The 45,436-nt window shown below is 43.4% G+C and carries 48 protein-coding genes and 1 riboswitch; of the genes, 2 read left to right on the plus strand and 46 right to left on the minus strand.

Features of this window, described 5'->3' with window-relative positions:
* Positions 1-113: 113 nt before the first annotated feature.
* The 19 genes from ciss_RS02300 to ciss_RS02390 form a co-directional block, all read right to left on the minus strand.
* Entirely contained in the window at positions 114-416 is a 303-nt protein-coding gene (locus ciss_RS02300; protein ID WP_075864706.1) for a hypothetical protein, read from the minus strand.
* Positions 417-472: 56 nt separating this feature from the next.
* Positions 473-2,617 (minus strand): DNA helicase PcrA, encoded by a 2,145-nt coding sequence (gene pcrA / locus ciss_RS02305; protein ID WP_075864707.1) that lies wholly within the window; start codon positions 2,615-2,617, stop codon positions 473-475.
* Between the two features lie 40 nt (positions 2,618-2,657).
* Positions 2,658-4,034, minus strand: a complete 1,377-nt coding sequence (locus ciss_RS02310; protein WP_075864708.1) for a PDDEXK-like family protein — start codon at positions 4,032-4,034, stop codon at positions 2,658-2,660.
* A gap of 58 nt (positions 4,035-4,092) precedes the next feature.
* A riboswitch (cyclic di-GMP riboswitch) is annotated at positions 4,093-4,181 on the minus strand.
* An 86-nt stretch (positions 4,182-4,267) separates the two neighbouring features.
* Positions 4,268-5,296, minus strand: a complete 1,029-nt coding sequence (locus tag ciss_RS02315; RefSeq protein ID WP_075864709.1) for a DHHA1 domain-containing protein — start codon at positions 5,294-5,296, stop codon at positions 4,268-4,270.
* Between the two features lie 163 nt (positions 5,297-5,459).
* Entirely contained in the window at positions 5,460-5,591 is a 132-nt protein-coding gene (locus ciss_RS13775) for an alpha/beta fold hydrolase (RefSeq protein WP_143298456.1), read from the minus strand.
* Between the two features lie 2 nt (positions 5,592-5,593).
* The gene (locus ciss_RS02325; protein WP_075864710.1) at positions 5,594-5,911 is read right to left on the minus strand and encodes an alpha/beta fold hydrolase; all 318 of its coding nucleotides are present in this window, start codon (positions 5,909-5,911) and stop codon (positions 5,594-5,596) included.
* Between the two features lie 5 nt (positions 5,912-5,916).
* A complete protein-coding gene (locus tag ciss_RS02330; RefSeq protein ID WP_268874189.1) occupies positions 5,917-6,129 on the minus strand; it encodes an alpha/beta fold hydrolase in 213 nt (70 codons plus the stop codon).
* A gap of 98 nt (positions 6,130-6,227) precedes the next feature.
* The gene (locus ciss_RS02335) at positions 6,228-7,523 is read right to left on the minus strand and encodes a DUF362 domain-containing protein (protein WP_075864712.1); all 1,296 of its coding nucleotides are present in this window, start codon (positions 7,521-7,523) and stop codon (positions 6,228-6,230) included.
* Positions 7,520-7,756, minus strand: a complete 237-nt coding sequence (locus tag ciss_RS02340) for an AMP-binding enzyme (protein ID WP_075864713.1) — start codon at positions 7,754-7,756, stop codon at positions 7,520-7,522. The genes ciss_RS02335 and ciss_RS02340 overlap by 4 nt, the downstream gene beginning before the upstream one ends.
* The gene (locus ciss_RS13900) at positions 7,684-7,902 is read right to left on the minus strand and encodes an AMP-binding protein (protein ID WP_075864714.1); all 219 of its coding nucleotides are present in this window, start codon (positions 7,900-7,902) and stop codon (positions 7,684-7,686) included. Before ciss_RS13900 ends, ciss_RS02340 begins: the two co-directional genes overlap by 73 nt.
* A gap of 109 nt (positions 7,903-8,011) precedes the next feature.
* On the minus strand, positions 8,012-8,812 hold the full coding sequence (locus ciss_RS02350) for an enoyl-CoA hydratase/isomerase family protein (RefSeq protein WP_075864715.1): 801 nt from the start codon (positions 8,810-8,812) through the stop codon (positions 8,012-8,014).
* A gap of 21 nt (positions 8,813-8,833) precedes the next feature.
* Complete coding sequence (gene acd / locus ciss_RS02355) at positions 8,834-9,994, minus strand: glutaryl-CoA dehydrogenase Acd (protein ID WP_075864716.1); 1,161 nt, start codon at positions 9,992-9,994, stop codon at positions 8,834-8,836.
* 45 nt (positions 9,995-10,039) lie between these two features.
* Positions 10,040-10,192 (minus strand): thiolase family protein, encoded by a 153-nt coding sequence (locus ciss_RS13090; protein ID WP_077177400.1) that lies wholly within the window; start codon positions 10,190-10,192, stop codon positions 10,040-10,042.
* A gap of 15 nt (positions 10,193-10,207) precedes the next feature.
* Complete coding sequence (locus tag ciss_RS02365) at positions 10,208-10,981, minus strand: enoyl-CoA hydratase-related protein (protein ID WP_075864717.1); 774 nt, start codon at positions 10,979-10,981, stop codon at positions 10,208-10,210.
* An 18-nt stretch (positions 10,982-10,999) separates the two neighbouring features.
* Positions 11,000-11,869 (minus strand): 3-hydroxyacyl-CoA dehydrogenase family protein, encoded by an 870-nt coding sequence (locus tag ciss_RS02370; protein WP_075864718.1) that lies wholly within the window; start codon positions 11,867-11,869, stop codon positions 11,000-11,002.
* Positions 11,870-11,923: 54 nt separating this feature from the next.
* Positions 11,924-12,352 (minus strand): Zn-ribbon domain-containing OB-fold protein, encoded by a 429-nt coding sequence (locus ciss_RS02375; protein ID WP_011344636.1) that lies wholly within the window; start codon positions 12,350-12,352, stop codon positions 11,924-11,926.
* 11 nt (positions 12,353-12,363) lie between these two features.
* The gene (locus ciss_RS02380; RefSeq protein ID WP_075864719.1) at positions 12,364-13,371 is read right to left on the minus strand and encodes a hydroxymethylglutaryl-CoA synthase; all 1,008 of its coding nucleotides are present in this window, start codon (positions 13,369-13,371) and stop codon (positions 12,364-12,366) included.
* Between the two features lie 2 nt (positions 13,372-13,373).
* Positions 13,374-14,549, minus strand: coding sequence for a thiolase domain-containing protein (locus tag ciss_RS02385; protein WP_075864720.1), 1,176 nt, complete (start codon positions 14,547-14,549; stop codon positions 13,374-13,376).
* A gap of 16 nt (positions 14,550-14,565) precedes the next feature.
* The gene (locus ciss_RS02390; RefSeq protein ID WP_075864721.1) at positions 14,566-15,720 is read right to left on the minus strand and encodes an acyl-CoA dehydrogenase family protein; all 1,155 of its coding nucleotides are present in this window, start codon (positions 15,718-15,720) and stop codon (positions 14,566-14,568) included.
* A gap of 169 nt (positions 15,721-15,889) precedes the next feature.
* On the opposite strand from ciss_RS02390, the gene ciss_RS02395 reads away from it, so the two are divergent.
* Complete coding sequence (locus ciss_RS02395; protein WP_075864722.1) at positions 15,890-16,675, plus strand: IclR family transcriptional regulator; 786 nt, start codon at positions 15,890-15,892, stop codon at positions 16,673-16,675.
* A gap of 37 nt (positions 16,676-16,712) precedes the next feature.
* Here ciss_RS02395 and ciss_RS02400 read toward each other — a convergent pair whose 3' ends face one another.
* The 3 genes from ciss_RS02400 to ciss_RS02410 are packed head-to-tail and all read right to left on the minus strand — an operon-like array spanning position 16,713 to position 19,958.
* Positions 16,713-16,928, minus strand: a complete 216-nt coding sequence (locus tag ciss_RS02400; RefSeq protein ID WP_075864723.1) for a MoaD/ThiS family protein — start codon at positions 16,926-16,928, stop codon at positions 16,713-16,715.
* Complete coding sequence (locus tag ciss_RS02405; RefSeq protein ID WP_075864724.1) at positions 16,921-18,714, minus strand: aldehyde ferredoxin oxidoreductase family protein; 1,794 nt, start codon at positions 18,712-18,714, stop codon at positions 16,921-16,923. The genes ciss_RS02400 and ciss_RS02405 overlap by 8 nt, the downstream gene beginning before the upstream one ends.
* Positions 18,714-19,958 carry an iron-containing alcohol dehydrogenase gene (locus ciss_RS02410; RefSeq protein ID WP_075864725.1) on the minus strand — a complete coding sequence of 415 codons (1,245 nt, stop codon included), beginning with the start codon at positions 19,956-19,958 and terminating at the stop codon, positions 18,714-18,716. Before ciss_RS02410 ends, ciss_RS02405 begins: the two co-directional genes overlap by 1 nt.
* A gap of 239 nt (positions 19,959-20,197) precedes the next feature.
* Here ciss_RS02410 and ciss_RS02415 point away from each other — a divergent pair, with 239 nt between their 5' ends.
* Entirely contained in the window at positions 20,198-20,593 is a 396-nt protein-coding gene (locus ciss_RS02415; protein ID WP_075864726.1) for a hypothetical protein, read from the plus strand.
* Between the two features lie 179 nt (positions 20,594-20,772).
* Here ciss_RS02415 and ciss_RS02420 read toward each other — a convergent pair whose 3' ends face one another.
* From ciss_RS02420 to rseP, 24 genes are all read right to left on the minus strand, one after another.
* Complete coding sequence (locus ciss_RS02420; RefSeq protein ID WP_075864727.1) at positions 20,773-21,558, minus strand: ABC transporter ATP-binding protein; 786 nt, start codon at positions 21,556-21,558, stop codon at positions 20,773-20,775.
* A 13-nt stretch (positions 21,559-21,571) separates the two neighbouring features.
* Entirely contained in the window at positions 21,572-21,943 is a 372-nt protein-coding gene (locus ciss_RS02425; RefSeq protein WP_075864728.1) for a DnaJ family domain-containing protein, read from the minus strand.
* Positions 21,944-22,232: 289 nt separating this feature from the next.
* Positions 22,233-22,580, minus strand: coding sequence for an EamA family transporter (locus ciss_RS02430; RefSeq protein ID WP_075864729.1), 348 nt, complete (start codon positions 22,578-22,580; stop codon positions 22,233-22,235).
* 94 nt (positions 22,581-22,674) lie between these two features.
* On the minus strand, positions 22,675-23,355 hold the full coding sequence (sleB, locus tag ciss_RS02435) for a spore cortex-lytic enzyme (protein ID WP_075864730.1): 681 nt from the start codon (positions 23,353-23,355) through the stop codon (positions 22,675-22,677).
* A gap of 214 nt (positions 23,356-23,569) precedes the next feature.
* Positions 23,570-24,421, minus strand: a complete 852-nt coding sequence (locus ciss_RS02440; protein WP_075864731.1) for a deoxyribonuclease IV — start codon at positions 24,419-24,421, stop codon at positions 23,570-23,572.
* Positions 24,422-26,617, minus strand: a complete 2,196-nt coding sequence (locus ciss_RS02445; protein ID WP_075864732.1) for a polyribonucleotide nucleotidyltransferase — start codon at positions 26,615-26,617, stop codon at positions 24,422-24,424. It lies immediately after the preceding gene.
* 137 nt (positions 26,618-26,754) lie between these two features.
* On the minus strand, positions 26,755-27,024 hold the full coding sequence (rpsO, locus tag ciss_RS02450; RefSeq protein ID WP_075864733.1) for a 30S ribosomal protein S15: 270 nt from the start codon (positions 27,022-27,024) through the stop codon (positions 26,755-26,757).
* 64 nt (positions 27,025-27,088) lie between these two features.
* Positions 27,089-27,292 carry a hypothetical protein gene (locus ciss_RS02455; protein ID WP_075864734.1) on the minus strand — a complete coding sequence of 68 codons (204 nt, stop codon included), beginning with the start codon at positions 27,290-27,292 and terminating at the stop codon, positions 27,089-27,091.
* 41 nt (positions 27,293-27,333) lie between these two features.
* Entirely contained in the window at positions 27,334-28,257 is a 924-nt protein-coding gene (locus tag ciss_RS02460; protein WP_075864735.1) for a bifunctional riboflavin kinase/FAD synthetase, read from the minus strand.
* Between the two features lie 7 nt (positions 28,258-28,264).
* Positions 28,265-29,131: a tRNA pseudouridine(55) synthase TruB gene (gene truB / locus ciss_RS02465; protein ID WP_075864736.1), complete on the minus strand. Its 867-nt coding sequence runs from the start codon at positions 29,129-29,131 to the stop codon at positions 28,265-28,267.
* Positions 29,132-29,133: 2 nt separating this feature from the next.
* On the minus strand, positions 29,134-30,084 hold the full coding sequence (locus tag ciss_RS02470; protein WP_166503971.1) for a DHH family phosphoesterase: 951 nt from the start codon (positions 30,082-30,084) through the stop codon (positions 29,134-29,136).
* A complete protein-coding gene (gene rbfA / locus ciss_RS02475) occupies positions 30,074-30,451 on the minus strand; it encodes a 30S ribosome-binding factor RbfA (protein WP_077177402.1) in 378 nt (125 codons plus the stop codon). The genes ciss_RS02470 and rbfA overlap by 11 nt, the downstream gene beginning before the upstream one ends.
* Positions 30,452-30,457: 6 nt before the next feature.
* Entirely contained in the window at positions 30,458-32,932 is a 2,475-nt protein-coding gene (infB, locus tag ciss_RS02480) for a translation initiation factor IF-2 (protein ID WP_075864738.1), read from the minus strand.
* Complete coding sequence (locus ciss_RS02485; protein ID WP_075864739.1) at positions 32,932-33,246, minus strand: L7Ae/L30e/S12e/Gadd45 family ribosomal protein; 315 nt, start codon at positions 33,244-33,246, stop codon at positions 32,932-32,934. Before ciss_RS02485 ends, infB begins: the two co-directional genes overlap by 1 nt.
* Positions 33,233-33,511: an RNase P modulator RnpM gene (rnpM, locus tag ciss_RS02490; RefSeq protein ID WP_075864740.1), complete on the minus strand. Its 279-nt coding sequence runs from the start codon at positions 33,509-33,511 to the stop codon at positions 33,233-33,235. Before rnpM ends, ciss_RS02485 begins: the two co-directional genes overlap by 14 nt.
* Positions 33,511-34,551, minus strand: coding sequence for a transcription termination factor NusA (nusA, locus tag ciss_RS02495; protein ID WP_075864741.1), 1,041 nt, complete (start codon positions 34,549-34,551; stop codon positions 33,511-33,513). The genes rnpM and nusA overlap by 1 nt, the downstream gene beginning before the upstream one ends.
* Positions 34,552-34,568: 17 nt before the next feature.
* A complete protein-coding gene (rimP, locus tag ciss_RS02500) occupies positions 34,569-35,033 on the minus strand; it encodes a ribosome maturation factor RimP (RefSeq protein WP_075864742.1) in 465 nt (154 codons plus the stop codon).
* A gap of 161 nt (positions 35,034-35,194) precedes the next feature.
* Positions 35,195-35,953, minus strand: a complete 759-nt coding sequence (locus ciss_RS02505) for a carbon-nitrogen hydrolase family protein (RefSeq protein ID WP_075864743.1) — start codon at positions 35,951-35,953, stop codon at positions 35,195-35,197.
* Between the two features lie 114 nt (positions 35,954-36,067).
* Positions 36,068-40,291 carry a PolC-type DNA polymerase III gene (locus ciss_RS02510; RefSeq protein WP_075864744.1) on the minus strand — a complete coding sequence of 1,408 codons (4,224 nt, stop codon included), beginning with the start codon at positions 40,289-40,291 and terminating at the stop codon, positions 36,068-36,070.
* A gap of 6 nt (positions 40,292-40,297) precedes the next feature.
* A complete protein-coding gene (locus ciss_RS02515) occupies positions 40,298-40,957 on the minus strand; it encodes an MgtC/SapB family protein (RefSeq protein WP_075864745.1) in 660 nt (219 codons plus the stop codon).
* A gap of 18 nt (positions 40,958-40,975) precedes the next feature.
* Positions 40,976-41,626: a glycosyltransferase family 2 protein gene (locus ciss_RS02520; RefSeq protein ID WP_075864746.1), complete on the minus strand. Its 651-nt coding sequence runs from the start codon at positions 41,624-41,626 to the stop codon at positions 40,976-40,978.
* 12 nt (positions 41,627-41,638) lie between these two features.
* A complete protein-coding gene (locus tag ciss_RS02525; protein WP_075864747.1) occupies positions 41,639-43,348 on the minus strand; it encodes a proline--tRNA ligase in 1,710 nt (569 codons plus the stop codon).
* Complete coding sequence (ispG, locus tag ciss_RS02530; protein ID WP_075864748.1) at positions 43,348-44,415, minus strand: flavodoxin-dependent (E)-4-hydroxy-3-methylbut-2-enyl-diphosphate synthase; 1,068 nt, start codon at positions 44,413-44,415, stop codon at positions 43,348-43,350. Before ispG ends, ciss_RS02525 begins: the two co-directional genes overlap by 1 nt.
* A gap of 1 nt (position 44,416) precedes the next feature.
* Positions 44,417-45,436, minus strand: a 1,020-nt coding sequence (gene rseP / locus ciss_RS02535) for an RIP metalloprotease RseP (protein WP_075864749.1), incomplete at its 5' end; no start/stop codon positions are given.

The raw sequence follows: 45,436 nt of genomic DNA on the forward strand, positions 1-45,436 counted from the left end.
TTATCTTTTGTTCCTGCTCCTTAAAACCGCTGTTTTTCGCCCTACTTTGGGGTAATTTTATTTTTGGGTTTGTGTTTATACCTTATTTGGCGCGGTTCTCTCAACTTAGCAATTTACTCATATCTAGATAGCTTAATAGGATAAAAATTTTTTAAAGGTGTTTTCACATCTGGAAGTAACTTAAATCTTTTGCTTATTTTTTCGCTAATATCTCTATAATTATCACTAATTTGTTTTGCAGTTAAATCGTAGTAAATCATATTTTCAAAGAAAGTTTCTGCATCTAATTCATATTTTAAATTAATTTTTCGAATGTACAGCGGTAAATAAATAGAATAAACAGCAAATTTGACACCAAAATTTTGCAATTCTTTGATTTTGTATTTATAAAAACCAGCAATTTTTTGCTCAATCACAAAAATCAACCCCTTAATTTATACTATTTGACTAATAAATATTAATTTTTCATACTTTATAATACTTTATTTATGGGCGCAAAACTACCTAAGAGTTCTTTTATTTGCCCATTTGAAAATTTTACCTTAAGAACTACATCTCCATCTTTCGGCTTAACTTCTAATACAACTCCTTGCCCAAATTTTTTGTGGATTACCTTTTCCCCCGGACGAAAAGTACCGGTAGTAGGAATAGTCTGCTTTGAAGTTACCTTTGGCCTAGCCTCCAAAAGATTTTCAATTAACTCTTCGGAAATCTCATCTAAAAAGCGTGAAGGTTCGTTATAATCGGTACGGCCATAAACCGTCCGCCGCCAGGCCCGGGTAAGATAAAGCCTCTTTTGCGCCCGGGTAATACCTACATAGCAAAGCCTTCTTTCTTCTTCAAGTTCCTGGGGATCAATACTGAAAATGGCCCGACTGTGAGGAAATATCCCTTCCTCCAGACCAACCAGAAAAACCACCGGAAACTCCAAACCCTTGGCAGCATGGAGGGTCATCATCTGTACCCGGTTTTCGCCACCTTCTTCGGTATCCGCATCGGTTAAAAGGGATATGGTTGCCAAAAACGCCTCTAAAGACTTATCTTCGCTCTCCCGCTCAAACGCCTGGGTTACGGTTAAAAACTCGTTTAAGTTTTCAATTCTCGCCCTTGCTTCCATGGTATCTTCCGCTTTTAACGCCGGTAGATAACCGGAACGTTCCAAAATTTCTTCGGTAAGTTTGGTAACACTTACCCTGTCCTTTAATTCCCGAAACCAGAGGAGCATTTCGCCAAATTCCTTTAAAACCTTCCTGGTTTTCCCGGAAACCAGAGCCAAAGCTTCATCCCTTAAAAGCAATAACCCTATGGGCAGTCCAGTTTCGTCGGCATAAGCTTCAATTTTAGCAAAGCTCGCCTCACCTATACCTCTTTTAGGTTCATTTATAATTCTTTTTAACGATACTTTATCGTAGGGATTATCTACAACTCTAAGATAGGCAATAGTATCTTTTATTTCTTTTCGGTCATAAAAGCGCTTGCCATCAAATATTACGTACGGAATACCTCTTTGCATAAACGCTTCTTCAAAGTCTTGGGATAAGGCATGGGTTCGGTACAAAAGAGCAATATCTTTGTAATTATACTCGCCGCTTTTCACCAAAGATTCGATGGTTAAAGCCACAAACGCCGCTTCATCTTTTTCATCAATTGCCGGGTAAAAATAAACGGGGTGACCCGGTTCTTTAGCAGAAAAAAGCTCTTTTTCCTTGCGCATCCGGTTGTTGGCAATTACCGCGTTAGCCGCATCGAGGATTTTCTGGGTTGAACGGTAATTTTCTTTTAAGATCACCACTTTTGCTTCCGGATAGTCCCGTTCAAAATTTAAGATATTGGTAATATCCGCTCCCCGCCAGGAGTAAATGCTCTGGTCAGGGTCGCCAACTACACAGAGATTGCGGTGTTTTTGGGCTAAAAGATTTACCAGCCGGTACTGAGCGTGGCTTGTATCCTGGTACTCATCCACCAGAATATATTTAAACCGCCGCTGGTAGTATTCAAGAACGTGAGGATAATTTTCAAATAGTTTTACCGCATAATAAAGTAAATCATCAAAGTCAAGGGCATTATTTTTATTAAGCTTTTCCTGGTACATATTATAAATTATCGCCACTTTTTCTTTAAATAAGTCATCGGCATCGTCACTATACTGCCGGGGAGAAATAAGCTTGTCCTTGGCCGAGGAAATATGATAGGCAATAGCCTTGGGAGCAAAACGTTTATCGTCAATATTTAGCTCTTTTAAGCACTCTTTTATTACCTGTATCTGGTCTTCCTCATCATAAACGGTAAAATTCCGGCTAAAACCAAGTTTTTCAATATCATTCCGTAATATCCTTAACGCAAAAGAATGAAAAGTAGAAATCCAGATTTCCCGGGCACTTCTTCCAACTAAATATTCCACCCGTTCCCTCATTTCTTTTGCAGCTTTCTTGGTAAAAGAAATAGCCAAGATTTCAGAAGGCTTAGCCTTTTTTTGGAGAAGTAAGTAGGCAATACGGTAAGCTAAAACAAGAGTCTTCCCTGTACCAGCTCCGCCAAGTATCAAAAGAGGACCAAATGCATGAGTAACCGCTTTTTTTTGGGCAGGATTTAAAATTGCCATATCATAAATATTCATTCTTACTACCCCTTTTAAAAAAATATGATTAAGTAATGTTTTACTTTACTAAATTAACCCTTCTACCTTCACTTATTAACTCATTAAACAAATTTAAATAATCTTTTACTAAGCTTTTTAATTCACTTGTAACTTTTAGATAATTCCATTCACCTTTAAGAAATTTCCTAACTCTTTCCCCGGGAGGTAACTCAGCAAGTTCATTGTACTTTCTTCTTACTTCATCTTTGTGTTTGGATAAGTTTGCTATTAACCTATCAAGTAAAACAGTCTTTAAAGAAGGATTAAAATACTTTTTAAAAAGCCCCATAAAACCATATTCTCTGCGCAGAGATTTAATTTTGTTTTCTTGCTCCATTAAATACTGTTGCGAGCAAGCATTAATAAGGTCACCAAGCTTAACTTCTGCTTGTTGTATTTTTTGAAAGATTTCATTAAATTTTTTATATTTTATTTCATTTGTAAACATTTTCCCTAATAATGCTCCACCTAAAGAGCCAACAACTTTACCAAGAGCTGCCCCAATTGGCCCGCCAACACCAAATCCAAGAGCTGCCCCAATAGCTCCACCTATACCTCCTCCAAAGCCTACTCCAGCTACATCCAATCCAATATTTTTCAATGAAGTCAAAACATCAGTATAATTTTTCATTAATAAATTAAATTCTCGAGCTGAAGCAAACAATAAAGTTACCACCGGAATATGAAAATCAAAAGCATGGAGATCATGAATGCCATCAAGGGTCGAAATGGTAGCTTCTTTAACATCAAAATAGCTTAAATTTGGGTCAACAAAAACATCTTTATGAACAGCTGCAACATCAAAATTTTCAATGTTTGTAATAACCGGAATATTGTCATATTTATCAAAATGGTCACTAATAAGGCTTTCATTTAAAGTTGTTTTTATTTGTATTGGATGACCATCTACAAGAAGATCGTACCCTGCATTATTGGGGTCTGCTGGAAATTCTACATGATGGCCTTGCGCAATTAAATCTTGCGCTACTTTTTGCTCGCCAACATATCCAACCAGCCTATTTATTGCTCCTTCTAGAGAATCGTGGTCTAAACTTTCAAAATGGTCATGGATATAACTTAACAGGTCTTTATAGCTATCGATATTTCCCCCGGCTGAAAACTTTATAGCTTCTAAAACGGTAGAATCTATTTTGGTTAATGCTTCTATAGCATCATAAGTTGCGGTTGCTCCCACCAGTCCAAGTAAGCCTGGCTCTATATCAGCAATTCGCGGCATTGACTGGATTATTTCTTTTCTTTCTTCTTTGCTTAACTCTTTCCAGGGCTTATTTAAAATGCTATTATATTTAGCCCTTAAGATATTGGCTCTTACAAGGCCTAAGCTAATAAGCACAAAAACCCCTGCACTTAAAGCAATCTCTAAAATATAAATCACCCCTCATTATAAAATAAAAACCCTTCAGCTAAAACCGAAGGGTCATAAGAACCTGCCCCCCGGCAGCTGGCTGGCATAGCAAGACAACCTGCTTTAGCCCCTATAGCTTTGCGCCCCCGGCTTTCGCCAGGTTTGCCTTTATCGGGAGAGAATTTTTATCTTTTTTTAATTAATTTTAACCAATTTTCTTTGGAAATTTTGACGATTTATGTCGATTAATAAGTTTTATAAAACTATATCTTGCGGTTTTCTACCCAGTATTTTAAAAGGAATTCTGTATTATATATATATCGAGAATCAATTAATGAAAGTCTACTATTACTTAATCCACTTTTAATATACCCTTTTAATTGGTCGACAGAGCCACGATAGGTAAAACTTGCAGCCCGGGGATGCCCTCCGCCACCAAAAATGCTGGCCAGTTTATTTACCCGCACCCCACCGTTTGAACGAAGGCTTACACGATATTGTGCTGTTCCTGCAGGAGAAACAACTGCTACCATATCTACCAGTAAGGTTTTAAGAAGGTGATTTGCTATATCCGAAAGCCATTCCTGATTTAGCCATACAGGCACGTTTTTTAAAACTACCCAGCGTACTTTCTCAACTTCTACTTTCTGTAAAGCTTTTTCCTTTAAGCTGTTGAGGTCTTTAATTCCTTTTGTGACTAAATTTATTTCTTCTGAAGAAAATCCTTCATAATTTGCAATGATTTTTTCAACAATACCGTTTTTTTCTATAAGTAAGTCTAAAAATCTTTTTCTTCCCAATTTCTTGAAGATCAAATGAAGCTTTAAAGCATTATCCCAGTCTTCATCCTCCAACTGCCATAAATCTCTTACTTCCACGTACTTTATCAACTTTTTCAAATTTCCAGGAGCCCCAATATTTTCCCAGAAGAGGGTAGAAGCTGATTTGTTGACATCAACAATATAGCCGTTAATCTCAGCTTTTTGTGAATACTGACAAGAATCTTCATGATGGTCGAAATAGTAAATCTCCTCAGCTCCCTTCTTAGAAAATTCTTTTGCCAGCACAGGTAATCCAAGGTCAGTAATGAAAACTCTTGCCTTTTCGCTACTTCTAAGATTTTCTTTATAGAAATTAAACGCTTCAGTAGGCGAACCAAAAGCAAGTACTACTCCATCAGGATAAAGAGTTTTAAAAAGGTACGCACATACAATGCCATCTAAATCCGAACCGTGAGTTAGATTTAAATTTAAAATATCATTTCCAGAGACATAGTAATTCCTTTCAAACATTTCTTCCGCCTCCCCCATGTTTTATTGACAATACTAGAATAAAACATTTGGAATAAAAAATTTTTTCCAAAGACTCCTGCCCTTCCCCCCTAAACTTAAAACCCCCTGAAGCTTTTTCAGGGGGGGTTAAGTTTTAGCTTTTAAAGAAGCTTTTCAAAATATCTTATACTTCCGGTACCTCTTCAAAAAATCCGTGGCCGGCGGGGCTAAACTTCATTAAGCGAGAGTTCGGGATGTTTTTTCGCAGGATATCGGAGTTTTCGTGGCGCAATATCTGATCTTTCATCCCGGTCATGATTAAGGCTGGGACGATGATTTTAAATCATTTAAACTGTCAAAGTTCAAAATAGCATTTAGCTTGCGGAAAAAGCCTTCCCTGGAAATGGGAAGTTTCATGTAACGCTCCACAAATAAATCAATTACCTGTGGGTACTTTTTAATTGTTTCTTCACAGAAGATTAAGTTAGCTGTTTTGCGGGCCCGCTCCTCCAGGGAAGTATCTCCCCAGAGAAGAGCCTGGGAAGGTATCCCGTGTTTTACTCCGCAAAAAGTACAGCCCAGTACCAGTTTTTCTACCCGTTCCGGATATTTAATGGCAAAAATCTGGGCAATCATCCCGCTTATCGAAATGCCAAAAATGTGAGCTTTTCTATTTTCAAGACATCCAGAAGTTCCTTTAAATCATCGGCATTGGTTTCTATAGTCCAGGGCTCTTCAGGGCAGTCGCTTCTACCTGCTCCCCGGTTGTCCGGTAAAATGAACCGGAAGTCCTCACTCATCTCAAAGACAAACCGATCGCTCCACCAGTCCGCATTGCCTCCTAAACCCATGATGCAGAGAAGCGTGGACCGCTTCCGTGTTCTTTATAAAACATCCGAATGCCGTTAACCTCAGTGTTTTGCACTGAAAGTCATTCATTTACTTCAAGAATTTAGCTTATCGAATAAAGTTCTAAATCAAAGCCTTCTTCCTTTTTGTAACGGTTAAAAATGTAGTGCCGGTAATTTACGTATTCGTCATAATTGCAAAAGATACCGGCTTCCTTGAGGCCTTCTTCAAGGTCTTTTATGGAAGGCGGACAGCCTTTTAAAGCAATAGCATGTTTTATATTGGGGTTATCTTTGTTTAATTCACAGACACATTTGCCAAATAAAACGGTATAGTCAAAGCCCGGTGACGCGAGCTGCCTTTTACCGCTTACCACTTCCACATTGGGGAAAGGCTTACCTTTAAAAGCCGACATAAACATTATAAGCATGGGGTTATACATTCCCGAACAGCCGGTACAGAGGGAACTATCGTATTTTCTGATGGCAAGTCCGGTTATACCCCTTTTGGCAAAACCAATGGGTCCTAAATCCCCCTCCTGCCATTCCCAGTCGTAATCAATAAATTGCCGGTGGGCGTTAAGATCTTCACCTCGAATTTCAAGATTTTGCAGGTCAAGGCTTCTCCCAGTTAGACCGGCAAAATAGCGTAAATGCTCTATTTTCTCTGCCCGGTAACCCATGATTTCTGCTCCTACAATATCAGCCGCTAAAATATCCGTCGAGGCAATAATTAAGTTTTTGCGATAGGCTTTGCCGGTAGGACCCGGACCTTTTTCCAAGACAAAAACACCGTCAATTATAGTTAGAGCAACAGGTAGCCGGGTAGCTAAATGAGGAAAGGTATGTTCTAAATCCCAGTCTTTACCGTGGCAGTGGGTTTTGGAACGGCGGTTAATGGTACCTTTTAGATTTTTAATCCCCAGGGAAACTTTGCACTGGTTGTGGGTTTTTAAGACCGGAAGGTTAATGATTTTATCGGCTTTTAAAGCTCTATTGGCTACCGAAAGCTTAATGGGGCCAAAATCTATTTCCGTAAACTTTTCTTCATTAAAATCTACCAGCTCCACACCGTACTTTTCCGCCAGCTTTTCATAACCCAAAACCTTAAAAATTTGCCTTCCCATGGGGCGAGGGTTCATAAGAGAACCCTCGCCGATTGTCAGCCGGCTAAATCCTTCTTCTTTGAGAATTCGAACCAGCGCCGCCATAACCGCCGATGTTGTCACGACCCCAAAGGGCGGAAAGGGCAGGTTAAAATCCCAGGAAACCAAGTTGGGCTTTATTAAAATTTTGTCATCTTTTTTTAAACCCGAAAGGCCATCACAGAGTTCAAGGGCTTTTCTCAGGGAGTGATACGCATCCTCAAACTTTACAATTGAAACCACCGGTTTAGTCAAGATTTCTCACCACCAAGCTTTTTTAGTTCTTCCTCCCGCAGTAGACGGCGTAAAACTTTACCAACGGCAGTTTTCGGAAGTTCGGATCTGAATTCCACCAGGCGCGGCACTTTGTACCTGGCCAGGTGAGCATTGCAGAATTCAATTACTTCCTGCTCCGTTAAGGTTTCACCCTCTTTAACCACAATATAGGCTTTGACCGTTTCTCCCCGGTAAGCATCGGGTACACCCACGCTTCGGGACGATTCCAGTAACCTTTCATCACCTGCGGTCCTTTTACTACCAGCTCGCCAATTTCTCCCGGCGGTAAATCTTCCCCCGTTTCTAAATCAACGATTTTAGCAAGGGTATCGGGATAGGCGCTGAACCGCTGACGCAAAAATAGATGGACTTTAAGTCATACCTGGCTGATTGGTGCACTCATAAATCTGGATGATTCTATATCCGGCATTAATTCCTCCATTTTTATCTACTTATCTTCTTTTTATCTACTTATCTTCTGTCAAAAAAACCGGAGGCCGACGTTCCTTTATAGCGTTTAATCCTTCCCGGTGGTCATCGGTAAACTGCGCTATGGCAAAATGAGAAGAAATTAAGTCTAAAGCAGCTCTTAAATCCATCCTTAACCCCTGATAAACCGCTCTTTTTATCATTCTAATCGCCACTTCCGGCCCTTTTACCAGCCGTTCGGCAAATTTATACGTCTCCTCCAGTAATTTATCATCAGGATAAACCCGGTTTACCAGTCCAAGTTGATGTGCCTCCCTGGCATCAATAAAATCTCCGGTCCAGAGAAGTTCCAAAGCTTTTGCAATACCAATAAGACGGGGTAAGAAGTAAGCTCCTCCATCCCCCGGAACCAGGCCCAACCTGATATATCCCTCGGAAAAGCGGGCAGATTCCGCAGCAAAACGCAGATCACACATCAGTGCCATATCAAGCCCGGCTCCCACCGCCGTACCATTGATAGCCGCAATGACCGGTTTATCGATTACTTCCCATAACAAAAGCGGTATTTTCTGAATATGCTTCCAGATAAGATTTTTACTGGCAAGAGGAGTGCTTTTAGCTGTTTTTTCCAGTAATTCTAAATCTCCACCGGTGCAAAAAGCTTTGCCCTTCCCGGTTAAAACAATAACTTTTACAGCGTCATCCTGCTGGCATTCCTGTAAAAAATTAACCCAACGGTCAATCATTTCTAAGGTAAAAGCATTCATTTTTTCAGGACGGTTTAAGGTAATAGTGGCAATACCCTCTTTTTTTTCTAATAAAATTTCCTGAGCGCTCATCTTTCCCCCCCTCGGACAATTTTAATTACGGTTAGCCTTACGGTAGCCCAGGGCATCCTGGGCTAAGATAAGCTTATGAATATTGCTGGTTCCTTCCACTATCTGGTAGTACTTGGCATCGCGAAAATAGCGCGCTACCGGGTACTCTTCCGAATACCCGTAGGCACTAAAAATTCTTAAAGCATAATCGGCACATTTGCTGGCGGTTTCACCGGCAAAAAGCTTTGCCATTGATGTTTCCCGGGTATTTGGTACTCCTTTATCTTTTAGAAAAGCCGCCCGGTAAGTTAAAAGTCGAGCCGCTTCAATCTCCACCACCATCTGGGCAATCCAGTCCTGGATCATCTGAAACTGGCCAACTTTTTGCCCGAACTGTTCCCGGGTGTTGGCATATTCAACAGCAGCATCCAGGCAGGCCTGAGCTACCCCAACCGCTCCAGCGGCTGAAGCAAGCCTGGTATCATCTAATTGCTGCATGCAAATTTTAAAACCCTGCCCTTCCTGCCCTAATAAGTTTTCTCCTGGAACCCGGACATTTTCAAAAGTAATCGCCCCCACCGGTGACGCCCAGTTTCCCAGTTTTTCCTCAATGGGTTCAACAGTGATACCTTCGCTGTTTAAGTCCACAATAAAAGCCGACATCCCTTTGGCCCTCCGGGTTGGGTCGGTATAAGCATAAACCAAAGCAATATCCGCTACCGGCGCCAGGGAAATCCACATTTTGCTCCCGTTTAAGATATAATAGTTCCCATTACGGATAGCTTTTGTGGTCATTGAAGCTACGTCAGAACCAGCATTGGGTTCAGTAATAGCAAAGCATCCTATTAAAGCACCACTGACAAGACCGGGTAAATACTTCTTTTTCGCTTCTTCGGTTCCGTAACGGTAAATAGTAACTCCAGGACCTAAAGTATTGGCAGCAAAGATAATTCTAAGAGAACTGTGCACCCGGGCTATTTCTTCACAGAGGATTGCTACCGCTAAATACCCCTGACCATTACCCCCGTATTCTTCAGGAATAATGCACCCTAAAAATCCAAGCTCCCCCATTTTCTGCACCAGGTCCCGGCGAAAACGATGAGCTTTATCATCGGCATCAGCAGAGGGTTTTACTTCTTTTTCGGCAAATTCCCGTGCTAAACGCTTAATTGCCAGTAAATCCTCCGGTAAATCAAAGTTCATGCTCCTCACTTCCTTAACTTTTTTAAAAAAATTCCTCTGGCCGCTTTATTTGGTGTGTTTAATCGTCGATATTTTACTTCGTTTAATTACTTCTTTAATTACCTCCGCCGCATAAACCTCCGGTGGCAGGTCTTTTAATGCTCCTTTTTCTTTGGCAATGGGCGTTCTTACTGCCCCCACAATTACCGCATCACGCATTTTCCCCCTCCCCTTTTACCGGCCTTTAAAATTCGGCGGCCGTTTTTCAAAGAAAGCAGTTCTTCCTTCCACCGCATCTTCACTGCTAAACGCCACTTTGGAACCTTCTTTCTCAATTTTTAAACCTTCTTCTATTGAAGTATCCAGCCCTAAAGTTACCGCCTTTAAAATTTCCCGCATAGCAATGGGCGCCCCTTTGGCAAGCTTAGCTGCCAGCGCCCGGGCTTCTGTCAGTACCTGGTCTTTAGGTACAACTTTATTTACCAGCCCGTACCTTAAGGCTTCTTCAGCGGTTATAGGCTCTCCGGTAAGCATTGCTTCCAACGCTCTGGTTTTACCAATTAACCGGGGTAACCTCTGGGTACCTCCCCAGCCGGGGATAATTCCCAGTTTTACCTCGGGCAGAGCCATGGAAGCATCGTCTGCTAAAATGCGCAGGTGACAGCTTATTGCTAATTCGGTTCCTCCGCCGTAGGAGCTACCGTTTAGCGCTGCAATCACCGGCTTGGGGAAAAGCTCAATTTGCCGGAAAAGAGCACTTCCTTCCACTTCCGGTAAAATTCCTTTAGCCCGGTCAGCAAATTCCGTAATGTCAGCCCCGGCACAGAAAACCTTGCTTCCTTCCCCGCTAATTATTACCGCCCGAATCTCGGGATTTTTCTCAATTTCCTGCAAAGCTTTTTGTAAATCTTTTAAAACTTTCTGGCCAAGAGCATTTACCGGCGGGTTGTTTAGGTAAATAACGGCATAACCGTCCGCAACCTCAAATTTAATTTTTTCAAATTCCACCGCAAATCTCCCCGCTTTCTATTTTTTCTCCTGGGTGTAATCATAAAAGCCTTTACCAACTTTCCGGCCCCATTCTCCTTTAACAAATTTCTCCACTACAGTAGGCGATGGCTTCATAGCAGGATCCCGGCTTTCCCGGTATCTTTCCATTTCAACGTAATAAGTAAGGTCGATACCGGTTAAATCCATTAACCTAAAGGGTCCCATCGGGTGACCAAGGCCAAGTTCCACCGCAGTATCAATATCCTTATAATCGGCTATTCCTATTTCATACAAATAGAACGCTTCAGCCTTAATAGCCGCTAAAATGCGGTTTACCAGAAAGCCGTAAATTTCTTTTTGCAGTAAAACCGGAACTTTGCCCATTTTCCGGGCTACTTCCATCGTCACTTCTGCAGTTTCATCGGCAACATGAGGTCCTTTAACCACTTCAACCAGTTTCATGACCAGAGCTGGGTTAAAGAAATGCATATTTAAAACTTTTTCCGGGCGTTTGGTAACATCGGCAATTTTGGAGCTGACAATGTAGGAGCTGTTGGTAGCTAAAATGGCATGGGGAGGGGTAAGTTCATCAAGCTTTTTAAATAATTCCCGCTTGACATCCAGCTTTTCAATTACCGCTTCAATGACAAAGTCCACATCTTTGCAGGCTTCCTCCAGACTCAAGGTAAAAGTCAGGTTCTCTTTAGCTTTATTAGCTGCTTCCTCGGTAAGTTTTCCTTTCGCCACCCTTTCTGGTAAGTAGGTTTCCACAAATTTTTTGGCCTTGTTTAAAATTTCTTCGTTAATGTCGGTACAGGTGACTTGATAGCCGGCCAAAGCTGCAGCCAGAGAAATCTGGTGACCCATGTTGCCGGCCCCAACAACACAAATTTTTTTAACTTCCATAAAAGATACCTCCCTTTTGTTCTTTTTCACTGCCAGCAATTACTTTTGCCAGCTTTATTTCTCTCCTTCAAGGACTTTAAACTTATAACCATAGCGGATTACATCTTCTTCCGTGTAAATTTGCCGCAAAACCATCTCCACCGGCATCCCAATTTTAATTTCTGCCGGTACCGGTTCGGTCAATTGAGCTATAATCCGGGGACCTTCCTCCAATTCCACCAGCACCACCGGATAAGCTCCCCGGTATGCCGCTTCTTCGGAAAATTCCGGAGGCGCTCCCGCTCCAGCAATAACGGTATAGGAATAAATTTTGCCGCGCCCGCTTAATTGCACTTCGGTAAAATTATCCAGCGCCCCGCAGGATTTACAGCCAGCCTTGGGGGGAAAAATTATTTGACCGCAGTTGGAGCATTTTAAACCTACCAGGCGGTATCTCTGTTTTACCGCCCGCTGGTACATAGGGATCGAAATATGCGCACCCATGGCTTCACCCCTTATAAATACCTCTTAACTCTGAGGTACTGAATAAAATTTAAATATTTTTTCCCTGAGGCAAGCTTTTCTCGAACCGGCACTCTATTTGCTGGTTTTTTCACAGTTAAACTAAAAGCTATCACCCCGGCGCCGGAACCATAAGTGGTTACAATTACTTTTTCTCCCGGTTTAGCCCGGTCCAGAACTGCCGCCAGACTTAAAAAGGGAGAAGCAGCACCGGTATCACCCGTATTTTCGTAAAGCAGGCCTGGCAGCATTTGTTCGTCAGTAAAACCAAGTTTTTTGCCAGCTTTCAGGGGAAGGCGGCTTTCAATTTCGTGAAAGACAGCATAATTGTAATCAGCCGGCTTTAAATTTTCTTTTTCCAAAAGTTCGGTTACCGCCTTTGCTATCAACTTTTGATAGGCCTCACCGGTAAAGGTTTTAACGCCAATATCTTTTATTTCACCGCTGCCAGCTTTGCGAAAACGTTCGCCTAAATTTTCCTGGACCAGAGCTACAAAGTTATCTACCACAGCCAGAGGATTTTCTGTTCCCAGGATAAAGGCAGCACTGCCTGCAGCCAGTCCGTGCTCAATGGGGTCTTTAACATTTGCCCTGGGAGCATCAGCCACGATAACCAGAGCTTTTTGGCCAAAGCCTCCTTTTACTAAGCTTACTGCCGTTAAAAAAGCCTCACCGCCGGCCCGGGTAGATTGGCCGTATTCAGCTGAAAATAGATTTTTTTTAAGTCCGAGCATTTCCGCAATACTGCCGGAAAGCAATTTTTCACTGTAAGGTGGACTGGTGGAAGCCCAGGTCAAAAAGGAAATTTCTTCAGGATTTATACCTTCAAAAAGAGCATCCCTGGCAGCAGCTATACCCATCGTTAGCGAATCTTCATCAAAATCGGCAACTGTTTTCTCACTGAAGTTTGCTCCGCAGTTGCCCAGGGCTTTCTGGTATTCGCTCCTGGTTATTCCAAGGCCGGGGAAATAGGTGCCGTAACTTACTATCCCCACTTCCATCGCTACCCCTCCCTCCGGTAAATAAACACCGCTGCCGTTCCTCCGGAACCGCCTACATTGTGGGACAAGCCTACTTCGGCATTTTTTATCTGGCGCTCTGGATTTTTAGCCCTTCCCAGGAGCTGGTTAAACACTTCGTAAGCCTGACCGCAGCCGGTAGCTCCAATGGGATGGCCTTTACTTTTTAGTCCGCCACTGACATTTACCGGAAGGCGTCCGCCAAGGTAGGTCTCCCCTTCTTCCAAAAGCCTAATCACCTCTCCCTTTTCGCCAAAGCCAAGGTCCCCGTAAGCTAAAATTTCAGCAATAGTAAAGCAATCATGCACTTCCGCAAAATCAATTTCTTTTGGAGTTATCCCGGCCATCCGGTAAGCTCTGGTGCTTGCCTGCCGGGTGGCTTTAAAACTTGTAATACTGTCTCGATCCTGCAAAGCCAGGTAATCGGAGCCAATTCCATAGCCGATGATAAAGACTGGATGGTCGGTAAACTCTTTTACCCGGTCTTCACTGCAAAGTAAGACAACCGCTGCTCCGTCACTGGTAGGTGAGCAGTCCCACACCGTAAAGGGGTCAGCTACCGGTGCTCCCTTTAACACCGTTTCCACCGTTATTTCCTGTCTGAATTGAGCCTTGGGATTCATTTTGCCGTGATAGTGGTTTTTCACCGCTACTTTGGCCAGCTGCTCCCGGGTAAGGCCGTATTCCTCCATATAGCGCCGGGCAATTATAGCGTAAATCCCGGCAAAAGTTAAGCCTGCCAGTCTTTCAAACTCGGTATCGCCGGAAATCCCAAGCCAGTATTTGGCTTTGGTCGAAGAAACATCCCGCATTTTTTCAACTCCGGCTGCAAGAGCAACATCGCACTGTCCGGAAGCAACCGCATTAATCGCATTATATAAAGCAAATCCCCCCGAAGCACAGGCATTTTCCACCCTTACCGCCGGAACATTGGGTAAACCCACATGTCCCATTAATAAGGGAGCAAGCTGTCCTAATTGAAAACCACTGCCAGCACTTAAAGAACCAATAAAGGCCTGCTGGATTTCATGGGGGGCAATCCCTTTATCGACACTCTCTATTGCTTCCTTAAAAGCCATAGCAAAAAGCTCTTTAACCCCCAGCTCGGGAAAATCGCCGTAGGGAGTTTGCCCGGCTCCAATGATGGCTACCCGCCGCATGCAAGCCACCCCTTTATTACCCCAGTTCCTTTAAAATCTGGGAGGCTATGATATTCTTCTGAATTTCCGAAGTTCCTTCATAAATCCTGGTAATCCGGGCATCCCGGTAGTATCTTTCAATGGGAAACTCTTTCATATAACCCATGCCGCCAAAAATCTGTACCGCTTTATCGACCACCCGGCCGTACGCTTCCGAAGCAAACAGTTTGACGGCAGCGGCCTCTTTAATGACCTTTGCTCCCTGGTCCACAAGCCAGGCTACCCGGTAGGCAAACCATCTGGTTGCTTCAATATCTACGGCCATTTCCGCCAGCATATGCTGAATAGCCTGGAAAGACGAAATAGGCTTACCAAACTGGACCCGCTGCTGGGCATACCGGGTAGACAGTTCCAAAAGTTTTTGCATGGAACCAACACAGCGAGCAGCCAGTCCTACCCGCCCTTTAGCCAGGATTTTCAGGGCATTGATATAACCTTCGCCGACATTGCCCAGGACGTTTTCTTCCGGAACTTCGCAGTCTTCCAGGATAATTTCCGAGGTATGAGAACCTCGCAGTCCCATTTTTTTCTCAATAGTTCCCACTCTAAAGCCCGGAAAGTTCTTTTCGACAATAAACGCCGTTATCCCACCTTTAGCCCCTTTGCTTTTATCGGTTACCGCAATAATGGTAAAGACATCGGCATCGGGACCGTTGGTGATAAAATGCTTTACCCCGTTTAAAATATAGCGGTCTCCCTTTTTAACGGCTGTTGTTCTGATACTTGCGGCATCAGAACCAGCCTCGGGTTCAGTTAAAGCAAAGGCAGCTAATTTTTTCCCCGAGGCAAGGTCAGGTAAATATCTTCTTTTTTGTTCTTCGGTGCCTAACTCCACGATACCGGTGGTACCAATACCGGTATGCGCACCAATTAAAGTGGTAAAACCATTGGCGGTACGTCCAAGTTGCTCATAAATAATACATTTGCCCAGCATGCCAATACTGCCCACACCGCCATACTCTTCCGGGATGCTCAAACCAAAAAGCCCAAGTTCTCTTGCTTTCTGGATAATCTCCTCCGGCACCCGGTCTTCTTCATCAATTTGCTGGCTGATAGGGTCGACTTCGTTATCCACAAAATCCTTGACCGTCTGCACCATCATTTGCAGTTCTTCACTGATCGTAAAATCCATAGCACCCCTCCCTCTTGCTTTTTTGTTTTATATATGAAATAATTGTCTTATATATAGTATAACGGGATTTAAATTTTTATGTCAATAATTTTGCAATAAATTTAAAAATTTTCTGACAATTTCGCTTTAGCAACTGGTAGTGGTATGATAAATCAGGAGAGGTGACGTTATGGCTTTGGAAGAAAAAGAAAATAAATCGGGAGCCCCGGCCGTGGAAATGGCCATCAAAATCTTAACTTATTTAAGTAGATACCGGAATAAAAATCGCACCCTTGCCGAAATCTCCCGGGACTTAAATATCAATAAAAGTTCCTGTCACCGCATTTTAAAGGTTCTTTTGGATTACCGGCTGGTATCCTACGACAAAAACACCAGGCAGTTCAGCCTGGGATCCTTTTTAATTGTTTTAGGTAGCCGTGCTTCCGAATTCAACGACTACTTAAAAATTGCCAAACAGTATTTAAAAGAACTGGCTGATGTCACCAAACAAACCTGTGTCCTTGTAGAGCCAATCGCCAATAACCGCCTGGTTTACATTGCCAAAGAAGAGCCGGAGGCAGCCATACGAATTACCGTCAGTATCGGTCAATCGTTTCCGGTAACCAGTGCTTCCTTTGGAAAATGTTATATGGCCTTCCTTCCAGAAAAAGAAGCCCGGGAAATTGTAAAAGAGGTAGGAATCAGGCAATTTACCGACAAAAGTATTACTAATGTAGAGGAATTTTTTCAAAGTTTGGAGGTAATTCGGCAGCAAGGCTATGCGGTGAGCTTTGAAGAACACACTCCGGGGGTTTTTGGCATTAGCGCTCCTGTTTTTGATAACAGCGGAAGTGTTCGTATGGTTGTATCGTGCATCGGGCTTGCTTCTTCAGTGAATGAAGAAACAATTAATTTTTACACTGACAAAGTTAAAGCTACCGCGCAAAAAATCACCGCTATTTTTTCCGATATGTAACAACACCCCGAAGTTAAACCTCCGGGGTGTTTTCCTTTTAACCACCGCTTAAGTAGGGAAAGACAAATACTTCATCCCCATCTTTTAGCAGCTGGTTATCAGTTGCTATCTGTCCGTTAACCGCAATACTAAAGGGATTTTTAAGTCTTGAGGCCAAAAGCTCCTTTAACTCTTCAATACTTCCTGCCGCAAGTTCAATTTCTTCTTTGGGAAGGTCATAAATTAAAGCATAATTTACCTTAATTTTAATCATCCGCCAGTAACCTCGCTAAAAATTCCTGGGGAATGGTGCCATCGGAATTCCAGCCCCGAAGTTTATAAAATTCAGGTAGATACTTTTCAATCTCCGGAACGTTACCAAAGGCTCCCCCTTCGGTAAGAGGCTTTTTCACATGCCCGGGTAACTTATCATCGGCCGGACTGCTTCCTAAATTAAAGGAGATTGCTCTCTTAATTGTCAGGGAATTGTTAGCCGCCGCCAAAACTTTTTCCGGGCTCCAGGATACACCAGTAATAAAGGATAAGGCTCCAATAACCGCTTTCAGCGGGGTAAAAGTGAAGTTACACTTAACCAGGCAGTTATCAAGTTCTCTTAAACTTTGAAATTTAGCAACCACAGCTACACGGCCCTCAATGCTGTTCCTTGGTCCTGGTACAATTCCTAAATCCTCGTCTTTGACAATTCCCAGGTCCACTTCAAAAAAGTCGCCGCGCTGGTGGCAGGCTCCCCGCGGTCCAGTAGCATAAGACAAAGCCTGGCCGGTAAAAGCCCGGGGTTCATGCATTGGGATTTCTAATTTTCTTACCGCTGCTGCACATTCTTGAGATAAACCTAACTCTTCTAAAGCTTTAACAACCCCCTGACCAATTAATCTGCCAATACCCCAATTTTCCCCTGTAAGTTTTAAAGCTTCAAGAATTCCCAGGGCATCACCAAATTCAGGTACTTCAGCTTTTAAGTTTTCAGGAAGTAAATTTTCCTCTTTTAAATACATGAGCAAGGCTAAAGTAACACCGGATGAAATGGTGTCAAAACCATAGCGGTTAGCAAGGTCATTTGCTTCGACAATAGTATCAAGGTCAAAGTTTTGTAAAAGGGGGCCAAAAGAAACAGCAGTTTCATACTCAGGACCATCTACCGTTCTTCCTTTAAATTTAAGTTCACGCCCGCAAGCTATCGGACAGCCCCAGCAAGCTTTAGGGTGCACTGCATATTCTTCTCGAAATCTTTTAGCGTTTATTTTATCAATAGGAAACAGTCCTTTTGTAAAATACTTTACGGGAACGTCTCCAAAGTAGTAACCAATATCAAGATAGCCTAACGTGCCGTACTGGGTAAAAAGCTGTGCATCTTTTCTATAGCGAGAAGTTAATTCCTGAGCCAAGGCTTTGAGCGATTCTTTATCAGCTACCGGTACCTCACCTTGCCCATCTACTACGATTGCCTTTAAATTTTTACTGCCAAACACTGCACCAAATCCCATTCTACCTGCAGCCCGGCCGTGGTCGTTAATCACCGCCGCCATCGGCATTAAATTTTCCCCAGCAACACCAATACAGGCAACACTTACATTATTGCCGTAAATTCTTTTAAGTTCTTCCTGGACTTCATAAGTATCAAGGCCCTTTAAATTATTACCTGGTTTTATCTCAACATTGCCCTTTTGCACCACAAGATAAACCATTTCCGGAGCCTTGCCCGTAATTATTAATCCATCAAAACCAGCTTTCTTAAGGTAAGCCCCAAATTTCCCTCCAGAAGTTGCTTCCCCCCAAAAACCTGTAAGGGGTGAGCGACCACAAATAGCAAAACGCGAAGAACCAGGAAGAGCAGTACCGGTAACCGGTCCGGCCATTACGGCCACATAAGCTTCTGGAGCTAAAGGATCTATTTCCGGTTTTAGATGCTCATAAAGAAGTCTCGCCGCAAGGCCACTGCCGCCGATAAATTTTTCGGCAAGCTTAGGTGTTGTAGGCTTTATCTCAACCTTTTTTGTTGATAAATCTATATAAGCAATTTTCCCGGTATAACCTAACATTATTTCACTCCTTCCTTAAGTATTCCATTAAAGGCCGCTACAAAAATCTCCTCATAATCCTTGGGAGTCACAGGTATCGGACTTACGATAGTAACCGGATCTATCAAAGCCCAGGATACTAATTCTGGCAACGCAGCATTAAAAGCGTCGACAGTAACCTGTGGATAATCGCTAAATTTATAAACAAAACCAAGTTTTTGGTAAAATTCGATTAAACCATCTAAAAATTCCTCACTGTTTTTATAATTGAGGGCCTGAGCAAGCTCTTCGGTTTTGCTTAAGCGCTTGGAATAAAATTCAAACACATACGGTAAAAACGCTCCTACACATAAGCCATGATGTAAACCGAACTTTTTACCTAAAGTATGTCCCAGGGCATGATCGATACCCGGAGCCGAGTTACTGAATGCTAAACCAGCAAGATTAGCCGCTATTAACATTTTCTGCCGAGCTTCTAAATCTTTGCCGTCAGCTACCGCCCGGGGCAAGAATTTAAATATCAATTTTAAGGCCTGAAGGGCAAAGGCATCGGTATACTCATTGGCCCAGCCCCCGCTTAAATAAGCACCTACCGCATGGGCTAAGGCATCAACTCCAGTCCAGAGCGTCAAGTTGGGAGGCAGTGAAACAGTAAAGCGCGGGTCCAAGATTGCAATATCGGGTACAAATTCCGGGTGGGTAAGGCTCATTTTGTGTCCACCTTCGGTAATAACTGCTGCCGAAGTAGCCTCGGAACCAGTACCAGCAGTTGTGGGAATGGCAACAAAAATAGCTTTTTTCCTGAGACCAAGGGGTTCTATTGGAGATATTTTCCGAAAATCAACATCTGGTCTTTCATAAAGTAGCCAGAGCACTTTAGTTGCATCAATAACCGAGCCGCCGCCTACGGCAATAAGTATCGAAGCATCATTGTTTTTTACTGTTTCCACCCCTTTTAAGATATTTTCCACAGGTGGTTCCGGTTGAACTTCATCCCACATTTCCACATAATAGCCCACTTGTTCCAATGCTTCTTTTACCTTCTCTGCAGACGGTCGGATTATTTTATCGGTAATAATTAATACCCGGTTGTTTCGGGCTATAGCTTTTCCCATTCCTGCCAGCGTATTTAGGGCCTGAATCCCAATAAACAGCCTTGGTGCAATTACCACCGATTGCAAACCGCGAACCCCAGTTGTGCCGGCTAAGGTAAAAAGTAGCCGCAGCGCGGGATCTTCAAAACCATACTTTCCTCTTGCCTCCATATTATCCCCCCAAGTTTTTATAAAAATTTAGAGACTATTTGAAATTTTCTACAATTTTCTCTTTTTTCCTTTACTCTTTATAAAATAAATTTTTTGCCTTTAAAATAAGTCTTTTGCCCAGATTTAACAATATTTTTTTCTTTAATTGTTATATTTTCACAATGAATGGCATTCATTTTTTAAAAAATGCAACATTGATCATCACCTGGTAAATACTATGCTTAAGGAGGTATTAAGCGATGGAACTTAAAAAAAATGAACAGTCAATTTTAGCGTACTTTTCCTCCAGTGCCAAAGCTAAAGATGCCGCCGAAGCCCTTAAAGCTAATGGAATTAATGACGTACAGGTTGACCGGGTGAGTAGATATGGTGTTGCCAGCAATCCGGAAATTAATAACCCGATTTCCGGCCAAGGAGTGAGCGGAACCGGTTTAAGCCTTTACTCCGCTGATGCCAACCAGTTTGGCGATAATGATGCCCCGGTGCTTTTATCAGCTGACCCATCAGTATCGGGAATGGCCGCTAAAGAATATGGCACAGCCGGGGGTGAGGCGTTTTTGGTAACTGCAGTAACAACAAAAGATAAAGTAGAAGAAGCAGTAAAAATCCTTAAAGAGAAAGGCGCCAAAATATAAAAAAGGCAAAAAAATAACCCGGAAGCAAATTCCGGGTTATTGTATAGCATTGTAGGCATTTACCAGGCCATAGCCGTAGTAATAATCAAAACCGCTACTTCCAAGGTCTATAGCTGTAGATTCAAGCTTCGTTTTAACCTCATCGGAAAAAATGAAACTATAGTGGCATTTTCGTTCATTTACATCCTGCTCTTAAAAACCTTAAGCCAATACCTTTCTCCCTCTTTTTCAACTTTAACCGGCAGATCATAAAAATCTGTTAAAAGCTCTGAAGTCAGTACCTCGTCTTTTTTGCCCGCGGCAAAAACCTCACCATTTTTTAACAACAGGACATGGGTTATCCCTGCCACAATTTCCTCGGTATGATGCGATACCAAAATAATTGCAGGTCCACTTTCCTCCCGACAAAGGGAGTCAATATCGGTAAGTAGTTCCTCCCGGGCTAAAAGGTCCAATCCTGCCGCCGGTTCATCTAAGATTAAAAGGCGGGGATTATTAATTAAAGCCCGGGCTATTAAAACTTTTTGCTTTTCCCCTTGCGACAGAGTTTGATACTGGCTGTTAGCCAGGCTATTTAAGTTAAATTTTTCTAAAAGCCGAAGGGCTTTTTCTACATCTTCTTCCTTTGGCAGGTCAAAAAGCCCTATGGTAGCAAAAATACCGCTTAGCACTACTTCCAGGGCTGTTTCCCGAACATAAAGCTTTTCCTGCAAAGAAGAACTTACAAAGCCAATCTCCCGGCGAAGCTCCCTTAAATCATAGCGGCCAAACTTCTTCCCGAGTACTTCCACCTCACCTTTCGATGGCTGGTAATACCCGCAGATAAGGTTTAGAAGGGTAGTCTTACCTGCTCCATTTAAACCCAAAACCGCCCAATGTTCACCAGGAAATACTTCCCAGTTGACATCGGTTAGGATTTGTTTATTGTCGCGGATGAAAGTTACGTTTTTTAATTTTAAAACCAAAACTCCTCTCCCCTTATCTAAAACGGCCATAAATTTTGTTAAGATACGCTTTTAAAACCGGTGAATTTTGTTTTTTTCGCTTTTCCATTAAAAGATTAAAGCGCAGGATTTTTTCGTTTATTTTTTTCTTTAACTCTCTTTTTTCTTCTTCATCATAGCAGCAATCGATAAGATTTTGTAAAGTCACCAATTCTTTTTTAAGCTGCATTTCTTCAGGAAGCACGCCGGCATTTTTTAAAATGATATACCCTGCACGTAAATCTTCCGGAATCATCGATAAATCTTCGGGAATAATTTTTTGCCCTTTTCCCGGAAGACTATCAAAAACCCCATTTTCCATAGCTTCCCTAATTTTTTCCTCCGCAAGATGCATCAGGATATCCATTAAAGCAACTCTCCTTTAGCAACCGAACTACTTTACCTTCCACATAGTATTAGACATTCCAGGAAAAATTCCTTCTAAAAAAATAAACCCCGTAAAATTACGGGGTTACTGCTCCACGTACAATTCCAACAAAGCCTTGTCCATTTCACAGTCAGGACAAATCTCCTGTCCCTCTTCAATAATGCAGTAGCAAATAGGGCAACGTTTTTCCACTTAAAACCACCTGCTATGAATTTGTTGAGTATTTTTCAACAAAAGATATTATAGTAAGATTTTTTTGCTTTGTAAACTACCTTTTCACAATTAAACTTAAGCCTAATACAACCAGCAACACGCCAATTACCTGGTGAAAAACAATTTTTTCCTTTAAAATTACCCTGGCCATTACCAGCACAAAAACATAGCTTAACGAAAGTACAGGATAGATCTTACTAACCTGTTCCCGGGCTAAAAGCCAAAACCACAAAAACGTTTCGGTAACATACATGAAAATACCTGAAATAATGTATCCATTCATAAAAAATTTTATTAAACCAGCCAAAGTAAAAGTAATAGGCGTTTTTTCCATCCCAAGCTTCCAGAAGATTTGCCCCAGGGCTATCATAAACGCACAAAAAACGGCTAAAAGTAAATGCATCTCCACCACCCGGATTTACTATACCACAGGAAGTGAAAACTAGCAAAAAAAGACGGTTCTGACAGCAGAAAAATGGATGCTGTCAGAACCGTCCCTACAGGGTAAAAACGTGGTTGCCGATGCGGGCGGTGACTACCCGGTTGGCAAACCAGGGATGGTTTGACTTTTGGGGGTTATAGAAGTACAAAGCGCCGTTGGAAGGGTCAATACCGCGTAACGCATCAGCCACCGCCTTCTTCGATTCAGCAGATACCGTTACCTGCCAGAACCAACCGTTCAGGATTGGTTCAAAAGCTCCTTTTTGCAAAATTACTCCCCGAACGTCGTTAGGAAAAAGCGGCGACTTGACCCGGTTTAAGATTACCGCGGCCACCGCCACCTTGCCCAGATACGGCTCAGCACCGGCTTCCGCCTCTACCATCCGGGCAAGCAACTCCTGGTCTTCCGGACTGATACGAAAAGCGCTCCGGGATACAGAAGTGGAAGTTCGGGCAATTAACTGCTTCATCGTTACCGGACCCACGATGCCGTCTACTTTTAAACCCTCTTTTTTCTGAAACGCCATAACCGCTTTTTTGGTAGAAACGTCAAAATACTTATCCACTTTGTAAACCTTATAACCTAAACTAACAAGCTTACTCTCAATCTCCAGAACTTTTGAGCTGTAACTTCCAACCTTGTAATAGACCACCTGCGAAGCTAAAGCTTCAGACACTACTGCAACAGGGAGTAACAGCATTAAAACTAACGAAAACACCGCAAAAAACTTTTTCATTTTATCCCTCCTTAAAAGTTGGTTTACGGAAAAGCAAAAGACTGCCCTTCCTTGGACGCTTTTAAGAAGGTATAAAAGCAGACACTACAATTGTAACTATTTCTAACCTTTTTGCCAAATTAGCTAAGGCCCCGTAAAATACGAAAACCCGGCTTTACGCTTTTTCCCCAAAAAGCATAAGCCAGGCTTTTAAGTATCCTAATCTATGAGACGATTAACGATCCGCTGGAATTTTCAGGACTTCTTCCCTTAGCTTTTTTAGCTTCACCAAATCTTCTTCAATCCCCGGTTCCGGCGTCTCTAATACCCACGGCACCCGGTTAAAAAAGGAAGAATTCAGTAAGTTGATAAACCCTTCTCTCCCTATATACCCCTGCTCTAAGTTTTCATGCCGGTCTTTTCGCGAGCCAATGGGGTGTTTGGAGTCGTTTACATGGAGAAGACAAAAGCGCTCTTCCCCGATTTTCTCCTTAAACTCCCGGGAAAAAGCGGCAATTCCTTCCGGTGAAACGTCATCATAGCCGGCCGCCAGCAAATGACAGGTATCAAGGCAAATTCCAAGCTCCTCATGACCGGTCTCGGAAATGATATAAGCCAGGTGGTCAATGGAATATCCCATTTCATTACCGCTACCGGCGGTATTTTCTATTAAGATTCTTGTCCTGAAATTCTCCGAAAGCAATATTTTAAGCCCTTCCACCATCCGGGCTAATCCCCGCTCTTCGCCGGCCCCGCGGTGGCTTCCTACATGCACTACCAAAAAGTCAGCTTTTAGCTGATCCGAGCGGTAAAGGTCTTCCCGGATCATGGCCACGCTTTTTTGAAACATTTCTTCGTCGGGAGAAGCTAAATTCATCACATACGGTACATGAACTACTAAAGGATAAAGCTTATACTCCTCTTTAAACTCTAAAAAACCCTTTAACTCTTTTTCGTTAAAGGGTTTAGCTTCTCCACCCCGGGGGCTTCGGGAAAAGATTTGCACCCCTTCGGTTTTATTTTTTAGGATTCTTTCTTTAAGTTTTAAGAGCCCTCCGGCAATGGAAAGGTGTAAGCCAACGTTCATTTATCTTCCTTCCCTTCGGGGTTTATGAATCGGAGGATTTTTCTTTTCCCGCTCTTCCTCCGCCGGAATCGCATCTTTCCGGGAAAGTTTCAGTCTTCCCTGGTTGTCGTAACCAATAGCTTTTACTAATATCTGATCGCCTTCTTTAACCACATCCTCAACTCTCTTGACCCGGGAATGGGCAAGCTGACTGATATGTACCAAGCCTTCTTTGCCGGGAAGGCCCAGTACCCCTGGAACTACTTCCACAAAAGCTCCAAAGTCAGCTATCCGGGTAACTTTTCCGAGATAAACCTTACCTACTTCTATTTCTTTAGTGAGGTTTTCAATGATGTTAAGAGCTTTTTCCCCCGCTGCCTTATCCACCGCTGCAATGAAAATCCGTCCGTCGTCCTCAATATCGATTTTAACTCCTGTTTCATCAATAATTTTCTTAATTATCTTCCCACCGGGCCCAATTATATCCCGAATCTTTTCCGGATCAACAGTGGTAAAGATAATTCGCGGAGCATAGGGCGAAAGCTCTTTCCTGGGTTCGGAAATTACTTCCAACATCTTGCCCAAAATATGCATCCGGCCTTCCCGGGCCTGAGCTAAAGCCCTGGTTAAGATTTCCCGGGTAACGCCAGCTATTTTAATATCCATCTGCAAAGCGGTGATGCCATCTTTGGTACCGGCAACTTTAAAGTCCATATCCCCTAAAGCGTCTTCAATTCCCTGGATGTCGGTTAAAATGGCTACTTCATCTCCTTCTTTAATTAAACCCATAGCCACGCCAGCTACCGGCGCTTTGATAGGAACACCGGCATCCATTAACGCTAAGGTGCTACCGCAAACCGAACCCATGGAAGTTGAACCGTTAGACTCCAAAACTTCCGATACTATCCGGATAGTGTAGGGGAAAACTTCCTCCGGCGGAATCACCGGTTCCAGCGCTCTTTCGGCCAACGCTCCATGGCCGATTTCCCGCCGCCCCGGTCCGCGCATCGGGCGAACCTCACCAACGCTGTAAGGCGGGAAGTTATAATGATGCATGAACCGTTTGGATTCCTCTATTCCTAAATCATCAAGAATTTGCACATCACCTACAGCCCCCAGGGTAACGATACTTAAAACTTGAGTTTGTCCCCGGGTAAAGAGACCGGAACCGTGGGTCCGCGGCAGTAGTCCTACTTCACACCAGATTGGCCGCACTTCATTGGTTTTCCGGCCGTCAATTCTAATACCTTCTTTTAAGATCTTCTGCCGAACGATTTCTTTTTGAATGCTGTCCAGGATGCCTTTAATGGTAAGCTCTTCTTCGGGATAAGTTTCCAAAAACTTGGTTGTAAGTTCCTTTTTTAAATTTTCAAGATATTCATCCCGCTCCTGTTTGTTAAATTTTTCCGCTATAATTTTTTCAATTGCTTCTTTAAGAAGGGGATAAGCTTCAGCGGTAACCGCTTCTTTAAGCTCTTCCTTATCTTCCAACACTACTTCCATCTTTTCCCTGGCCAGTCCAAGATTTAAGGCCTCTTCCCGAAACTCTTCGATAAAGGCTACAATTTTCTTAACTTCTTCATGGCCTCTCGTAATAGCTTCAATCATAATTTCTTCGGGTACTTCCTGGGCACCTGCTTCCACCATCATCACCGCATCTCTGGTCCCCGCAACCACCAAATGCAGCCGGCTTTTTTCCGCCTGTTCAATGGTGGGATTTATCACCAGTTCATCATCCACCAACCCCACCACCACAGCCCCAATGGGACCTAAAAACGGCAAATGGGAAAGGGTAAGAGCAGCCGAAGCTCCGTTCATTGCGGCAATTTCCGGCGGATTATCCTGATTTACCGATAAAACCGTTGCTACAATATGGACATCGTTTTTAAAGCCTTTGGGAAAAAGAGGCCGGATGGGACGGTCAATTAAGCGCGCCGATAATATCGCCTTTTCACTGGGGCGCCCTTCCCGTTTAATAAAACCACCGGGTATTTTACCAACAGCGTAAAACCTCTCTTCGTAATCTACCGTTAAGGGGAAGAAGTCTATTCCTTCCCTTGGCTCCTTGCTTCCGGTAGCCGTTACCAGAACTACGGTATCGCCGTAGCTTACTAAAACTGCACCGCTGGCCTGGGTTGCGACTTTACCTGCGGTAAGCTTTAACGGCCTTCCTGCAATCATTATTTCTTTTTCTAAAATCTGCCTTCCTGTGGTCATATCTATCGCAAATAACCTCCTTAAAATCCCGTAATATATTGTAAAAAAATTCGACATTATTTATAGTATTTCCTGCCAAAAAATCAATAATACTTAAGAAAATTCCTGATATAGGAAAAGCGGGGGTAATCCCCGCTTTATTTCCTTAAACCTAATTTTTCGACAATGGCGCGGTAACGCTCAAAGTCTTTCCGCTTTAAGTAATTAAGAAGAGACCTCCGCTGGCCTACCATCTTTAAGAGTCCGCGCCGGGAATGGAAATCCTTTTTGTGCACCTTTAAGTGCTCGGTCAGCTGGTTGATCCTTTCGGTTAAAATGGCAATTTGTACTTCCGGCGAACCGGTGTCCTTTTCGTGCAGCTGGTACTTGGCGATAATTTCCATTTTCTGTTCTTGTGTTAAAGCCACTTCCTTCACCTCCTCCTACCATAATCGCCAGAGGTCAAGTAATAAACCTAACCTCCGGTTAAGCCTAAATGTCCTCAAGTTTCTTGGACAAAAAGGCAATTAAAGCATCTTCTAAGGCAGCGGATTCCGCATCTTTTATTTTAGCTTTTTTATATTGTTTGGTCAAATCTTTTTTTAATTTAATGAAATCTTTTTTTAAAATTATCCGGGAAATTTCCGAAATCAGTTCCCGGTAAAACTGTTCTTTTCTGTCCTTCAGGTTGTACACGGCCCAAACCCACCTTTCGGTAAAGGTTATGAGCCAAAAGTTTATTTTATTCCTTGTAAAGCTTCTTTCACATCTAACTCGATTTGTTTTTTTAATTCTTCCAGGGAATTAAATTTTTTTTCGGGGCGAATTTTCTTTAAAAAGCCTACCTTCAACTCCCGGTGATAAAGATTAGCTTTATAATTTAAAAGATGAACCTCTAAAAGCGGACGACTTTCGTCTTTTACCGTCGGTCGAACTCCGAGGTTAGCAACGCCCGGTATCTTTACCTTTTCCCCGGTTATTTCTACTTCTACCAAGTAAACGCCATACTGCGGTAAAACCAAGTTTTCCTCCGGCATTATGTTGGCAGTAGGAAAGCCAATTTTCCGGGCAAGCTTATCGCCCCCGATTACCTTACCTTTTAAAAAATAAGTGTAGCCAAGCATACCGTTGACCTTAACAATATCCCCGGCCGCTAATTTTTCCCGGATTGCCGTTGAACTCACCACTTCCTGGCCATAGGTAACCGGCTCAACCACCTCCACTTTAAACCCAAAACGTTCTCCCGCTTTAATCAGGTCCGTTACCCTGCCGGCTCCCAGATGGCCAAAAGTATAATTAAAACCCGCCACTACTCCCGCCAAATTAAAATTTTCCAAAAGCATCTTAATAAACTCCTCGGGAGAAAGCCGGGCATATTCCGGGGTAAAATCTTCTAACACAGTAAATTCCAGCTCTTCCGCAGCAAATCGTTTCAGCCGCTCGTCTAAAGGAAGGATATATTTTACCTGTTTTCCCTGAAGCACTACCAGAGGATGGGGCCAAAATGTATATACACCGGGACAGGCCCCGATTTTCTCGGCTAAATCCCGGGTAACCTGCAAAAGCTTCTGGTGGCCAAGATGCACTCCGTCAAAATTGCCTAAAGCTAACACCACAGGGCAATTTAAGGTAAACTCCCCGGAACCGTAAAAAACCCGCAACTATTACTCACTCCCCGAACCGGAAAACCTTTTCCGGTTGAAAAATTTGCCCGCAAATCATGCCTGTGGCTATAATCTTTCCTTCGTAATAAGCAAAAACCGGTCCGAAATTTTCCCCTTTAGTTTCAACCTTTACCCCTCCGCCATTTTTTACCCTGAGATACTGCTCCCCGGTCAAGTTAATTTTAGGAAAATCTTGAAATACCTGTTCCGGAGGAATAAGGATAAAATCTTCGTGAAGAAGATTACTATCGTTTAACAAAAAGGGACCGGAGCGGGTACGGAGCAAAAATTTCAGGGTTGCCCCCGTTTTAAGGAAATTACCCAGATCATTTGCTATGCTTCTAATATATGTTCCCCGGGAACAGCGGATGTACAGCCGCACCTCTGGTTGTGGTTTATTTGCCAGAAATTCTAACAATTCAATATTATCTATAAAAACCTTCCTTTTCGGGGGATCTACCTTTTCCCCCCGGCGCTGATAAAGATATAAAGGTTTCCCAGAAACCTTAACCGCCGAAGCAAGAGGCGGGATTTGCTCTATTTCCCCGTGAAAATGCTTGAGCACTTTTTCTATATCCCCTGCAGTTAAAAACGAGGCATCCTTTTGCTCCAAAATTTCCCCTTCCAGATCCCAGGTAGCAGTGGTAATTCCAATAACAATTTCCGCCAGGTATTCTTTTATGGCTACTCTTTCCAGATATTCTATTAAGCGGGTAGCCTGCCCCACTGCCACCGGTAAAACTCCTGCCGCTGCAGGATCAAGAGTACCCAGGTGCCCTACTTTCCTGGTTTTTAATTTTTTCCGTACATAAGCTACCACATCGTGGGAAGTCATCCCCGGTGGTTTTAAAAGATTAATAAACCCATCCATTATTAAAACCTCTTTTTGACCTCGGCTAAAACTTGTTCCACCGCTTCCGCCAGCGGCATTTTCAGGGTGCAACCGGATGCCTTTTTATGGCCGCCCCCGCCAAACTTCGCAGCAATTTCGTTGACATCGATGGTTTTGGACCTAAATCCTACTTTAATGTTGCCATCGCTGGTTTCCCGAAAAAGAATGCTGATTTCTACACCGGCTATTCCCCGTAGATAGCTGGCAATTGAACTAATGACTTCTTCCCCTTCACTAAAACGCTCGATTTGTTCCCGGGTAAATTTTACCCAGGCAATTTTCCCCTCGGCTTCAAAGGTCAAGGAGTTTAATGCTTCCCGAAAAAGAAGGACGCTATCCCTGGGTTTTTCCATATAAAGCTTTTCGTTGACCTTTGCCAGATCAAAGCCTTTTTGGGCCAAAAAGGAAGCCACAGCAAAACTTTTGGCGGTAGTATTGGTATACTGAAAAGAGCCGGTATCAAGGGTAATACCGGCATAATAAGCTGCAGCTACCCACTCATCCCAGGGTAAACCCAGTTCTTCATGGATTTGCGGTAAAATCTCGCAGGTAGCCGAAGCTTCGGGCACGACTATGTTTTCTCCGCCAAAATAAGTGTTGCTGATGTGATGGTCAATATTTATAACCCTTTGCGGGTTTGAAGTAACCACCGCCAAAGCTTCTTCTCCTAAACGTTCCGGATCGGCAGTATCCAAAGCAATTATTAAACTATCCCCGGTAAATACCGCCGGATCGGATGTTATTCGGGAAAAGTCGGGAAAAAAGGAAAACAGGCGAACCGGTTTATCTTTTAGGTACATTACCACTTTAAAGCCTTTTAAACTTAAGGCCCGACCAAAGCCCAGAATAGAACCCATCGCATCCCCATCGGGCAAGATATGGGACGTCACAATGATTTTGCTATATTTCTTCAAGAGGTCCTTAAGACTCACTTTCGTTCTCTCCTGCTTCTTTTTTAAGACCTTCCAAGATTTCCATAATTCTTGCGCCATATTCAATAGAGGGATCTTCTACAAAATACAGTTCGGGCATTATTCTAAGTTTAACCCGTGATGCTAATTCTCCTTTGATAAATCCTTTGGCACTATTTAAAGCAATAAAGCTATTTTTTTTATCCTCCTCACTACCATAAACGCTGATATAAATTTTCGCCTGGCTTAAATCCCTGGCTAAATCAACTTTGGTAACCGACACAAATCCAAGCCTGGGGTCCTTTACTTCCCTGGAAATGATAGCCGCTACCGCTTCTTTGATTGCCTGGGCGGTTCGTTCGTGTTTATGGGAAGCCAAAACCCTCACCTCGCTTTATTCTAATGTTCTTTTAACCTCTTCTATTGTAAAAGCTTCGATGATATCTCCTTCGCGAATATCATTAAACTTTTCAATAGTTAAACCACATTCGTATCCCTGGGCTACTTCCCGCACATCATCTTTAAACCGCTTTAAAGATTCCACGTTTCCTTCATGAATAACGATACCATCCCGTATTACCCTTACTTTTGCCGAACGGGTAATTTTTCCTTCTAAAACGTACAATCCAGCAATTGTCCCGATTTTCGATGCTTTAAACGTTTTCCGCACCTCAGCCCGTCCCAGCACCACTTCTTTTTGTTCGGGTTCTAATAGACCAGCCATAGCGGCTTTAATGTCATCTAAAAGCTCGTAGATAATCCGGTAAACCCGCACATCGATCTTTTCCGTTTCAGCTAATTTTCGGGCATTGCTATCGGGACGAACGTTAAAGCCAATAACAATGGCATTGGAAGCCGAAGCTAACATGATATCCGTTTCGGTTATAGCGCCTACACCCGAATGAATCACGTTAACTTTAACTTCCTCGGTGGAAAGACGGGAAAGGGACTGTTTAATGGCTTCCACCGAACCGTGCACATCAGCTTTTAGTACGATATTTAATTCTTTAATTTTTCCTTCCTGAATATGTTTAAATAAATCTTCCAGAGAAACTTTGCTGCTGGCTCTTAATTCTTCTTCCCGCTTTTGCTCCTGGCGCTTCTCGGCTAAAGTCCTGGCGGTCTTTTCATCGTCAACTACCACCAAAATATCCCCGGCACTGGGCACATCGTTTAAACCGAGAACCTCTACCGGCATTGAAGGAGTTGCTTTTTTGACCCTCCGGCCTTTATCGTCCATTAACGCCCGTACCCGGCCGTAGGTCAAACCAACAACTACCACATCTCCCACATTTAAAGTTCCGGATTGAACTAAAACCGTAGCAACCGGTCCCCGCCCTTTATCTAACTTGGCTTCTATTACTGTACCCCGGGCGGGCTTATTGGGATTAGCTTTTAATTCTTTAAGGTCCGCTACCAACAAGATCATTTCCAAAAGTTCTTCAATCCCGATTTTCTTTAAGGCCGAAACTTCCACAAAAACCGTATCGCCGCCCCAGGCTTCGGGAATCAGGCCATATTCGGTTAGCTGTTGCTTAACCCGGTCCGGCTGGGCGTTGGGCTTATCTATTTTATTCACCGCAACGATAATTGGTACTCCTGCCGCTTTAGCATGGTTTATGGCTTCCACCGTTTGCGGCATGACCCCGTCATCGGCAGCCACCACCAAAATCGCTATATCGGTCACCTGAGCACCCCGGGCGCGCATTGCGGTAAAAGCCTCATGACCAGGGGTATCGATAAAGGTAATCTTCCGGCCGTTATGCTCTACCTGATACGCCCCGATATGCTGGGTTATTCCCCCCGCTTCGGTAGCGGTAACATTGGTCTGGCGAATAGCATCTAAAAGGGAGGTTTTACCGTGGTCCACATGGCCCATTACCGTTACGATGGGTGGTCTTGGTTCCAGGCTTTCCGGGTCATCGGGAGTTTCTTCAAGAAGCCAGATGTCTTCTTTTTCTTCCTTTTCCACCGTCACTTCATAGCCAAAGTCGGTGGCAATAATTGTGGCGGTATCGGCATCAATTTCCTGGTTTATTGTTGCTAAAATGCCATAACTCATCAACTTCTTAATTACTTCCGCCGCCGATTTACCCATAATTTTAGCAAATTCCTGAACAGTCATTCGTTCGGGAATAACAATTGCTTTGGGTTCAGTAGCGACCGGTTCCTGTTTTTCTTGTTTTTTCTCTTTTTTCAGATTTAATTTCTTTTCTTCCAGAGCAAAAACTTTTTCTTCCTTCTTTAAAGTCTTTTCCCACTCCCGTTTTTTATCCGGAGCTCCCTTTCTTCTTTCCGGTTCTTTATTTTCACCTTTGGGAGCTTCAGGTTTGGGAATTGCCGGAAGTACTCCCTTCTTCTTATCCCTGGGGAAAGGAGGACGATCCTTTTTCTCTCCAAAAGGTTTTGGCCCTTGAACTCCCCGCTCTTTATCAAAACGCCGCCGCTCCTCCTTCGGGCGATTCTGGTTAAATGATCGCTGTTCACCCGGTCGTCGACCCTTATCCTTATCCCTGGTTTCCGGTCGCTGATTACCGGCATACCTTTGGCCCTGGGGCCGGTCAGACCGCTGATCCCGCGGGCGGCTTTGACCCCCTTGCTTTGATTGTTGCTGCTCTCTTGGCTTCTGGGGGTGAGACTGCAGCTTTTGGGCTTCGGCTTTTTGCTCCATCTGCTTCCTTTCTTGCTCCTTTTTTTCTTTTTCCTCTTTTTCCCGGTTTAAAGCTTTTAACAGAAGATTTAAATGGTGATTTTCTACCGTACTCATGTGGGATTTTACTTCAACCCCAATTGCCTGTAAACGATTGATAACTTCCTTACTTTCCATGTTTAACTCTTTGGCAATTTCAAAAACACGCTTTTTGCGCATTAATTCACCCCCTGGTCATTACCAATTTCTTTTAAAAATTTCTGCCAAAATCCCCTGTCCTGAAAGCCTAAAATGCCCGTGGGACGGCGGTTTAAAATTCTACCGATTTCCTCTTTAGTGCCCCAGTTAACCACCAAGGTTCCCTGCTCCTTTGCCAGAAGTTCTATTTTCTTCTTTTGTTTTTCCGAAATATTTACCGCTAAAATAACTCCCTCAATTTTACCCCTTTTAAACCCGAATAAAACCTCCGTTTCTCCCACAAGAAGTTTTTTTGCTTTAAAGGCTAAACCTAAAATACCTTCAACTTTGTTCACTTTCCGTTAACTCCTGTTGTAATTTTTCGATTATTTCGGGAGAAACCGGATGATTTAGAGCTTTTTCAAACTTTTTACCCTTTTTAGCTTTTTCAAAGCAACTAAGGGATGGACAGATATAAGCGCCACGGCCCGCCTTTTTTCCGGTTTTATCGATTAATACTTCCCCTTCGGGAGTTCTAACCACCCGAATTAGTTCTTTCTTGGGTTTCATCTCCTGACATCCAAGGCACATCCTCATCGGGATTTTTTTCTGTTTGACCATTAAATCCCCCCAACCTGCGATTCGCTCTTGATATCTATTTTCCAACCGGTGAGCTTAGCCGCAAGTCTGGCGTTTTGTCCTTCCTTGCCAATTGCTAAGGAAAGCTGGTAATCGGGAACAACTACCCGGGCAACTTTTTCATCCTCGAAAACCTCCACACTGGTAACCTTTGCTGGACTTAAAGCATTGGCAATAAATTTTGCCGGATCAGGGCTCCACTTCACTACATCAATTTTTTCGCCATTTAATTCTTCAACAATATTTTTTATTCTTAGCCCTTTGTTCCCGACACATGCTCCAATCGGGTCTACATTTTCATCTTTACTGTATACAGCGATTTTCGAACGGGAACCCGCTTCCCGGGCAATACTCTTAAGTTCTACCGTTCCGTCATAAAGTTCGGGTATTTCCAGTTCTAAGAGCCTCTTTAAAAGGCCGGGATGGGTTCTGGATAAGATTATGTTCGGTCCCTTGCTGGTTTTCTTCACTTCAACCAGGTAAGCTTTTATCCTATCCCCAAATTTATAGTTTTCACCGGGAATTTGTTCCTGCGGCGGAAGAATGGCCTCGGTTTTACCAAGGTCTATATAGACGTTCTTCTGGTCAATTCTCCGGACAATTCCGGTTATGATATCCCCTTCGCGGCTGGAAAACTCTTCGTAAATTTGATTTCTTTCTGCTTCCCTGATTCTCTGGATAACCACCTGCTTGGCATTTTGCGCAGCAATCCGGCCAAAATTTCGCGGAGTTACCTCAATTTCCAGGATATCACCGAGATTTAGTCTTGGGTCTTTTTCCCGGGCCTCTTCTAAACTTACTTCCAAACGGGGATCTTTAACTTCTTCCACCACAGTCTTTAAAGCATAAACTTTTACTTCCCCGGTAACCCGGTCAATATGCACCCGGGCATTCTGGTTAATCCCATAATTTTTCTTATAAGCGGACAATAACGCCTGTTCCGTTGCTTCTAACAACACTTCCGCCGGAATCCCCTTTTGCTTCTCAATTTCCTGCACTGCCTGTAAAAATTCTGTATTCATCATAGATCCTCCCGAAACTAAAAATCAAAGGTAAGGTTAGCTTTGGCAATTTGTTCTAAAGGAATTTGTACCTCTCCATTACCGGCATCGATAACCACCTGGCCATCACGAACCCCGAGAAGTTTTCCTTTAAACTGCTTCTGTCCCTCAATTGCGGCAAAAGTTTTAATTTGAGCTTCCCTACCCGCAAACTTTTCAAAATCAGCTAATTTTTTCAGGGGGCGTTCAATCCCCGGTGAAGACACTTCCAGGTAGTACGACTGGGGAATTGGGTCCTCTTCATCTAAAATAACACCTATTCTTTCGGAAAAATTTTGACAGTCATCCAAGTCTACACCTTCATCTTTATCTATGTAAATTCTTAAAAAATACCTGCCCGCTTCTTTTACAAACTCGACATCAACCACTTCCAAGTTAAGCTCTCCCCCAACCCTTTCGGCAAGGGGCCAAACTTTTTGTTCAATTCCTTTATTCCGGCCCATGTTTTCGCCCCCTTTCCGTTTTTGCTTTAATATTTTTCCCGTAAACTGCTATTACTAACAAGAAAGAGTGGGAAAACCCACTCTTTCTGCGAAATGACTTTTATTTCTCAGTTATTATAACACACAATTTTATCAACTGCAAGAGATTCAGGCAAAAATGGTCAACGGTAATATTTCTTTTTTTTGATATCCCGAAGATAAGGCCATCTTTTTCTTGTTTCCTCAATAAGATTTTTATCTAATTCAACCAATGATATAGTTTCTTCTGACCCCAGGGTAACACCGTAGTTACCGTTAGGCCAGGCAACAAAACTCCCGCCAGTTATCTTCCTACCATCTGGGTAGGCTCCCCCTGTACTGTTTATTCCGGCCACAAAAACTGTATTTTCCGAAGCACGCACCAAACCCATGGATTGCCATAAGTTCTGACGTTCGGCAGGTATACCGGCCGGGTTAATTATTAAACTGCAACCCGCCAGCGAAAGACATCGCGCCAGTTCCGGATAAAAAAGATCCACACAGACAAGTACACCAATTTTCCAGCCCGCATGTTCTATAATGGTAAGGTGTTTCCCGGGCGTAAGATATGCTCTTTCTCCCACTGCTAACGAAGGAAAAACCTTTGAGTAAAAGGCAAAGGGAGCATGCCCCGGCTTAATAAAAGCTCCGCGAGAAATTATCCTTTTACCTTCCAGAAGATATTGAGCACCACCGGCTAACAAAACACCCCGGGGAAGATGGTTAGCTATCTCCCGTAAGTAATAATAGTATTGTTCCGCCGGAACCGGAAAAGGCCCAAGCCAGTTTTCCGGCAAAACGATTACCTCGGCTTCGCAGGCCCTAAGCAACAACCGTTTTACTCGCTCCACGTTATGCTCCGGTTGACTGGTCCTCCAGAGCTGCACCAGGGCTAATTTCATAAAAGTTCTCCTTTCGTTAATTGTAGACCTCATACCTCATGATCGCCCACTGCAAAAGCCACTGGTCACCAGCAGCCTGGTTTATTTTAAGCTACTCAGATATACACAATTACTTTAAGCAAAAAGTACTAACTGGGAAGTCGGTGCTAAACCTTTTAAGCACCCATGCGCTTCCAGTACTTCGATAACCGCTTTAGTGGCTTTTCCCCTGGTTTTTAAATCTTCTACCGAGACAAACATCCCTTCTCCCCTGGCCTTTACAATATTAACCGCCGCCGCCTCCCCAATGCCGGGCAGAGCCACAAAAGGCGGTAAAATTCCTTCGGGAGTTATTAAAAAGCGGGTAGCATCGGATTTTTCCAGATCTACCGGCAGCATTTTTATTCCCCGGGCCAGCATTTCCAGGGCAACTTCTAACACCGTAATCAGACCTTTTTCCTTGGCCGTTAAACTTCCCCCCCGTTGTTCTATCTCATCAAGAGTTTTCCAAATTTTTTCCGGACCAGCCAAGATAACGGGCAGGTCAAAGTCATCGGCCCTCACGGTAAAATAAGTAGCATAAAAAGCTTCCGGGTAGTAAACCTTAAAGTAGGCAATTCTAAAAGCCATCATCACGTAAGCTACCGCATGGGCTTTGGGGAAGAGGTATTTTATTTTCTGGCAGCTTCCAATAAACCAGTCGGGAACTCCATGTTCTTTCATTACCGCTATTTCTTCCTCGGAAATTCCTTTTCCTTTGCGGACGTTTTCCATGATTTTAAAAGCTTTTTTCGGCGGAACTCCTTTTTGCAGGAGGTAAATCATAATGTCGTCCCGGGTAGAAATGGCATCGGATAATTTACATATTCCGGCTCGAATTAAATCCTGAGCATTATTTAGCCAAACATCGGTCCCATGGGAAAAGCCGGAAATCCGCACCAGTTCGGTAAAGCTCTTGGGTCTGGTATCTTCAAGCATCTGCCGCACAAAACGGGTTCCAAATTCCGGAATTCCATAGGTACCTACAGTAGTGCGGATTTGTTCGGGAGTTACCCCTAAGGGTTCGGTAGACGAAAAGATACCTAAAGTTTTCTGGTCATCCAACCGGATAGTTCGGGGATCAATTCCCGTTAAATCTTCTAACATCTTAAGAACGGTCGGGTCATCGTGGCCTAAGATGTCAAGCTTAACCAAACGGCTTGAAATTGAGTGATAATCAAAATGAGTGGTTACTACCCCCGAACTTTTATCATCCGCCGGATACTGGAGAGGAGTAAACCGGTGAACATCGTTATTTTTCGGGACAACCATAAGACCGCCCGGATGCTGGCCGGTAGTTCTCTTGACCCCGACAATCCCGTTCGTTAGCCAGTTTATCCAGGCCTGACGGGCCGGCCTTCCGGTCTCCTCAAAATATTTTTTCACAAAGCCAAAGGCCGTCTTATCGGCAACGGTAGCAATTGTTCCCGCCCGGAAAACGTAATCCTTGCCAAATAGTTCTTCGGTATATTTATGCGCCCGGGGCTGGTATTCCCCGGAAAAGTTTAAGTCAATATCCGGAACCTTGTCCCCTTCAAAGCCCATAAAGGTTTCAAAGGGGATATCGTGACCTTCTTTTTTGAGAAGAGTACCACAGCGGGGGCAATTCTTATCGGGCATATCGGCACCGCAGCCGTAACTGCCATCGGTAATAAACTCGCTGTAGCGACAATTAGGACAAAGGTAATGGGGGGGGAGAGGGTTAACCTCGGTAATCATCGTCATCGTCGCCACCAGCGAAGAACCTACCGAACCCCGCGAACCTACAAGATAACCATCATCTAAAGATTTTTTAACCAACTTATGGGCTATTAAATACAAAACCGCAAACCCGTTATTAATGATAGCGTCAAGCTCCCGCTTTAATCTTTTTTCCACTATTTCCGGAAGCGGATCTCCGTATAACTCATGGGCTCTTTGATAGGTCATTTCGTAAATCTGCCGGTCCGCCCCTTCAATTATCGGCGGATAAAACTCATCGGGAATTGGCTTTACCGCTTCAATTTGTTCGGCAATTTTGCGCGGGTTTTCCACTACCACTTCATAGGCTTTTTGATGGCCTAAATAAGCAAATTCTTTTAACATCTCTTCGGTGGTTTTAAGGTAAATGGGTGGCTGCAGTTCGGCATCGTCATACCCCTGCCCTTTTTGGAGAATCCGGCGGTAAATTTCATCTTCGGGCTCTAAAAAGTGAACATCGCCGGTAGCCACCACCGGTTTATTTAATTTTTCTCCCAAAGCAATGATTTTCCGGTTCAACTCTTCCAATTCCTGTTCGCTCTTTAAACGCTGGTTTCTCAATAAAAAGGCATTATTTCCTTTAGGCATTATTTCAAAATAATCGTAAAACCGGGCAATTTCGAAAATACGGCTCTCCGGCTGGTTTTCCAGTAACGCAGTAAATAGTTCCCCGGCTTCGCAGGCAGTACCTATCAGTAAACCTTCCCGGTAGCGCATCAGCTCACTTTTGGGGATGCGGGGGTGGCGGTGAAAATATTTTAAATGGGATAAGGTAATTAAACGGTAAAGGTTGTAAAGTCCTTCCTGGTTTTTCACTAAAATCGAAACGTGATAGGTTTTGGAACGGTCGTTAATGTAGTTATAGTTTATTTTAGCTAAGTCCTCTAAGCTATAAAGTCCCCGTTCAAAAAGCCTGGGCAGTAGCTTTAAAAAAACTTCCGCTAAAGCATAGCTATCCGCCAGAGCCCGGTGGTGGTTATTAAGGGAAACTTCCAGATGTTCGGTTACGGTTTTTAATTTATGATTTTTCAACTCCGGAAACAAAATCCTGACCAGCGCCAAATTATCCACAACCGGAAATTTCCGGTCATGTCCCAATCTCTTTAAAGCCTGTCGTAAAAACCCGAAATCAAAAGCAGCATTATGGGCCAGCAGGATGCTGCCATCGCAAAAACGCAGGAATTTTTCTATGGCTTCACCACAATCCAGCCCTTCCTTTTCTAAAAGGTCGTTAGTAATACCGGTAAGTTCGGAAATTTTAGCAGAAATAGGTTTTTGCGGGCGAACCAGTACGGAAAAAGTCTCCTTTATTTCTCCGGCAAAGATTTTAACCGCTCCAATTTCAATAATTTCATCTCTTTGCGAAGATAAACCGGAGGTTTCAAAGTCAAAAGCTACTATTGGCGTTTCCTTTAACGATAAAGGTTCGGGATTAAAAACTACCGGCAATCCATCATCCACCAGATATCCTTCAAGTCCATAGATAACTTTAATCCCGTATTTTGCCGAAAGTTCCGCTGCTTCAGGAAAAGCCTGAACAACACCGTGGTCGGTAATGGCTACCGCCTCATGCCCCCAGCTCTTCAAAGTTTGGAAAAGCTTTTCTAAATCCACTACGCTATCCATTGCGCTCATCTTACTGTGTAAGTGGAGTTCTATTCTCTTGGTTTCAGCCAAATCCATCCGGCCCGCGGGTTTTTCGATTTCCTCTAAATCATTTACAAATAACACCAGTTCATCGGCAAAACGGTCAAATTGCACTTCGCCCCTGACCTTTACGTACATGCCCTCTTTGATTATAGAAGCTTTTTCTTCTTCCCCTTTTTTCAAAAACAGTTTGGCCGAAATGGCATCCGTTTGGTCCGTTAGGTTAAAAGTAATTAATATCCTTTCCGTCTTAAGCTTCTTCACTTCCAAATCAAAGATAACTCCGCTGACCACCACATTTTTTTCCTCTTCGGTAAGGCTGGCAATTTTACAGGGAGTTTCCTTAATTTCCTTTCCCAGGAAAAGCTTAACCGGAACCTCTTCTTTATTTTCCTGCCCCTCTCTTTCCGCTACTTTCTCTTCCCAGAGTTTTTGTACTAATTCTTCTTCCATTTCTAACTGCCAGTCCAGTACTTCTTTTGCTTCTTCTTTAAATTTAGCAATAAACTTATATTCCGGGGCGACTTTAGCCAGAAATTTTCCAATTGTTTCCCCAACTTTTTTTCGTTTTATTGTATCAAATAATATTTCATTGGCGGTTTCAAAAATAATGTTTTCTCCATCAAAGGTTAAGCCCGCTTCCCTGAGTTCCCCCCGCAACCGGGGTAGTTTTTGCACCAGTATATAGTTAATATCTTCCAAGAGAAACTCGATATCCGTATCGCAAAAATTTTCCACCGCTAAATCAATACTAACGTTTAATTCCGGAAATTCTTCCAAGATCGCTGCCTTTAAGCCATCAAATTCCTTTAAAGAAATATAATGGGGAGCTTTAAAATAAAGCTCCCATTTTTGGTTTCGGGGATCCACCTGAACTTTATCCAAAAATGCTTTTTGCCCCAAGCTTTCCAGGAAAGACTTAATTTTGTCCATAACGCCTTACTCCTTTTGCACCTGAATTACTCCCGGAAGATTGGCTATTTCCTCTATGGCCTTATAAACCCGGTTCTTATCCGGTCGCGAAAGCATGATGACAATTTGTACTTGTTGGTTCTTCTTTTTAATAATCTCTACATTATCAATATTAATCCCGTTACGGCCAAAAGCTTCGGATACTTTGGCCAGTTGTCCCGGAGTATCCTCCACTAAAACGGTAACCGTTTCGCCGCTACGGTAAATTTCTAAATACCTTTCCACCTTACCTAAATACAATAGGGCAATGTAAACTATGCCGGTGGCAACCACTGCTCCAAAGTAAAAGCCCATGCCCACCGCCAGACCAACGCCGCTAACCACCCAGAGGCTCGCAGCGGTGGTAAGCCCGCGAATCGTTAGACCCTCCCGTAAAATAGTCCCGGCACCCAGGAAACCAATCCCACTTACTACCTGAGCAGCTAAACGGGCCGGATCAGCGGTAGCCTTACCGTAAAAGTCAAAATAAATTTGTTCCGAGAGCAGCATGATTAGAGCCGAACCCACGCAAACCAGGATATGAGTGCGAAAGCCTGCGGATTTACCGATACTTTCCCGCTCAAGTCCTATTAAGCCCCCTAAAATACTTGCCAGGATCAACCGGATAACAATCTCAAGCTCGCTCATCGTACTGCTCCTCTATCTTTAAAATTTAAACTTACTACCAAAGCTAAAAACTATGTCCCGGTACATCTTAGCCCTTGCTATCATTCCAGGAATTAAACCAAACTTTTCTTCCTTCATTACATGGGTTAAGTGGGGTAACGGTACTTCAATTACTTTAATACCCCTCTTTTTGGCATATAAGGTAAGACTTACTTCAATACCGTAGCGAAGCTGTTCGATGTCGTCATTTTCCGCAAAAAATTCTTCTAAAAACCACCGCTGAAAAGCTCTCTGACCAGAAAGAAAGGGAGTAATTTTCTGGGCAAAATCGGTGGCAAAACGGCCCTGATTAAAAATACCCACCGTCATAACTGCTTCTTCTTTTATTACCGGTAGCAAAAGGTTAATTACGTGCCTTGCAGTTAAATTAACTAAATCGGCATCCAAAAAAGCAATTATATCTCCGCGCGAATTTTTAAAACCTTCGAAAAGCGCTGCACCTTTTCCCCGATTTTCCCCAAGGGAAATAACATCAGCTTTTAACTGGCGGGCAATAATTGCTGTTTTGTCCTTTGAGCCATCATCGATAACAATGATTTTATCGATGAGCGAAAGCTTTTTTAAACTTGCAATCACCCGCCCGATATTTTTTTCCTCGTTATACGCTGGAATCAACACCTCAACGGTCAAAGAGCTTTCCCCCTATAAAGTTTTTAAGAGCTGTCTTAAGCCATCCACTAACTCTTCTTTTTGGAAAACCTTTTCTTCCCGGGTTCGACGAATTTTTACCTCATATACCCCTTCATTTACGGTTCGTTTACCAACGGTTATCCGGAGCGGAATGCCAATTAAATCCGCATCTTTAAATTTAACCCCGGGTCGCTCGTCCCTGTCGTCTATCACAACCTCAAAGCCCGCGTTTAATAATAAATTATAAACTTCCTCCGCCATTTTCATTTGCTGTTCGTCCTTATTGGAAACCGGCACCACGATTATTTCAAAGGGAGCTATAGCCGCCGGCCAGATTATACCATCTTCATCATGGTTTTGCTCCACTGCTGCCGCCATAGTCCTGGTCACACCAATACCGTAACAACCCATAATGATGGGCTTTTGCTGCCCATTTTCATCTAAATAAAATGCACCCATTTTCCTGCTGTATTTGTCTTTAAGTTTAAAGATCTGCCCCACTTCAATCCCCCGGGCAAATACCAGGGCTTTTCCGCATTTAGGACACGGTTCTCCTTCTTCAACCAAACGAATGTCCGCATATTTTACCGCGGGCGAAAAATCCCTTTCGGGATTTACCCCGATCAAGTGATAACCCGTCTCGTTTGCTCCGGCAACCGCATTTAAAACATGTTTTACTTCCAGATCAGCAATTACCGGAATCTCTACCCCTACCGGACCTATCGAGCCGTATTCGGCCCCTAATACCTCTTCCACTTCCTGAGGTGAAGCAAGCTCTAAAACCAAACAATCCACCTGATTCTTTACTTTGACTTCATTAACTTCCCGGTCACCCCGCACTACTGCCAGTACATACCCATCATCGGCCTTAAATAACACCGATTTTAAAATTTGTTTTTTCTCAACCTTTAAAAACGCGGCTACTTCGTCCACAGTTTTTACATTGGGAGTTGCTACTTTCTGGATCTGGGCAGGAGTTCCGATTACTTCGGGGATAAATTTTGTTTCCGCTTTTTCCAGATTTGCGGCATAGCCGCAGTTATCGTCGGGGCAATAGGCAACTACCGCTTCGCCGGAATTAGCCAGCACCATAAATTCGTGGGTGGTACTCCCACCAATAGCACCGGCATCCGCTTCCACCGCCCGAAACTTTAAACCGCAGCGGGTAAACACATTGGTATAAGCTTCGTACATCTTGCGGTAACTTATTTCTAAGCCTTCTTCATCCCGGTCGAAAGAATAAAGATCCTTCATGATAAATTCGCGCCCGCGCATTAAGCCAAAGCGAGGTCTTTTTTCGTCCCGGTACTTATTTTGAATCTGGTAAAGAAGCAGGGGTAATTCTTTATAAGACCTTACTTCCCTTCTTACCAGGTCGGTAATGATCTCTTCATGGGTAGGCCCCAGGCAAAAATCCCGGTTGTGCCGGTCTTTTAATTTAAAAAGTTCCGGACCGTAAACATGCCAGCGGCCCGTTTCAAGCCAAAGTTCCGCCGGCTGTAAAATCGGGAGCATTAATTCCTGGCCGCCCTGCCGGTCCATTTCCTCCCGGATAATCTGCATGATTTTTTTAAGAACCCTCTGGGCTAAAGGTAAATATGTATAAACCCCCGATGCTGATTTGCGGATAAAACCGGCCCGCAACAAAAGTTTATGACTTATTACTTCTGCTTCCGCAGGATTTTCTCTTAAAGTCGGCATAAAGTACTGGGATAGCCTCATTACACTTCCTCCTCCAACTTTTTAATCTCTTCTTTTAATACTCTTAATATTTCTTCTTCCCTAATTTTTTTAACAACCTTCCCCTTTTTAAATAATAACGCTTCACCCCTGCCTCCGGCAATTCCTATGTCTGCTTCCCGGGCTTCGCCGGGGCCATTAACCACACAGCCCATTACCGCAATTTTCAGGGGTTTTTTGACGTTTTGAGCAAACTTCTCAACTTCCCGGGCTATTTTAATGATATCTACCTGGGTACGTCCGCAAGTTGGACAGGAAATAACTTCAGCCCCGTACTCCCTTAAACCCAGGGCTTTTAAAATTTGAAATCCTATCTTTACCTCTTCCACCGGATCTGCTGTCAGAGAAACCCTCAAGGTATCACCAATACCTTCGGCCAAAAGGGCCCCGATCCCCACCGCAGATTTAATAATCCCGGTGGAACGGGGTCCCGCTTCGGTTACGCCAATATGGAACGGATAGTCAACTTTCTTTGCTAAAAGTCGGTAGGCTGCCAGCATTAACGGAATATCCGAGGCTTTAAGCGATATCTTGATAAGGTCAAAATCCATATCTTCTAAAATTCCCACATGGTGGAGAGCGCTTTCCACCATCGCTTCAGGGGTAATGCCTCCATACTTCTCCATAAGCTTTTTTTCTAAAGAGCCGGCATTGACCCCTATCCGGATGGGAACTCGACGGTTTTTAGCTTCCCGCACGATAAGCCGAACTTTTTCGGCACTCCCGATATTTCCTGGATTCAGGCGAAGACCGTGAACTCCTGCCTCTAAAGCCATTAACGCTAACTTATAATCAAAGTGAATATCGGCAATAACCGGCAGGGGAGATTTTTCCACGATTAATTTTAAGGCCCGGGCCGCTTCCTGATCGGGAACGGCCACCCGCACTAATTCACAGCCGGCTTTTTTGAGTCTATTAATTTGTCGTAAAGTTTTTTGCCAATCCCGGGTATCGGTATTGGTCATCGACTGCACGGTAATCGGAGCATCCCCACCCACCGGCACCGGTCCAATAAAAATGGTTTTCGTTTTTCGGCGCGGAAGTAGCAATTTAACCACCTATTAGAGAAATAATGTCTTTATAAGTTATAATTAGCATCAGTAAAAGCAAAAGCCCAAATCCGATTAAATGAATAAAGTTTTCCTTCTCCGGATCGATTGGTTTTCCCCGCAGAGCTTCAGCTAAAACAAACATAATCCGGCTGCCATCCAAAGCCGGAATGGGAAGCAAGTTAAAAATGCCAAGATTGATGCTTAAAAAAGCAGCCAGCTGTACCAGGGAACTCAGTCCAAACTGGGCAGCCCGGCCAATCTCCGAAACCACCCTTACCGGCCCCCCCAGCTCCATTGGAGCCTGGTTAACAAGCATTTTACCAAGAAACACTACAATTAAAGCGATTATTTTAAAGGTGTAAACAAAACCCAGGTACAATCCTTCCCAGATTGGTTTTCGTTCAATTTCCTGCCGGGGAACAATACCAATCTTTCCTTGCCCCTGGTCATCGGGGCGGGGAGTAACTACTATGGTTTTTTCCATGTTTTCCCGTATAATTTTAAAGGTTAACGGTTTATTGGGATTTTTACTTATTTTTTCCACTAACTGTTCCCACGAAGTAATCTTAGTTTCGTTCACCGCTATTATTTTATCGCCGGGCTTAAATCCGGCCTCTGCCGCCGGCATATTGGGCTGAACCTGTTCAACCACCGGAATCGCTTTAGGGATTCCAAAGGCGCTAAAAACCAGCGCCAAGAGAACCACCGCCAGCAACAGGTTCATTCCCGAACCGGCAAATAACACTAAAGCCCGCTGCCAGACCGAGGCTTTTGTAAAACTGCCCCGGTCGTCCTCTTCTTCTTCCCCTTCTTCTAAATCCATCCCCTTCATTTTCACAAAACCGCCCAGAGGAATTAATCTTAAACTGTACTGCGTTTCCTTTTTCCGGGTTTTGGCTAAAAGCGGACCAAAACCGATGCTAAACTCTTTAACTACAATACCCACTTTTTTGGCCGCTAAAAAGTGACCAAGTTCGTGAATCCAAATTAAAAGAAAAAAGATAACTATCGAGGCAAC

It is taken from the genome of Carboxydothermus islandicus (assembly GCF_001950325.1).
Classification (GTDB): Bacteria; Bacillota; Z-2901; order Carboxydothermales; family Carboxydothermaceae; genus Carboxydothermus; species Carboxydothermus islandicus.

Bases quoted from the DNA above. Each gene is read 5' to 3' on its own strand.
- pcrA (WP_075864707.1), bottom strand. From the start codon at position 2,617: ATGAATATTTATGATATGGCAATTTTAAATCCTGCCCAAAAAAAAGCG.
- ciss_RS02315 (WP_075864709.1), bottom strand. From the start codon at position 5,296: ATGTTTGAAAGGAATTACTATGTCTCTGGAAATGATATTTTAAATTTA.
- ciss_RS13775 (WP_143298456.1), bottom strand. From the start codon at position 5,591: ATGACCGGGATGAAAGATCAGATATTGCGCCACGAAAACTCCGATATC.
- ciss_RS02325 (WP_075864710.1), bottom strand. From the start codon at position 5,911: ATGATTGCCCAGATTTTTGCCATTAAATATCCGGAACGGGTAGAAAAA.
- ciss_RS02350 (WP_075864715.1), bottom strand. From the start codon at position 8,812: ATGAGCGCTCAGGAAATTTTATTAGAAAAAAAAGAGGGTATTGCCACT.
- acd (WP_075864716.1), bottom strand. From the start codon at position 9,994: ATGAACTTTGATTTACCGGAGGATTTACTGGCAATTAAGCGTTTAGCA.
- ciss_RS13090 (WP_077177400.1), bottom strand. From the start codon at position 10,192: ATGCGTGATGCGGTAATTGTGGGGGCAGTAAGAACGCCCATTGCCAAA.
- ciss_RS02370 (WP_075864718.1), bottom strand. From the start codon at position 11,869: ATGGAAGTTAAAAAAATTTGTGTTGTTGGGGCCGGCAACATGGGTCAC.
- ciss_RS02375 (WP_011344636.1), bottom strand. From the start codon at position 12,352: ATGGGTGCGCATATTTCGATCCCTATGTACCAGCGGGCGGTAAAACAG.
- ciss_RS02380 (WP_075864719.1), bottom strand. From the start codon at position 13,371: ATGGAAGTGGGGATAGTAAGTTACGGCACCTATTTCCCCGGCCTTGGA.
- ciss_RS02385 (WP_075864720.1), bottom strand. From the start codon at position 14,549: ATGCGGCGGGTAGCCATCATTGGAGCCGGGCAAACTCCCTACGGCGAT.
- ciss_RS02390 (WP_075864721.1), bottom strand. From the start codon at position 15,720: ATGGATTTTACGATCAGTGAAGAACTGCAAATGATGGTGCAGACGGTC.
- ciss_RS02395 (WP_075864722.1), top strand. From the start codon at position 15,890: ATGGCTTTGGAAGAAAAAGAAAATAAATCGGGAGCCCCGGCCGTGGAA.
- ciss_RS02400 (WP_075864723.1), bottom strand. From the start codon at position 16,928: ATGATTAAAATTAAGGTAAATTATGCTTTAATTTATGACCTTCCCAAA.
- ciss_RS02405 (WP_075864724.1), bottom strand. From the start codon at position 18,714: ATGTTAGGTTATACCGGGAAAATTGCTTATATAGATTTATCAACAAAA.
- ciss_RS02410 (WP_075864725.1), bottom strand. From the start codon at position 19,958: ATGGAGGCAAGAGGAAAGTATGGTTTTGAAGATCCCGCGCTGCGGCTA.
- ciss_RS02415 (WP_075864726.1), top strand. From the start codon at position 20,198: ATGGAACTTAAAAAAAATGAACAGTCAATTTTAGCGTACTTTTCCTCC.
- ciss_RS02425 (WP_075864728.1), bottom strand. From the start codon at position 21,943: ATGGATATCCTGATGCATCTTGCGGAGGAAAAAATTAGGGAAGCTATG.
- ciss_RS02430 (WP_075864729.1), bottom strand. From the start codon at position 22,580: ATGCATTTACTTTTAGCCGTTTTTTGTGCGTTTATGATAGCCCTGGGG.
- sleB (WP_075864730.1), bottom strand. From the start codon at position 23,355: ATGAAAAAGTTTTTTGCGGTGTTTTCGTTAGTTTTAATGCTGTTACTC.
- ciss_RS02440 (WP_075864731.1), bottom strand. From the start codon at position 24,421: ATGAACGTTGGCTTACACCTTTCCATTGCCGGAGGGCTCTTAAAACTT.
- ciss_RS02445 (WP_075864732.1), bottom strand. From the start codon at position 26,617: ATGACCACAGGAAGGCAGATTTTAGAAAAAGAAATAATGATTGCAGGA.
- truB (WP_075864736.1), bottom strand. From the start codon at position 29,131: ATGGATGGGTTTATTAATCTTTTAAAACCACCGGGGATGACTTCCCAC.
- infB (WP_075864738.1), bottom strand. From the start codon at position 32,932: ATGCGCAAAAAGCGTGTTTTTGAAATTGCCAAAGAGTTAAACATGGAA.
- rnpM (WP_075864740.1), bottom strand. From the start codon at position 33,511: ATGGTCAAACAGAAAAAAATCCCGATGAGGATGTGCCTTGGATGTCAG.
- nusA (WP_075864741.1), bottom strand. From the start codon at position 34,551: ATGAATACAGAATTTTTACAGGCAGTGCAGGAAATTGAGAAGCAAAAG.
- rimP (WP_075864742.1), bottom strand. From the start codon at position 35,033: ATGGGCCGGAATAAAGGAATTGAACAAAAAGTTTGGCCCCTTGCCGAA.
- ciss_RS02505 (WP_075864743.1), bottom strand. From the start codon at position 35,953: ATGAAATTAGCCCTGGTGCAGCTCTGGAGGACCAGTCAACCGGAGCAT.
- ciss_RS02510 (WP_075864744.1), bottom strand. From the start codon at position 40,291: ATGGACAAAATTAAGTCTTTCCTGGAAAGCTTGGGGCAAAAAGCATTT.
- ciss_RS02515 (WP_075864745.1), bottom strand. From the start codon at position 40,957: ATGAGCGAGCTTGAGATTGTTATCCGGTTGATCCTGGCAAGTATTTTA.
- ciss_RS02525 (WP_075864747.1), bottom strand. From the start codon at position 43,348: ATGAGGCTATCCCAGTACTTTATGCCGACTTTAAGAGAAAATCCTGCG.